This is a genomic window from Glaciihabitans arcticus, from assembly GCF_004310685.1.
Lineage (GTDB): Bacteria > Actinomycetota > Actinomycetes > Actinomycetales > Microbacteriaceae > Conyzicola > Conyzicola arctica.
This window is the reverse complement of record NZ_SISG01000001.1, coordinates 1,187,090-1,243,284: the sequence shown is the minus strand read 5'-3', so window position 1 is coordinate 1,243,284 and position 56,195 is coordinate 1,187,090. Positions and strand designations below refer to the sequence as shown.

General features: G+C 67.4%; 59 protein-coding genes and 1 tRNA gene (2 of these 60 running past the window's edge). 47 read left to right on the top strand and 13 right to left on the bottom strand.

Annotated features, from left to right (window positions below):
• On the top strand, positions 1–652 hold the 3' portion of the coding sequence (locus EYE40_RS05960; protein ID WP_130981089.1) for a pyridoxal phosphate-dependent aminotransferase. 506 nt of this gene lie to the left of the window's left edge; the window shows 652 of its 1,158 coding nt (coding positions 507–1,158); its start codon lies beyond the left edge, outside the window; it ends in the stop codon at positions 650–652.
• Positions 649–1,557 (top strand): TIGR01777 family oxidoreductase, encoded by a 909-nt coding sequence (locus tag EYE40_RS05955; RefSeq protein WP_130981088.1) that lies wholly within the window; start codon positions 649–651, stop codon positions 1,555–1,557. Before EYE40_RS05960 ends, EYE40_RS05955 begins: the two co-directional genes overlap by 4 nt.
• 49 nt (positions 1,558–1,606) lie before the next feature.
• Here EYE40_RS05955 and EYE40_RS05950 read toward each other — a convergent pair whose 3' ends face one another.
• The 4 genes from EYE40_RS05950 to EYE40_RS05935 all read right to left on the bottom strand — a co-directional run bounded on the left by EYE40_RS05950 (position 1,607) and on the right by EYE40_RS05935 (position 5,258).
• On the bottom strand, positions 1,607–3,151 hold the full coding sequence (locus tag EYE40_RS05950; protein WP_130981087.1) for a PTS ascorbate transporter subunit IIC: 1,545 nt from the start codon (positions 3,149–3,151) through the stop codon (positions 1,607–1,609).
• Positions 3,152–3,204: 53 nt separating this feature from the next.
• Positions 3,205–3,477: a PTS sugar transporter subunit IIB gene (locus EYE40_RS05945; protein ID WP_130982810.1), complete on the bottom strand. Its 273-nt coding sequence runs from the start codon at positions 3,475–3,477 to the stop codon at positions 3,205–3,207.
• Positions 3,478–3,512: 35 nt separating this feature from the next.
• The gene (locus tag EYE40_RS05940) at positions 3,513–3,989 is read right to left on the bottom strand and encodes a PTS sugar transporter subunit IIA (protein ID WP_130981086.1); all 477 of its coding nucleotides are present in this window, start codon (positions 3,987–3,989) and stop codon (positions 3,513–3,515) included.
• A 96-nt stretch (positions 3,990–4,085) separates the two neighbouring features.
• Positions 4,086–5,258, bottom strand: a complete 1,173-nt coding sequence (locus tag EYE40_RS05935; protein WP_130981085.1) for an ROK family protein — start codon at positions 5,256–5,258, stop codon at positions 4,086–4,088.
• Positions 5,259–5,310: 52 nt separating this feature from the next.
• On the opposite strand from EYE40_RS05935, the gene EYE40_RS05930 reads away from it, so the two are divergent.
• The 4 genes from EYE40_RS05930 to EYE40_RS05915 are packed head-to-tail and all read left to right on the top strand — an operon-like array spanning position 5,311 to position 10,180.
• Positions 5,311–7,326, top strand: coding sequence for a transketolase family protein (locus EYE40_RS05930; RefSeq protein WP_130981084.1), 2,016 nt, complete (start codon positions 5,311–5,313; stop codon positions 7,324–7,326).
• A 30-nt stretch (positions 7,327–7,356) separates the two neighbouring features.
• Positions 7,357–9,204, top strand: a complete 1,848-nt coding sequence (gene lepA, locus EYE40_RS05925; protein WP_130981083.1) for a translation elongation factor 4 — start codon at positions 7,357–7,359, stop codon at positions 9,202–9,204.
• The gene (locus EYE40_RS05920; RefSeq protein WP_130981082.1) at positions 9,204–9,671 is read left to right on the top strand and encodes a DUF1990 domain-containing protein; all 468 of its coding nucleotides are present in this window, start codon (positions 9,204–9,206) and stop codon (positions 9,669–9,671) included. Before lepA ends, EYE40_RS05920 begins: the two co-directional genes overlap by 1 nt.
• Positions 9,671–10,180 carry a hypothetical protein gene (locus tag EYE40_RS05915; RefSeq protein ID WP_130981081.1) on the top strand — a complete coding sequence of 170 codons (510 nt, stop codon included), beginning with the start codon at positions 9,671–9,673 and terminating at the stop codon, positions 10,178–10,180. Before EYE40_RS05920 ends, EYE40_RS05915 begins: the two co-directional genes overlap by 1 nt.
• Before the next feature lie 105 nt (positions 10,181–10,285).
• On the opposite strand, the gene EYE40_RS05910 is transcribed toward EYE40_RS05915, so the two are convergent.
• A complete protein-coding gene (locus tag EYE40_RS05910; RefSeq protein ID WP_130981080.1) occupies positions 10,286–11,203 on the bottom strand; it encodes an NAD(P)/FAD-dependent oxidoreductase in 918 nt (305 codons plus the stop codon).
• A 67-nt stretch (positions 11,204–11,270) separates the two neighbouring features.
• Here EYE40_RS05910 and EYE40_RS05905 point away from each other — a divergent pair, with 67 nt between their 5' ends.
• Complete coding sequence (locus tag EYE40_RS05905; protein WP_130981079.1) at positions 11,271–11,843, top strand: helix-turn-helix domain-containing protein; 573 nt, start codon at positions 11,271–11,273, stop codon at positions 11,841–11,843.
• 132 nt (positions 11,844–11,975) lie between these two features.
• On the opposite strand, the gene EYE40_RS05900 is transcribed toward EYE40_RS05905, so the two are convergent.
• Entirely contained in the window at positions 11,976–12,818 is an 843-nt protein-coding gene (locus tag EYE40_RS05900) for an NAD-dependent epimerase/dehydratase family protein (RefSeq protein ID WP_130981078.1), read from the bottom strand.
• Positions 12,819–12,865: 47 nt separating this feature from the next.
• Here EYE40_RS05900 and EYE40_RS05895 point away from each other — a divergent pair, with 47 nt between their 5' ends.
• Entirely contained in the window at positions 12,866–13,519 is a 654-nt protein-coding gene (locus EYE40_RS05895) for a DUF1990 family protein (protein ID WP_130981077.1), read from the top strand.
• Here EYE40_RS05895 and EYE40_RS05890 read toward each other — a convergent pair.
• Complete coding sequence (locus EYE40_RS05890) at positions 13,499–14,167, bottom strand: HAD family hydrolase (RefSeq protein WP_130981076.1); 669 nt, start codon at positions 14,165–14,167, stop codon at positions 13,499–13,501. The two genes, EYE40_RS05895 and EYE40_RS05890, sit on opposite strands and share 21 nt — an antisense overlap.
• A 39-nt stretch (positions 14,168–14,206) precedes the next feature.
• Between EYE40_RS05890 and hemW the strand changes: the two genes are divergently transcribed.
• Complete coding sequence (gene hemW / locus EYE40_RS05885; protein ID WP_130981075.1) at positions 14,207–15,430, top strand: radical SAM family heme chaperone HemW; 1,224 nt, start codon at positions 14,207–14,209, stop codon at positions 15,428–15,430.
• A gap of 17 nt (positions 15,431–15,447) precedes the next feature.
• Here hemW and EYE40_RS05880 read toward each other — a convergent pair whose 3' ends face one another.
• Positions 15,448–15,840, bottom strand: coding sequence for a DUF4870 domain-containing protein (locus EYE40_RS05880; protein ID WP_130981074.1), 393 nt, complete (start codon positions 15,838–15,840; stop codon positions 15,448–15,450).
• 61 nt (positions 15,841–15,901) lie between these two features.
• Positions 15,902–16,288: a DUF4870 domain-containing protein gene (locus EYE40_RS05875; protein ID WP_130981073.1), complete on the bottom strand. Its 387-nt coding sequence runs from the start codon at positions 16,286–16,288 to the stop codon at positions 15,902–15,904.
• Between the two features lie 216 nt (positions 16,289–16,504).
• Between EYE40_RS05875 and hrcA the strand changes: the two genes are divergently transcribed.
• The 13 genes from hrcA (at position 16,505) to leuA (ending at position 29,679) form a co-directional block, all read left to right on the top strand.
• Entirely contained in the window at positions 16,505–17,536 is a 1,032-nt protein-coding gene (gene hrcA, locus EYE40_RS05870) for a heat-inducible transcriptional repressor HrcA (RefSeq protein ID WP_130981072.1), read from the top strand.
• 27 nt (positions 17,537–17,563) lie between these two features.
• Positions 17,564–18,679 (top strand): molecular chaperone DnaJ, encoded by a 1,116-nt coding sequence (dnaJ, locus tag EYE40_RS05865; protein WP_130982809.1) that lies wholly within the window; start codon positions 17,564–17,566, stop codon positions 18,677–18,679.
• Between the two features lie 6 nt (positions 18,680–18,685).
• Positions 18,686–19,414, top strand: coding sequence for a 16S rRNA (uracil(1498)-N(3))-methyltransferase (locus EYE40_RS05860; RefSeq protein WP_130981071.1), 729 nt, complete (start codon positions 18,686–18,688; stop codon positions 19,412–19,414).
• 24 nt (positions 19,415–19,438) lie between these two features.
• A complete protein-coding gene (locus tag EYE40_RS05855; protein ID WP_130981070.1) occupies positions 19,439–19,777 on the top strand; it encodes a histidine triad nucleotide-binding protein in 339 nt (112 codons plus the stop codon).
• 58 nt (positions 19,778–19,835) lie between these two features.
• Positions 19,836–20,819, top strand: a complete 984-nt coding sequence (locus EYE40_RS05850; RefSeq protein ID WP_130982808.1) for a PhoH family protein — start codon at positions 19,836–19,838, stop codon at positions 20,817–20,819.
• Between the two features lies 1 nt (position 20,820).
• Entirely contained in the window at positions 20,821–21,282 is a 462-nt protein-coding gene (gene ybeY, locus EYE40_RS05845) for an rRNA maturation RNase YbeY (RefSeq protein ID WP_130981069.1), read from the top strand.
• A 6-nt stretch (positions 21,283–21,288) separates the two neighbouring features.
• Positions 21,289–22,617 carry a hemolysin family protein gene (locus EYE40_RS05840; RefSeq protein ID WP_130981068.1) on the top strand — a complete coding sequence of 443 codons (1,329 nt, stop codon included), beginning with the start codon at positions 21,289–21,291 and terminating at the stop codon, positions 22,615–22,617.
• Complete coding sequence (gene era, locus EYE40_RS05835; RefSeq protein ID WP_130981067.1) at positions 22,614–23,516, top strand: GTPase Era; 903 nt, start codon at positions 22,614–22,616, stop codon at positions 23,514–23,516. Before EYE40_RS05840 ends, era begins: the two co-directional genes overlap by 4 nt.
• Before the next feature lie 88 nt (positions 23,517–23,604).
• A complete protein-coding gene (locus EYE40_RS05830) occupies positions 23,605–24,783 on the top strand; it encodes a sensor histidine kinase (RefSeq protein ID WP_130981066.1) in 1,179 nt (392 codons plus the stop codon).
• On the top strand, positions 24,780–25,448 hold the full coding sequence (locus EYE40_RS05825; protein ID WP_130981065.1) for a response regulator: 669 nt from the start codon (positions 24,780–24,782) through the stop codon (positions 25,446–25,448). The genes EYE40_RS05830 and EYE40_RS05825 overlap by 4 nt, the downstream gene beginning before the upstream one ends.
• Before the next feature lie 76 nt (positions 25,449–25,524).
• Positions 25,525–26,286, top strand: a complete 762-nt coding sequence (locus EYE40_RS05820) for an ABC transporter ATP-binding protein (RefSeq protein WP_130981064.1) — start codon at positions 25,525–25,527, stop codon at positions 26,284–26,286.
• Entirely contained in the window at positions 26,283–27,683 is a 1,401-nt protein-coding gene (locus EYE40_RS05815; protein WP_130981063.1) for an ABC transporter permease, read from the top strand. The genes EYE40_RS05820 and EYE40_RS05815 overlap by 4 nt, the downstream gene beginning before the upstream one ends.
• A gap of 229 nt (positions 27,684–27,912) precedes the next feature.
• Entirely contained in the window at positions 27,913–29,679 is a 1,767-nt protein-coding gene (leuA, locus tag EYE40_RS05810; RefSeq protein WP_130981062.1) for a 2-isopropylmalate synthase, read from the top strand.
• A 180-nt stretch (positions 29,680–29,859) separates the two neighbouring features.
• On the opposite strand, the gene EYE40_RS05805 is transcribed toward leuA, so the two are convergent.
• The gene (locus tag EYE40_RS05805) at positions 29,860–30,525 is read right to left on the bottom strand and encodes a trimeric intracellular cation channel family protein (RefSeq protein WP_130981061.1); all 666 of its coding nucleotides are present in this window, start codon (positions 30,523–30,525) and stop codon (positions 29,860–29,862) included.
• Between the two features lie 256 nt (positions 30,526–30,781).
• Here EYE40_RS05805 and EYE40_RS15555 point away from each other — a divergent pair, with 256 nt between their 5' ends.
• On the top strand, positions 30,782–30,949 hold the full coding sequence (locus tag EYE40_RS15555) for a hypothetical protein (RefSeq protein WP_204742218.1): 168 nt from the start codon (positions 30,782–30,784) through the stop codon (positions 30,947–30,949).
• Here EYE40_RS15555 and EYE40_RS15550 read toward each other — a convergent pair.
• The gene (locus EYE40_RS15550) at positions 30,946–31,263 is read right to left on the bottom strand and encodes an SDR family oxidoreductase (RefSeq protein WP_204742217.1); all 318 of its coding nucleotides are present in this window, start codon (positions 31,261–31,263) and stop codon (positions 30,946–30,948) included. The two genes, EYE40_RS15555 and EYE40_RS15550, sit on opposite strands and share 4 nt — an antisense overlap.
• 35 nt (positions 31,264–31,298) lie before the next feature.
• Between EYE40_RS15550 and recO the strand changes: the two genes are divergently transcribed.
• The 10 genes from recO to EYE40_RS15720 all read left to right on the top strand — a co-directional run bounded on the left by recO (position 31,299) and on the right by EYE40_RS15720 (position 39,670).
• Positions 31,299–32,027, top strand: a complete 729-nt coding sequence (recO, locus tag EYE40_RS05795; protein WP_130981060.1) for a DNA repair protein RecO — start codon at positions 31,299–31,301, stop codon at positions 32,025–32,027.
• The gene (locus EYE40_RS05790; protein ID WP_130981059.1) at positions 32,024–32,803 is read left to right on the top strand and encodes an isoprenyl transferase; all 780 of its coding nucleotides are present in this window, start codon (positions 32,024–32,026) and stop codon (positions 32,801–32,803) included. Before recO ends, EYE40_RS05790 begins: the two co-directional genes overlap by 4 nt.
• A complete protein-coding gene (locus EYE40_RS05785) occupies positions 32,800–33,012 on the top strand; it encodes a hypothetical protein (protein WP_130981058.1) in 213 nt (70 codons plus the stop codon). The genes EYE40_RS05790 and EYE40_RS05785 overlap by 4 nt, the downstream gene beginning before the upstream one ends.
• Before the next feature lie 137 nt (positions 33,013–33,149).
• Positions 33,150–34,199, top strand: a complete 1,050-nt coding sequence (locus EYE40_RS05780; protein WP_130981057.1) for a Gfo/Idh/MocA family protein — start codon at positions 33,150–33,152, stop codon at positions 34,197–34,199.
• A gap of 112 nt (positions 34,200–34,311) precedes the next feature.
• Positions 34,312–34,995 carry a hypothetical protein gene (locus tag EYE40_RS05775; protein ID WP_240034727.1) on the top strand — a complete coding sequence of 228 codons (684 nt, stop codon included), beginning with the start codon at positions 34,312–34,314 and terminating at the stop codon, positions 34,993–34,995.
• A gap of 154 nt (positions 34,996–35,149) precedes the next feature.
• Positions 35,150–36,199: an aminotransferase class V-fold PLP-dependent enzyme gene (locus EYE40_RS05770; protein WP_130981055.1), complete on the top strand. Its 1,050-nt coding sequence runs from the start codon at positions 35,150–35,152 to the stop codon at positions 36,197–36,199.
• A 67-nt stretch (positions 36,200–36,266) separates the two neighbouring features.
• On the top strand, positions 36,267–37,652 hold the full coding sequence (locus EYE40_RS05765) for a glycine--tRNA ligase (protein WP_130981054.1): 1,386 nt from the start codon (positions 36,267–36,269) through the stop codon (positions 37,650–37,652).
• A gap of 222 nt (positions 37,653–37,874) precedes the next feature.
• Positions 37,875–38,831: a glycyl-tRNA synthetase gene (locus EYE40_RS05760; protein WP_193554485.1), complete on the top strand. Its 957-nt coding sequence runs from the start codon at positions 37,875–37,877 to the stop codon at positions 38,829–38,831.
• Between the two features lie 54 nt (positions 38,832–38,885).
• Complete coding sequence (locus EYE40_RS05755) at positions 38,886–39,536, top strand: DsbA family oxidoreductase (RefSeq protein ID WP_130981053.1); 651 nt, start codon at positions 38,886–38,888, stop codon at positions 39,534–39,536.
• Complete coding sequence (locus EYE40_RS15720) at positions 39,536–39,670, top strand: hypothetical protein (protein ID WP_275669396.1); 135 nt, start codon at positions 39,536–39,538, stop codon at positions 39,668–39,670. Before EYE40_RS05755 ends, EYE40_RS15720 begins: the two co-directional genes overlap by 1 nt.
• A 113-nt stretch (positions 39,671–39,783) precedes the next feature.
• Here the strand turns inward: EYE40_RS15720 and EYE40_RS05750 are convergent, their stop codons facing one another.
• Together EYE40_RS05750 and EYE40_RS05745 are read right to left on the bottom strand one after the other, a co-directional pair.
• Positions 39,784–40,263, bottom strand: coding sequence for an aminoacyl-tRNA deacylase (locus EYE40_RS05750; protein WP_130981052.1), 480 nt, complete (start codon positions 40,261–40,263; stop codon positions 39,784–39,786).
• Entirely contained in the window at positions 40,260–40,778 is a 519-nt protein-coding gene (locus tag EYE40_RS05745) for a hypothetical protein (protein WP_130981051.1), read from the bottom strand. The genes EYE40_RS05750 and EYE40_RS05745 overlap by 4 nt, the downstream gene beginning before the upstream one ends.
• A 32-nt stretch (positions 40,779–40,810) precedes the next feature.
• Between EYE40_RS05745 and dusB the strand changes: the two genes are divergently transcribed.
• The 14 genes from dusB to EYE40_RS05675 all read left to right on the top strand — a co-directional run.
• A complete protein-coding gene (dusB, locus tag EYE40_RS05740; RefSeq protein ID WP_130981050.1) occupies positions 40,811–41,986 on the top strand; it encodes a tRNA dihydrouridine synthase DusB in 1,176 nt (391 codons plus the stop codon).
• On the top strand, positions 41,976–43,241 hold the full coding sequence (locus tag EYE40_RS05735; RefSeq protein ID WP_130981049.1) for a deoxyguanosinetriphosphate triphosphohydrolase: 1,266 nt from the start codon (positions 41,976–41,978) through the stop codon (positions 43,239–43,241). The genes dusB and EYE40_RS05735 overlap by 11 nt, the downstream gene beginning before the upstream one ends.
• Positions 43,238–43,855 carry a hypothetical protein gene (locus tag EYE40_RS05730; protein ID WP_154071848.1) on the top strand — a complete coding sequence of 206 codons (618 nt, stop codon included), beginning with the start codon at positions 43,238–43,240 and terminating at the stop codon, positions 43,853–43,855. Before EYE40_RS05735 ends, EYE40_RS05730 begins: the two co-directional genes overlap by 4 nt.
• A gap of 57 nt (positions 43,856–43,912) precedes the next feature.
• Positions 43,913–45,790 (top strand): DNA primase, encoded by a 1,878-nt coding sequence (gene dnaG, locus EYE40_RS05725; RefSeq protein ID WP_130981047.1) that lies wholly within the window; start codon positions 43,913–43,915, stop codon positions 45,788–45,790.
• A 199-nt stretch (positions 45,791–45,989) separates the two neighbouring features.
• A complete protein-coding gene (locus EYE40_RS05720; protein ID WP_130981046.1) occupies positions 45,990–47,618 on the top strand; it encodes an ABC transporter substrate-binding protein in 1,629 nt (542 codons plus the stop codon).
• Between the two features lie 103 nt (positions 47,619–47,721).
• Positions 47,722–48,810, top strand: a complete 1,089-nt coding sequence (locus EYE40_RS05715; RefSeq protein ID WP_130981045.1) for an ABC transporter permease — start codon at positions 47,722–47,724, stop codon at positions 48,808–48,810.
• 2 nt (positions 48,811–48,812) lie between these two features.
• Complete coding sequence (locus tag EYE40_RS05710; protein WP_130981044.1) at positions 48,813–49,835, top strand: ABC transporter permease; 1,023 nt, start codon at positions 48,813–48,815, stop codon at positions 49,833–49,835.
• Positions 49,832–51,496, top strand: a complete 1,665-nt coding sequence (locus EYE40_RS05705) for an ABC transporter ATP-binding protein (RefSeq protein ID WP_130981043.1) — start codon at positions 49,832–49,834, stop codon at positions 51,494–51,496. Before EYE40_RS05710 ends, EYE40_RS05705 begins: the two co-directional genes overlap by 4 nt.
• Before the next feature lies 1 nt (position 51,497).
• Positions 51,498–52,331, top strand: a complete 834-nt coding sequence (locus tag EYE40_RS05700) for an ATP-binding cassette domain-containing protein (RefSeq protein WP_275669395.1) — start codon at positions 51,498–51,500, stop codon at positions 52,329–52,331.
• Positions 52,324–53,322 (top strand): NAD(P)-dependent oxidoreductase, encoded by a 999-nt coding sequence (locus tag EYE40_RS05695; RefSeq protein WP_130981042.1) that lies wholly within the window; start codon positions 52,324–52,326, stop codon positions 53,320–53,322. Before EYE40_RS05700 ends, EYE40_RS05695 begins: the two co-directional genes overlap by 8 nt.
• The gene (locus EYE40_RS05690) at positions 53,322–54,302 is read left to right on the top strand and encodes a lactonase family protein (RefSeq protein ID WP_130981041.1); all 981 of its coding nucleotides are present in this window, start codon (positions 53,322–53,324) and stop codon (positions 54,300–54,302) included. Before EYE40_RS05695 ends, EYE40_RS05690 begins: the two co-directional genes overlap by 1 nt.
• 42 nt (positions 54,303–54,344) lie before the next feature.
• Positions 54,345–54,417, top strand: a tRNA-Asn gene (locus tag EYE40_RS05685).
• A 249-nt stretch (positions 54,418–54,666) separates the two neighbouring features.
• Positions 54,667–55,935: a sensor histidine kinase gene (locus tag EYE40_RS05680; protein ID WP_130981040.1), complete on the top strand. Its 1,269-nt coding sequence runs from the start codon at positions 54,667–54,669 to the stop codon at positions 55,933–55,935.
• Positions 55,932–56,195, top strand: the start of a protein-coding gene (locus EYE40_RS05675; RefSeq protein ID WP_130981039.1) for a response regulator transcription factor. The gene runs 399 nt beyond the window's last position; the window shows 264 of its 663 coding nt (coding positions 1–264); its start codon is at positions 55,932–55,934; its stop codon lies off the right edge, out of view. Before EYE40_RS05680 ends, EYE40_RS05675 begins: the two co-directional genes overlap by 4 nt.

The following is a 56,195-nucleotide window of genomic DNA, read 5'->3' as shown; positions in this document are numbered from 1 at the left end:
GTCCAACCCGCTCGGTGTTATCTTCGACGCCGAGATGCTGCAACGGCTGCTGGATTTCGCGAAGAAGCACGACCTGTGGGTGATCAGCGACGAGGTGTACGAGTACTTCACCTGGGGCGAGAAGCACTCGAGCATGGCGAGCTTCGACGAGGACAACCGCGTGCTCAGCGTCTTCTCGTTCTCGAAGACCTACGCGATGACCGGCGTGCGCGTCGGCTACCTCGTGACGCCGCGCAGCTTCGAGGCCACCATGCGCACGGTTCAGGAGGCGACGGTCAGCTGTGTCGCGACACCCGACCAGTACGCGGCCCTCGCCGCCATCACCGGTGACCACGGGCACGTCGCGGACGCCAAGGCCCACTACCGGAGCAACCTCGCGGCTGCCACCGAGCTGCTGGCGAGCCGGGGCATCCCGTATCTGACACCAAGGGGCACCTTCTATCTCTGGATCGACCTGAGCCACGCGACCGGTGGCAACGTCGCAGCCTGGGCGGAGCGGTTCCTGCGCGAGCAACTCGTCGCCGTCGCCCCCGGCAGCGCTTTCGGGCGCTCGGGTGAGGGCTGGATCCGCGTCTGCCTTGCCGCCCCGCAGGCGGACATCCTCGACGGGCTCGGCAAGCTGCCCGCACCAACGCCAGGAGAAGCCTCATGACCGGTCAGCGCATTGTCATAGCCGGCGCAAGCGGTTTTATGGGGCAGTACTTCGTTCGCAGGTTCCGCGAGGAGGGTGAGACCGTCGTTACGGTCGGTCGCTCAGGCTCCGACGTGACCTGGGGCGACACCGCCGCTCTCGAGGCTGCTCTGGATGGCGCCGACCTGCTCCTGAATCTCGCGGGCAAGAGCGTCAACGCCCGGTATTCGGGGAAGACCATGGCGGCGATCTTCAGTTCGCGCCTGCTGACCACCGGCGAGCTCGGTCGCGCCGTCGAGGCGGTGGCCAGCCCGCCCAAGGTGTGGCTCAACTCGAGCACAGCGACGATCTACAAGCACTCCGACGAGCGCCCGAACACCGACGAGGACGGCATCATTGGCGAGGGCTTCTCGGTGAACGTCGCGAACGCCTGGGAGGGCGAGTTCTTCGCGCACGCCCGTGACGAGACACGCCAGGTGGCGCTGCGCATGGCGATCGTGCTCGGCGACGGCTCGGCCCTGGCGCCTCTGCTCGCGCTCACCCGCCTGGGTTTCGGCGGAACGCAGTTCGGCGGCAAAACCCGCGGCGGCCGCCAGATGTTCAGTTGGGTGCACATCGAAGACGTCTATCGCGCGATCCGCTTCCTGCAGCGGGATGTCACGATCGACGGCACCGTCAACATCTCGTCCCCGAACCCCGTGCGCAATCGCGAGCTGATGGCGACGCTGCGGCGTGTTCTTGGGGTGCCGTTCGGCATCCCGCTGTTCCGCTGGATGCTCGAGTTGGGCGCCTTCGCCATCCGCACCGAGACCGAGCTGCTGCTCAAGAGCCGCTGGGTGCTCCCGACCCGCCTCCTCGCGGAAGGCTTCGAGTTCGAGCACCCCGAGCTCGAGGGCGCGGTGCGCGACATCACCGGTAGGGCTTAGCGCGAGAACGGGGCCGCGACCGAAGTCGCGACCCCGTCCACGGGGAGGGCTATTCGGCCGAGGGTGAAGCCGGAGTCGAGGCGGGGACTGCTGCAGCCTTCGCCGCATCCTTCTCCGCCTTGAGTGTCGCCTTCTCGTCCGCGTCGTACTTCTCGATGAACGCCGCGCGCTTGGCGCCGGGCAACCAGCCCTTGTTGACGACGCGCACCTGGAAGATGGACGCGGCGACCACGAGGATCACGCCGATGACGATCGTGAGCACCACACCGACCGCGACGTTGCCGCTCAGCAGGCTCACACCGATGAGGGTTCCGAACCAGCCGAAGTCCGCGTCGCCGAAGGTGCTGTTCGCGAAGCCGAGGCCACCGAGAACCAGCAGCAGGATCGCGGGCAGGATCGTGATGAGCACGCCGTTGACGAAGCCGCCGAGCACGGCACCCTTGCGGCCGCCGGTCGCGTTGCCGTAGACGCCGGCGCCACCACCCGTGAAGAAGTGGGGCACCATCCCGGGCAGGATCAGCGCGAGCCCGAAGACGGGGCCGAGCCAGATCGCGAGCACGCCGAGGCTGATCAGGCCACCGACGAAGGACGCCAGGAAGCCGATGAGCACGGCGTTGGCGGCGAAGGGGAACACGAGCGGGATGTCGAGCGCGGGCTTGGCGCCCGGAACCACCTTCTCGGCGATGCCCTGGAAGGCGGGGACGAGCTCACCGAGCACCGTGCGCACTCCGTAGAGGATGATCGCGACACCGACACCGAACTGCAGTGCCTGAGCGAACGCGGCCATGATGTAGGCGCCCGCGTCGGGGGATCCGAAGACGGCGAGTGCCTGCTCCATCGGTAGTGAGAACAGTCCCCAAATGGCGAAGACCATGTAGATCAGCACCATCGAGACCGAGGTCGCTACCATGGAGTCGCGCAGGAACTTGAGGCCCTGCGGGAAGTTGATCTTCTCGGTCGACTGGCTCGTGCCACCGACGGCCTGGCCCGCGGCGCCAGCGGCGATGTAGCCGAGGGTTCCGAAGTGGCCGATCGCGATGCTGTCATCGCCGGTGATGCGCTTCGTCCACGGGTGGGCGAACGCGGGCATCACGACCATGATCACGCCGAGCAGGCCACCACCGACGAGGATGACGAGCCAGCTGAGGTTGTCACCGAAGCCGACCGAGAGCACAACCGCCAGCAGGATCGACATGAACACCATGTGGTGACCGGTGAGGAACACGTACTTGAGCGGCGTGAACCGCGCGAGGAGCAGCATCACGATGAACCCGACGACGAGCACGTAGGCGCTGGTCGCCCCGTACTGCTCGGCCGCGAGTGCCGTGATGACCTCATTGGTCGGGATGACGCCCTGGGCGCCCGTGACCGCAAGGATCAGGTTGCCGAGCGGGTTGAGCGAAGCGACGACGACGCCGGCGCCCGCCCCGAGGATCAGGAAGCCGAGCGCCGCCTTGAGGCCGCCGCCGATGACGTTTCCGGCGGGCCGCTTGAGGGCGATGAGTCCGATCGCGGTGATGATTCCGACGAGATACGCCGGAACATTGAGGATCTGCTTGCCGATGAAGTCGAGTACAACAACTAACCACTCCATTGTGGGGTGCTCCTTCTGTCTGGGTGTTTCGGGTTGATGGGTGGACGTACGGTCTAGTCGAGGGCGATCTTGAGCTTCTCGGTGATCTCGTCGAGGTCGAAGAAGTTGTTGATCACGATGACTTCGGCGTCGATCTCGCCGATCTCGGGCACGAACTCCTCGGAGGTCAGCACGATCTGCGCGTCACGGGCCATGCCGCGCGCGACGCCGATGTCGGCAGCCTCCACGTCGGCATCCACTCCGAGGGAGCGCAGCACCTTCTCGGTGTTCATCTTGAGGAGAACGGACGTGCCGATCCCCATTCCACAGACGGCGACGATCTTGATGCTCATGGTGGGTACCTTTCTCGAGGGTGGGACTATCAAGCGCTCAGCTGGCTGAGCAGGGTCTTGAGGTCGGCGGGCGAGCTCGCGGCCTTCAGGCGGGCGAGAGCCGCGTCATCCGACAGCACACCGGCAAGTGCGGACATCACTTCGAGGTGTCCGTCGTGGTCGGGTGCGGCCAGGCCAATGACGAGGGACACCGGGTCGTTGCTCGGGTGGCCGAAGGGCACGGGCTCGGTCAGCGAGATCCAGCTGAGGCCCGCGCGCAGCACAGCGGGGGACGGGCGGGAGTGGGCGAGGGCAAGGCCGGGCGCGATGACCACGTAGGGTCCGAGCTCGTCGATCGCGGCGATCATCTCGGCCGTGTAGGCCGCGGTGGTGACGCCGCCGGCGACGAGTGCATCGCCCGCGAGGGTGACGGCGCCGCGCCAGTCGGGGGCGGAGGCGGCAACGGAAATGGAGCTCTCCGAGAGGGCGGCATCGAGAGCGTTGCTCGTCTCAGCGGCTTCAGGCATTCGGAATCTCCTTGGGCTTTCCGGCCGCGTCAGTGCCGCCTTCGCCCGAGCCTATACCGACAACAGGACTTTTGACCACATGTGAGCCAAAGTGTCTCAGCGTGCCGTTTGGCGGGTGAGTCGGCTGATCCGGTCCGCCTCGAAGAGGGCGTCCTGTGCGATGAGGGATGCGCCGAGCACCCCCGCCTTCTGCCCGAGGCGACTCGACGCCACGATGAGGCCCTGGCCCGAGAAGTCCCGCGACTTCGCCAACAGCGCTCGCCGGATGGCCCCGACGAAGGGCTCGCCGGCCTGGGATAGGTTGCCGCCGAGCACCACCACCGCGGGGTTGAGTATCCCCACGACATCGACGAGCGCGTCGCCGATCTCGGCCCCAGCGGCGGTGAGGAGCTCGAGCGCATCCTTATTGCCCCTCGCGGCGAGGGCAACGATGTCGGCGCTTGTGCGCACCGGGTAGCCGCGCGCGATCAGTTCGCGACGGATGTAGTACCCGCTCGCGATCGCCTCGAGGCAGCCCTGCCTGCCGCAGGTGCACGGCTCGTCGCCGCCGCGGGAGAAGTGCGCGAAGTCCCCGGCGCCGCCTCGCGCTCCCCGATAAATCTGCCCGTCGAGCACCAGTCCGCAGCCGATGCCGAGCCCGAGCTTGAGCACGGTGATGTCCCGGTACTCCGGCCAGCCGAGACGGGATTCGCCGATCGCCACGATGTTCACGTCGCGGTCGACCGCGAACACGGCGGTGAAGTCGTCGGGGAAGTAGTCCTTGACGAGGATGCCCTGCCACTCGGCGTTGATCTGCGGGGAGGCGAGGCGGCCCGTCGTCGCGTCGACCGGTCCCGGAACGCCGACCCCGACGCCCCGCACGTCGGCGCGGGTCTTGCCGAGCTGCAGCAGCAGGTGGTCGAAGACCTGGATGGCCCACTTGAAGATGTCTTCGGGTCCGTCGGCGAGGCCGATGTCCGCCTCATCCTCGATGAGCACGGTGGAGACGAGATCGGTGACACCGACCCGGGTGTGCGAGCCGCCGACATCGATGCCGAGCAGCAGACCGGCATCCTTGTTGACAGCGAAATGCTCGGCCGGACGTCCGCCCTGCGAGTCACGCTGGCCGGCGATCACGATGATGGATGCGGCGAGCAGCTCGTCGAGCCGGCGGGCGAGGGTGATACGCGACCAGCCGAGCTCCTCGATGAGGTCGGTTCGCGTCGTCGCGGCGCCCGACCGGATGAGTTCGAGCACCACGCCCGAGCCGGTCGACAGAACGTGCGCCATGTCGGATCTCCTTCGATTGACTTAAGTACATTTGTATACCAAAGTGAGCAACATGGCTATCGAACACCGTCGTTCACAAGAATCCGACCCTCGACTCGAGTCGCGCGCGATCGCCGCTGCGACCGCGATTCCAGCACACGTCGTGGAGGCGAAGGGGCATGGACACGCCGGAACGGCCATGGCGCTCGCACCACTGTCGCACGTGTTGTTCTCGCGCGTGCTGCGCCACAACCCCGCGAACCCCGACTGGGCCGTGCGCGACCGCTTCGTGCTGAGCGCCGGTCACGCGAGCCTGCTGCTCTACGTGCAGCTTTTCCTCACCGGCTACGGCCTCACCCTCGACGACATCGCGGCGAGCCGCAAGCTGGGCTCGCTCACCCCCGGGCACCCCGAACGCGGCCACACACCCGGCGTCGACATGAGCACCGGTCCTCTCGGCCAGGGCGTCGCTTCGGCGGTGGGCATGGCGCTCGCCGCACGCCGTGAGGCGGCTCTGTTCGCGGGCGACACGGGCATGCTCGACCAGACCATCTGGGTCGTCGCGGGCGACGGCTGCCTGCAGGAGGGCGTCTCGGGGGAGGCCTCGAGCCTCGCAGGCACGCTCGGCCTCGACAACCTTGTGCTCATCTGGGACGACAACAGCATCACTATCGACAGCGGTAGCGTCGAGGCGTTCAGCGAGGACGTGCGCGCCCGCTACCGTGCCTATGGCTGGCGGGTGCTCGAAATCGACGACGCTACCGACACGGAGCTCATCGAGAGTGTGCTGCGCTCTGCCCGAGAGTCGGACGGGCGACCCACCTTCGTCGCGCTCCGCTCGGTCATCGGTGCTCCCTCGGTCCGCTTCTCCGGCACCTCCGCCGCGCACTCGGGCGGGTTCGGGGCCGAAGAGGTCGCTGCGGTCAAGGTCGCGCTCGGCTTTGCGGCCGACGCCCCGCTCAAGGACCTCGTGTCCGACGAGGTGCTTGCGTACACCCGGCTTGCGCTCGATCGTGGGGTCGCGCTCGAGCGGGCATGGCGCGAGCAGCTCGCCCGCTGGGACGGCGCCGACGCCTGGCTCGCCTTCCGTGCGGGTGCGGATGCCGCGGCGCAGCTCGCCGCGATCGATTCGGTTGCGCTTGCCGCTCCGGGCAGCCCCGTCGCCACCCGCAAGACCAACGGCGCCGTGATCACGGCCCTCGCGGATCTCCGCACCTGGTGGGGCGGCTCCGCCGACCTCGCGGGTTCCACGAACGTCGCCGTGCCGGGCTCGGCCGTCTCGGCGGATAATCCCGGCGGCGAGTTCGTGCGTTTTGGCATTCGCGAGCACGCGATGGCCGCGATACTCACCGGAATCGCGCTGCACGGGCCGTGGCGGCCGTTCGGATCGACGTACCTGGTGTTCAGCGATTACATGCGGCCGAGCATCCGGTTGGCGGCACTGATGCAGGTGCCCGTGGTCTACGTCTTCACCCACGACTCGGTCGCGGTCGGCGAGGACGGCCCGACCCACCAGCCTGTCGAGCAGGTCGCGTCGCTGCGCATCGTGCCCGGGCTCGATGTCGTTCGCCCTGCTGACGCCGCCGAGGTGCTCGCCGTGTGGCGACGCCTCGTGTCGCGGCCGGCCGGACCGACCGCGCTCATTCTCGGTCGACAGGACGTGCCCGTTCTGGGTGCGCGCGACAACATCGACGTGGGGGTCGCGAACGGCGGCTACGTCGCCTGGCAGAGCGGGGCGGGCGATGAGCTCGCGATAATCGCGACCGGCAGCGAGGTCTCGCTCGCGATCGAAGCGGGTTCCCAGTTGGCGGATGTCGCCGTGCGGGTCATCTCGATGCCCTCGGTCGAATGGTTCGTGGAGGCCTCCGACGAGTACCGGGAGTCGGTGCTGCCGTCATCCCTCACCGCGCGCGTCGCGGTCGAGGCGGGACGCAGCGACGGCTGGTGGCGGTTCGCCGGAACACGTGGCGAGGTCATCGGAGTCGAGGCATTCGGTGAGTCGGGGAGCGGTCCGGAGATCCTCGCGCTGCGCGGAATCACCGTGGATGCGGTGCTCGCGGCCGCCCGCAGCACCCTCGCGCGCACCTAAGGCCTCGGTTCGTGGGAGAATTGCCGACAAATGTCTCCCCGCGCAAACACAGCCCTCGAGCCTGCCTCCACCGATCCGGCGTTCATCCGCAACTTCTGCATCATCGCCCACATCGATCACGGCAAGTCGACCCTTGCCGACCGTATGCTCCAGATCACGGGAGTGGTGAGCGACCGCGACATGCGCGCGCAATACCTCGACCGCATGGACATCGAGCGCGAGCGCGGCATCACCATCAAGAGCCAGGCCGTTCGTATGCCCTGGGAGCTCGACGGCAAGACCTACGCGCTGAACATGATCGACACCCCCGGGCACGTCGACTTCACCTACGAGGTGTCTCGCTCGCTCGCCGCGTGTGAGGGTGCGATCCTGCTCGTCGACGCCGCGCAGGGCATAGAGGCCCAGACGCTCGCGAACCTGTACCTCGCGCTCGAGAACGACCTCACGATCATCCCCGTGCTCAACAAGATCGACCTGCCGGCAGCCGACCCCGAGAAGTACATCAAAGAGATCGTCGGGCTCATCGGGTGCAAGCCCGAAGACATCCTGCTCGTCTCGGGCAAGACCGGGGTAGGCGTACCGGAGCTTCTCGACCAGGCGACCCGTCTCATCCCGCCGCCCGTCGGGGATGCGAACGCGCCCGCCCGCGCGATGATCTTCGACTCGGTCTACGACGCCTACCGGGGCGTGATCACCTACGTGCGCATGATCGACGGAAAGATCAACCCGCGCGAGAAGATCATGATGATGAGCACCAAGAGCGCCCACGAGGTGCTCGAGATCGGTGTCAGCGCGCCCGAACCGACGCCCACCAAGGGTCTCGGCGTCGGCGAGGTCGGCTACCTGATCACCGGTGTGAAGGACGTGCGCCTCTCCAAAGTCGGCGACACGGTCACCTCGTTCGCGAAGCCCGCGACCGTCGCGCTCAAGGGCTACTCCGAGCCCATGCCGATGGTGTTCTCGGGGCTCTACCCGATCGATGGCAGCGACTACCCGCTGCTGCGCGAGGCGCTCGACAAGCTCAAGCTGTCGGATGCCGCACTTGTCTACGAGCCCGAGACGTCCGTCGCGCTCGGCTTCGGGTTCCGCTGCGGCTTCCTCGGCCTGCTGCACCTCGAGATCATCACTGAGCGCCTCGAGCGCGAGTTCGGCATCGACCTGATCGCCACGGCGCCGTCCGTGATCTACGAGGTCACCACCGACGACAAGAAGACCGTGACCGTCACCAACCCGAGCGAGTTCCCGGGCGGCAAGATCGCCGAGGTGCGCGAGCCGGTCGTCAAGGCGTCCATCCTGCTCCCCAAGGACTTCGTCGGAACCGTTATGGAGCTGTGCCAGGGCCGCCGCGGCACCATGCAGGGCATGGAGTACGTCGGCGAGGACCGCGTCGAACTGCACTACACGATGCCGCTCGGCGAGATCGTGTTCGACTTCTTCGACCAGCTGAAGAGCAAGACCGCTGGCTACGCCTCACTGGATTACGAGCCGATCGGCGACCAGGCTGCTGACCTCGTGAAGGTCGATATCCTGCTGCAGGGTGAGGCCGTCGACGCGTTCAGCGCGATCGTGCACCGGGAAAAGGCGTACGCCTACGGAGTCCTGATGACCGAGCGACTCAAAAAGCTCATCCCGCGCCAGCAGTTCGAGGTGCCGATCCAGGCAGCCATCGGCGCACGCATCATCGCCCGCGAGAGCATCTCCGCAATGCGCAAGGACGTTCTCGCCAAGTGCTACGGCGGTGACATCACCCGCAAGCGCAAGCTCCTCGAGAAGCAGAAGGAGGGCAAGAAGCGCATGAAGATGGTCGGACGCGTCGAGGTTCCGCAGGAGGCGTTCGTCGCAGCGCTGACCGGCGACACCGAGGCGAAGAAGAAGTAGTGACGGTTCCGGCGGCCAACTTTCCGTTCGCCGGCATTACCCTCTCCGAGGCACCGGCTCCGCCCGGCTACCGGCTCGTTTCACGCCGCACACTCCTGACCTGTTCATTCGAGGATGCGCTGCCCGTGCTCATGACCTGGGGTATCAAGACCCGCGCGGGGTTCCGCGTCTCCTCCTCGGCGCCGGTCGCGGTCGGCGACGTTCTTGAGGTGCGGCTCGGGCCCGTGCGCGAGCCGGTTCGGGTGGCGTGGGTCACTTCTGCCGGCTTCGGCTACGAGACTCTTGTGGGACATCCTCTGGCAGGCGAGGAGGCGTTCCTGCTGGAGACGGACTCCCTGGGCCGGCTGTGGTTCGTGAATCGCTCCATCTCCCGGCCGGTCGGCGCGTGGCGTCTTGTCGCTTGGCCGCTTCGGCTCGCGCAGGCGTTCTTCGTGCGGCGCTACGGTCGCGTCATGGAATCGTCCTGATGTGGATTATTGACCTGATCGGGGAGATCTTCTTTCACGCGATCGGCGAAACAATCGTCGGGGCATTTCGGCGTGCCCGGGTGTGGCGCAAGGCGCTCGACCCGGCCGTGCACGCGGCCACAGCGCAGCAGGTCGGGGAGTACAAGGCCCAGCCGCGTCAGCCGCGCGCGCTGACGCTGCAGGAGCGCAACCTGCTGTTCGCCCTCATCGATAGGATGCCCGGCGGCCGCGAGGAAGCTCTCGTTCAACTGCGAACCGCTCGGCACGCCGGTCTCGCCCACGCCGGATCACACGTGTGCTTCACCATCGAGGTCGTCGACGAGGCTCCGGAGGTGCCCGACGGCGTCCACCTCGTCGACCGCAAGGTGCGCACCGAGGGCGACTCGGCGGGATCCCTGCAGCTGCACTTCGTGAAGGGCAGGCTCGCCCTACTGGCCTGGTCCGAGCTCCCGGCCGGACGCGACCCCTACGTGCCCTCGCAGCTCCCAGCCCTCGACCGCCTCCTCTGAGCGTGGGGGTTGTGGAAATTCAGGGCTTTGGCACCGCCATCCGCCTGAAACCTTTCCCGTGGTGAGTTCTGCGACCAAAGCCCTGAATTTCCGAAAGGCCCGGGGTCAGGGGCGGGCCAGCGCGGTCGCGTTGTGCTGCGCGATGATGTCGGAGTTGACGGCGGCGCCGACCATGAGTCCCTGGGCGGCTGACGTCACCACTTGTGCCATCGGGTCGGAGACGTTGCCCGCGGCCCAGATGCCCGCGACGGAGGTCGCCCCGAACTCGTCCACGGGAATGTGCGTGCCGAGCCCGCGGGGATGCTCCACGGGGAGCAGGCCGAGCCCGGCGACCATGTCGGCACGCGGGGACATCCGGGATGCCACGGCGAGAGCCTCGACGGCGTGCCGGGAGCCATCGGCGAGGGTGATCGAGGTGAGTGCGTCATCCCGCACATCGAGCGAGGCGACGGCGCCGTGCACGACCCGGATGCCGCGTGCAGCGAACAGGGCGGCATCGTCGGCGGAGAGCGTGATCGCCGGATCGAGGTAGACGGTCACGTCGTCGCTGAGCTCGCGGAACATGACCGCCTGGTGCGCGACCATCGTGTGCGTGCCGAGGATGCCGATCGTGCGATCGCGCACCTCCCAGCCGTGGCAGTACGGGCAGTGGATGGCGTCGCGTCCCCAGCGGTCGGCGAGCCCGGGGATGTCGGGCAAGTCGTCGGTCACGCCCGTGGCGAGCACGAGGCGAGGCGTTGTGAAGGTGTCGCCGGCATCCACCGAGAAGCCGGGTCGCACCGCTGTCACTGCGGCGTCGAGAAATTGCACGCCGTACTCGGCCGCCTGCTCGCGTCCGATCCGCTGCAGCTCGCGCGGGTCGATGCCGTCCCGAGTGAGAAAGTTGTGCACCCCGTCTGCGGGCGCATTGCGCGGCTGACCGCCGTCGATGACGAGCACGGAGCGGCGGAAACGGCCGAGGGCCGTGGCGGCGGCGAGCCCGGCGGCCCCGCCCCCGAAGATGATGACGTCGAAGTTGTTCATTCCTTGATCGTGCGCCGGGGCGTCCAGAACCAGCAAGCTCTCTTGCCGAAGTGGCAAACTGAGAGCTATGGATGACGTTCTTGCCGCGGTCGGACCGCGACTCAAGGTGACCCGCACGCAGCGCGGTCTCACGCTCGCGGGTGTCGCCGCCGAAACCGGCATCTCGGTGAGCACCCTCTCGCGGCTTGAGTCGGGCCAGCGCAAACCCACGCTGGAGCTGCTGCTCCCGCTCGCGAGCCTGTACGGGGTGCCGCTCGACGGGCTGGTGGGGGCGCCGGCGACCGGGGATCCGCGGATACACCCGCGACCCATCACGAAGTTCGGGCAGACGATCCTGCCGCTCGGCAAGGGTGCGACAGGGATGCAGGCCTTTAAGCACATGATCCAGGCCGGTCCGCTGGACCGCGTGCCCGAGCTCAAGACGCACCCCGGTCACGAGTGGATGTACGTCATCCGCGGGCGGCTGCGCCTCGTGCTCGGCGAGCACGACCTCATCCTGGGCGCGGGGGAGGCCGCCGAGTTCGATACCCACACGCCGCACTGGGTCTGGCGGGCGGACCAGAACGCCGTCGAGTTCCTCAGCCTCTACGGCCCGCAGGGCGAGGAGATGCACGTGCGCGCGTCTACCCGAAAGTCCTAGCCTCGCAGCGGTGTTGGAAACTCAGGGATCTCGTCGCGGCGAGGGTGTAATCAGTCCCTGTGAGCACCTCGGCGACCAAAGCCCTGAATTTTCGAAACCCACCGCGGGGAGTCCGACGGGAGACGCCGGCGGTCAGTCGCGCCAGCTGTACTCCGGCGCGTAGCCCAGCAGGCGGCGGGCCTTGTCGATGGAGAGCAGGGTATCGTGTGATCCCGGTGTCGGCGTGAACGGAACTTCAGGAAAACTGTCGGCAACCAGTGAAGCCGACGGCAGGGGAGAGACCGTGTCGGCCGCCGCGATGATGAACGCCTCGAAGCCCGGCTGGGCGGCGGTGAGCGCGAGACGCACGGCCTGCGCGCCATCCCGAGCGTCGATGTAGCCCCACAGGTTCCACTGACGGGATGAGGTCGTGAACGACGAGAATCCTGAATAGTCGGAAGGGGCCATCACGTTCGAGAACCGCAGCGCGCTGATCGACAGCGCGGGATCCCAGCGCACCAGCTTGCGCGCCATCTCCTCCTCGAGGTGCTTCACGAGCGAGTAGACCGACTCGGGCCGGGTGTCGTATTCCTCGTCCACCGGGATGTACGGCGGTGCCACGGAGAACGGCAGCCCGAGCACCGTCTCGCTCGACGCATAGACGATGCGCTGGATGCCCGCGCGCCTGGCCCCCTGGAACACGTTGAACGTCGCTGCCATGTTGTTCTGGAACACCGCCGAGTCGGGCGCCAGGCCAGGGGCGGGAATCGCTCCCAGGTGCACAACCGCGTCCAGCCCGGTGTGCTGGTCATTGACGCCGTGCAGGGCGTCGATGACCTGGCCGTAATCGGTGAGGTCGGTGCGCACAAATCCGTCCTCATGGGCACCCTGCGAGTCGAGGACCACCACGGAGTGACCGTGCGCGCGGAGGTCCGCCACGACCGCCTGTCCGAGTTTGCCATTACCGCCGGTGACCGCTATCGAGAGGGAGTCCATGTCCCCAGTGTGTCAGGCGGCGGCCCGGCGCAACCTACGATTAGCCCATGACCCTCGAACCCTGGCAGCGTCCCGTGACCTACGCGGCGGTAGGCGCGACCCAGGCGAAGGACCTTCTCGAGTTCCCGCCCACCGGCTACCGTCCGCTCGAGCGCCGCGTGCGTATCGGACACGGCGATGAGCGGTTCGACTGGGCCTGGACGACGGCGATGAGCTGGGGCATCCAGCGTCTGAGCGGCTTTCGGGTGGATGTGCTCCAGGCGCCGCGCGAGGTCGTCGAGCTGAGCTACCGGCCCGTCTCCTTCGACGAGAGCGGTGAGCCGGTCGAGCCCGCCGCGATCGGCGCGCCTGCCGAGACGATGTTCGGTCCGGATGGCACGGCCTTCGTGATCCCCGGCGACACCGCCATTCTGCGCATCCCCTTCGGGCCGTTCCGGGTGTCGGCGCCCGCGCGGGTGGTCTACGTCCTGGACGAGCCGGATCGCAAGGGTTTCGCGTACGGCACGCTGCCCGGGCATCCCGAGAACGGAGAGGAGGGGTTCATCGTCGAGCGTGACCCCGACGATTCCGTCTGGCTGCGCATCACTGCGTTCTCCCGACCCGCGAACTGGTTCTTCTGGCTCGGCTACCCGGTGCTGCGGCTCTCGCAGGCGTTCTACACGCGCCGCTACGAGCGTGCGCTAGCGGGTCCCATCTCCTAGCGCTTCGAGGATCCCGGGCAGCCCGGTGGCGAGGTCGGCCACGACGACCCGCGCGCTGGTGGCCCGCAGATCGTCGAGGGAGAAGGCGCCGGTGCCCACGGCCAGGAACTCCATGCCCGCAGCATCCGCCGCGAGCCCGTCGTTCGGGGTGTCGCCGATGATTACGATGCGCGCATCGGGCAGCTCGGCGCGGGCGCGCCGGGTCAGGTCGGTGCGCAGCGGATCCCGCTCGCCGAAGTAGGAGTGCTCCCAGTCGAAGAGATCGGCGGAGAGTCCCGCGCCGGTCACCTTGTACCGCGCTCGGGCCGCGGAGTTGCCGGTGAGCAGACCGCTGGTCCAGCCGCCGGCAGAGACAGCGGCCAGGGCCGAGGCGACCCCCGGGCAGAGTTCGCGGTGGTTGCCGGCATCGTGCCGCAGCCGCGACAGCTCGTCGAGCTGGTCGACGACGAGCGGGTGCAGGGCCGGGTCGAGATCGAAATGGCTCAGGTTCTCGGTGATGATCTGCCCGTCGGTCTTGCCGTGGGTACCGGGCAGGCGGTCTCCGAGCGGACGCCCGACGACGATCTCGAGTGCGTCGTGGTACAGGTTGCCGGCGTCGGCCCCGTTGTAGACCAGCGTTCCGTCGACGTCCCAGAGTATGAAGTTCACCCGTCCATGGTGACAGACAGGGGGTGGGAGAATTGACGGATGCCCTCCGCCCTCCCTCTCGCCGATCCGGCACCCGCCGACGGCCTTCTGCCCGCGAGCGTGCTCGAGGGCGCCGGCGACAGGAGGTTCGGCGTCTACCTGCACGTGCCGTTCTGTCGGGTGCGCTGCGGCTACTGCGACTTCAACACGTACACGAGCGAGGAACTCCGCGGCGCCAAGCGCAGCGACTACGCCGGACAGGCGATCGCCGAGGTCGAGTTGGGCGCGGCGGCGCTTGCGGCGTCCGGACTGCCTGCGCGTGCGGCATCCACGGTCTTCTTCGGCGGAGGTACGCCGACCCTGCTGCCGGTCACCGACCTTGCGGCGATGCTCGCCAGCGTGGTCGAGACGTGGGGCCTCGAACCGGGCGCCGAGGTGACGACCGAGGCGAACCCCGACTCCGTCGACCTCGAGTACCTGCTGGCCCTCAGGGCAGCCGGCTTCACCCGCGTCAGCTTCGGGATGCAGTCCGCCGTTCCGCACGTTCTCGCGACCCTCGAGCGCACCCACGACCCCGAGCGCATTCCGCTCGTTGTGGCCTGGGCGCGCGAGGCCGGCCTCGCCGTCAGCCTCGACCTCATCTACGGCACGCCGGGGGAGACCCTCGCCGACTGGCGCACCTCGCTTGACCGCGCGCTCGCCCAGCAGCCCGACCACCTGTCGGCCTACGCCCTCATCGTCGAGGACGGCACCAAGCTCGCGCGCCAGATCCGGCGCGGCGAGGTGGCGATGCCGGATGACGATCTCGCGGCGGACATGTACGAGCTGGCCGATTCCCTGCTCGCCGAGGCCGGTTACGAGTGGTACGAGGTGTCGAACTGGGCGCGTGCGGCCGAGCAGCGTTCGCAGCACAACCTCTCCTATTGGCAGGGCCATGACTGGTGGGGCGTCGGCCCCGGCGCGCACAGCCACGTGGGCGGGGTGCGCTGGTGGAACGTCAAGCACCCGGCCGCCTACGCGGAGCGGATTCTTTCCGGGGTCTCCCCGGCAGCGGGCCGCGAGACTCTCGATGCAGCGACCCGAGCCACGGAGACCGTGCTCCTGCGCACGCGGATTCGCGAGGGACTGCCGATCGCCGAGTTGAGTGCATCCGGTCGCACGGCGGTGGCGGGGCTGATCGCCGACGAACTGGTCAACGCGGCAGCCGCCCTGCGCGGAACCGTGGAACTGACCCTGCGCGGCCGGCTGCTGGCGGACGCCGTCGTACGACGGCTGACTGACTGACTACGTGATGACTGCGCTTATTTGATGAATTCGATCGTGAGCGGGTACGTGTAGAACTCGCCCTTGTTCGCGGCTATGGCGGCGATGATGCTGAACACGATGATGACGATGCCGACGGCGATCACCACGAAGAAGCCGATGATGACCAGCATGAGCACGCAGCCGACGAGCGAGGCGAGCAGCATGGTGATCTGGAAGTTGAGCGCCGTCTTGGTGTGCGCGTTGACGAAGGGTCCGCGGTCCTTCAGCACAAGGTAGCCGATGAGGGCCGGCCAACCACCGAAGAGCAGGGCGCCGACGTGCACGAGGGTCGCCCAGAGGCGTTCGTCGGCGGGGCTCATGGGCTGCACCGGCGCGGGCTGAAACGGCGGCTGGGCGGGCGGCTGGTAGGGCGGAGGTGTCGTTGACATGCCCCCATTAAAGCCCGAAGGCCGGGATCGATGTGATCCCGGCCCTCGAAGTGTCGAGAAGTTACTTGATGAAACGGATCGCGAACGGGTAGCGGTAGGCGATGCCGTCCTTCGCCTTGAGGAAGCCCTGGATGGAGAAGATGACCTGGACGACGAACAGGGCGAGCGGCAGGATCCAGCCGATGAAGCCCCAGATGCCCAGGGTGACCGCGGTGAGCACCGAGTTCACGATGAAGATCGCGACATGGCCGATGGCGACGGTGATCTGGAAGTTCAGCGCCTCCTTGGCCTCCTGGTTGGTGAAGGCGCCGCGGTCCTTGAAGACCAGCCAGATGATGAGCGAGGGCAGGAAGCTGAGGATGCCGCCCAGGTGCGCGAAGGACGCCCACTGGTTGTCCTCGGCCGTGGTCAGGGGTGCCGCAGCTGCGGGAGGAGTGGGAGCAGTCATGATGTGATGCCTTTCAGGTGGAACGTTGTGGGGTACCGAACCGCTCGGTGACGATGTCGGGTTGACGAACGCGCTGGCCCCCAAATGGGGCGACCGAAACGCACAGAGACAAGGTAGCGCTTGGATTACCGTGCGTGCAACGCCTGCGAGGGGGTGTGTCGCGATACAATTGGCAGTCAGGCTTATGGAGTGCTAGCGGCGAAGGGCGGGTGCAGCATGGTTTCCGACCGCAGCCTCGAAGTCCTTCGAGTGATTGTTCAGGATTACGTCGCCTCGCGCGAGCCCGTCGGGTCCAAGTCGATCGTCGAGCGCCACTCCTTCGGCGTCTCGGCCGCGACGATCCGCAACGATATGGCCCTCCTCGAGGAGGAAGAGCTGATCGTCGCGCCCCACACGTCGTCCGGCCGGGTGCCCACCGACAAGGGCTATCGCGTCTTCGTCGACCAGCTGGCCGACCTTCGGCCGCTGACCAGCGCGCAGCGCACCGCGATCGAGACGTTCCTCGGCCAGTCTGTCGACCTGGATGACGTACTCGCCCGCACCGTTCGACTGCTCTCGCAGCTCACCCACCAGGTCGCCCTGGTGCAGTACCCCTCGCTCACACGCTCCAAGGTGCGTCACGTCGAGCTGGTGCCGCTCGCCCCGCGCAAGCTCATGTCGGTGTTCATCACCGACACGGGGCGCGTCGAGCAGCGCAACATCGACCTTCCCGCCGACCTCGACGGCGAACTGCTCACCACGCTCCGCACCCGACTGAATGCGGGAATCGGCGGCCTCGGTCTCGCCGACGCGGCAACCGCTCTAGCGGCGATGCCGCAGCAGTTCGGGCCGCAGCAGCGTCCGGTCGTCGAGCGCATCGTCTCGAGCCTCGTCGAGCAGGCTGCCGAGAATAGGCAGGACCGACTAGTCATGGCGGGTGCCGCGAACCTCGTGCGCACGGAGGAAGACTTCAGCGGAAGCATCTACCCTGTGTTGGAGGCGATTGAGGAGCAGGTCACCCTGCTCCGGCTCTTCGGAGAGGTCGGCAGCGACAAGAACGACCAGCACGGTGTCGCGGTGAGCATCGGTCGTGAGAACGCGGAGTTCGGCCTGGGGGAGACCTCCGTGCTGACTCATGGCTACGGTGCATCCGGAACAGCTATCGCGAGGCTCGGTGTGCTCGGGCCGACGCGAATGGATTATTCGAACAACATGGCGGCAGTGCGGGCGGTAGCGCGCTACCTGACCCGCCTGCTGGGCGAAGACTGAACTACAACCTGAGGAATGACGGATAACGTGGCAGACCACTACGAGACACTCGGTGTCGAACGAACCGCGACGGCTGACGAGATCAAAAAGGCGTATCGCCGTCTCGCGCGCGAGTTCCACCCCGACGTGAACCCGAGTGAGGACGCATCCGACCGCTTCAAGTCGGTCACGCACGCCTACGACGTGCTGAGCGACGCGCGCCAGCGCGAGGAGTACGACCTCGGACCCAACCCCGGCTTCGGCGGCGGCGGTGCGGCAGGCTTCGGCGACATCTTCGAAGCGTTCTTCGGCGCAGCGGCCCCCGGAAGCGGCGGCAGCGGTGCAGCCCCCCGATCCCGCAAGGAGCGTGGCGGCGACGCCCTGCTTCGTGTCGATGTCGACCTCGACGAGGTCATCTTCGGCACCAAGCGCGACCTCGAGGTCGCGACGGCCGTGCTGTGCGAGGCCTGCGAGGGTTCCTGCTGCGCTCCCGGCACGCGCGCAGTGGTGTGCGACATCTGCCACGGTTCCGGCCAGATCCAGCGCGCCGTGCGCAGCCTCCTGGGCAACATCATGACGTCGAGCCCGTGTGGCACCTGCCGCGGGTTCGGTACCGTCATCCCGAGCCCCTGCCCGACCTGTGCGGGACAGGGCCGCGTTCGCGCGACCCGCAAGATGACCGTAGACATCCCCGCCGGCGTCGACACCGGCCTGCGCCTGCAGCTTCCCGGCCAGGGCGAGATCGGCCCGGCCGGCGGCCCGCACGGCGACCTGTTCCTCGAGATCAAGGTCAAGCACAACGACATCTTCAGCCGTAACGGCGACGACCTGCTCGCGACCCTTGAGATCAGCATGGCCGACGCCGTGCTGGGCACCACAGCGAAGTTCCCCGGGCTCGACGGCCCGATCGAGCTCGAACTCAAGCCCGGCACGCAGAGCGCCGAGGTCGTGACCCTCAAGGAGCGCGGCATCTCGCGTCTGCGCGGCAACGGACGCGGCGACCTGAAGATCGGTGTGCAGGTTCTGACCCCGACCAAGCTGAACGCCAGGGAGCAGGAGCTGCTGCGCCAGTTCGCCGGCACCTACAAGGCCAAAGCGCCGCAGCTCGCCGAGTTCCAGCAGGGACTCTTCGCGAAGCTGCGCGATCGGTTCCTGCACGTCTAGCTTCCTATGGCCCACTTCTACCTCAACGAACTCATCGAGAGTGCCGCCGTCGGCGACCGCGTGAGCATCGACGGCCCCGAAGCCAGGCATGCCGTCACGGTGAGCCGCCTCGCGGTCGGCGAGACCGTCTCGATCGGCAACGGCCGCGGTCTCGTCGCGACCGGCCCCATCGTGACCGCCGAGCACACCGAGCTCGCGATCGAGGTCGCTGAGATTCGGGATGTCCCGCGCGGGGCCCCCGCGATCGTGCTCGCCCAGGCGCTCGCGAAGGGCGACCGCGACGAGCTGGCCGTGCAGGTGTCGACCGAGCTCGGTGTGGATGCCGTCATCCCGTGGACCGCCGCCCGCTCCATCTCCCGCTGGGAGGGCAGCAAGATCGCGAAGGGGCACGACCGTTGGTCCGCGATCACGCGGGAGGCCAGCAAGCAGTCGATCCGCGCGTGGCTGCCCGACGTGCTCGACCTCGTCTCCACCAACCAGCTCGCCAAGCTGGCCGCCCACACGCACCTGCTGGTGCTCGAACCGACGGCCGAGCAGGCGCTCACCGCCGTCGAACTGGATGACCGCGACGTCGTTCTCGTCGTAGGCCCCGAGGGTGGCATCGCGCCGCACGAACTGGACGCGCTGGTCGCGGCCGGGGCATCCCTCGTCCGGCTGGGGGACGGCGTTCTGCGCACCTCGACGGCCGGTCCCGCAGCGATTGCTGTGCTGAGCGCGAAACTCACCCGCTGGTAACTCGCGACGGTTTAAGCTGTACCCATGTCAATTTTCAGCAGGATCGTCGCGCGCGAGATCCCCGCGGACATCGTCTTCGAGAGCGAGGCGATCATCGCATTCCGCGACATCGCACCCCAGGCTCCCGTGCACCTGCTGGTCGTTCCCAAGACGGAGGAGTTCGCGAACGTCGCCGAGCTCGCAGGGGGCGACCCCGCACTGCTGTCCGAGATGGTCTCGGTCGCCAATGACCTGGCCGCCGAACACTCCAACGGCGAGTACCGTCTCATCTTCAACTCCGGTGAGAGCGCCGGTCAGGCCGTGTTCCACGTCCACGCTCACGTACTGAGTGGCGCACTGCAGGAAGGCACCCTTGCCGAGTAGCGACAGCAGCCAGATCCCCGGATTCGACCGAATCGACGTGGAGGTGGACGGTGTCGCGATGGTGCGACTGCTCGGCCCTCAGGACCGACTGCTGCGCACCGTCGAGAAGCAGTTCCCGCTCGTCTCCGTGCTCGTGCGCGGCAACAGAATCACCATGTCGGCCCCGTCGGACAACACCGAGGCCGGAGACCAACTACACGAGGCCAGGCAACTGGTCGAGGAGCTCATCCAAATGGTAGAGAACGGCCAGGACCTCGAACCCGCGGAGGTCACCCGATCGGCGAAGATCCTGCACGACAAGGCCGGCAGCCCCGCCGAGCTGCTCAGCCAGGCGATCCTGACGAGCCGCGGCAAAAGCGTGCGCCCGAAGACCCTCGGGCAGAAGGACTACGTCGACGCCATCGATGAGAACACCATCGTCTTCGGCATCGGCCCGGCCGGCACCGGAAAGACCTACCTCGCCATGGCGAAGGCCGTGCAGGCCCTGCAGCGCAAGGAGGTCGAGCGCATCATCCTGACGCGTCCGGCCGTCGAGGCGGGGGAGCGGCTCGGGTTCCTGCCCGGTTCCCTCACCGACAAGATCGACCCCTACCTGCGCCCGCTGTACGACGCGCTCAACGAGATGATGGACCCCGAGATCGTGCCGAAGCTGCTCGCGGCCGGCACCGTCGAGGTCGCGCCGCTTGCCTACATGCGCGGTCGCACCCTGAACAATGCGTTCATCATCCTCGACGAGGCGCAGAACACCAGCCCCGAGCAGATGAAGATGTTCCTGACCCGTCTGGGCTTCGGCTCGAAGATGGTCGTGACCGGCGACGTCACCCAGGTCGACCTGCCCGCGGGGGCGAGCGGCCTGCAGTTGGTGACGCGTGTGCTCGCGGAGATCGACGACATCCACTTCTCGCGACTGACCAGCGCCGATGTGGTGCGCCACACCCTCGTCGGCCAGATCGTCGACGCCTACACCACCTTCGATGCCGAGAAACTGGCGCGCGACTACGACCGCGCCCCTCGCCCGACCTCGCCCCGCTGGAGACGATGACATGTCCGTAGAGATCAACAACGAGTCCGGCATCCCGGTCGACGAACCGACCCTGCAGCGCCTCGTGAGCTTCGCGCTCGACGAGATGCGCGTGCACCAGGACGCCGAGCTTGCCATTGTGCTCGTCGACGAGGCCGCCATGGAGCAACTGCACGTGCAGTGGATGGACGAGCCTGGCCCGACCGATGTGCTGAGCTTCCCGATGGACGAACTGCGCCCCGGCAGCGACGAGGCGATCACGCCTCCCGGCCTGCTCGGCGACATCGTGCTGTGCCCGCAGGTCGCCATCGGCCAGGCGGAGACCGCGGGCCACTCGACTCTCGACGAACTGCTGCTGCTGACCACGCACGGCCTGCTGCACCTGCTGGGCTTCGACCACGCTGAGCCTGACGAGGAGAAGGAGATGTTCGGCATCCAGCGCGACATCCTCCTCGGGTTCGCCGTCGCCGAGCGAAAAAGGTAGTTCGGCATGATCCCCGTCTTCATCACCGTCGCAGTGCTGCTTGTGCTCTTCGGTGGGCTGCTCGCCGCCGCGGACTCAGCACTGTCGGTGCTGAGCCGCACGGATCTTGTCGACATCGCGAGCGACAGCAAGTCGAAGCGGTCGCTGCTTGCCATCTCGAACGACGTCGGCACACACCTCAACGCGATCAACTTCATGCGCGTCGTCTCCGAGACGACGGCCGCCGTGCTCGTGTCGCTGACCTTCGCCTACTCGTTTCCCGATACCTGGTGGATCGCGCTGCTGTTCAGCGCCCTCATCATGACCGCCGCGTCATTCGTGCTCGTCGGATCGAGCCCGCGCAGCGTCGGACGCGCGCACTCGCGTGCCATCATCCGTTTCACGGCGCCGCTCATCCGCGGCATCCGGCTGTTCCTCGGCCCCATCGCCAACGCCCTCGTCGCCGTCGGCAACCGGGTCACGCCCGGTCGCCCCAAGACGGCGACGTTCTCCAGTGAGGAGCAGTTGCTGAGCATGGTGGATGAGGCCACCGAGCTCGAGGTGCTCGAGGAGGACGACCGCGAGCTCATCCACTCGATCTTCGAGTTCAGCGACACCGTTGCGCGCGAGATCATGATCCCGCGCACCGACATGGTGACTATCGACCACGACGCGACGATCGGCACGGCCATGGGCCTGTTCCTGCGCACCGGAGTGTCGCGCCTGCCGGTGACCGGCGAGAACATCGACGAGATCCTCGGTGTGCTGTACCTGCGCGACGTCGCCCGTCTGCACTACGAGCGCCCGCTCGGCGCCGAGCAGATCACCGCCTCCGAGCTGGCCCGCCCCGCGTTGTTCGCGCCCGAGTCGCAGAAGGCCGACAGCCTGCTGCGCCAGATGCAGCTCGACTCGAACCACCTCGCCATGGTGGTGGATGAGTACGGCGGCATCGCCGGCCTCGTCACGCTCGAGGACATCATCGAAGAGCTCGTCGGCGACATCTCCGACGAGTACGACCACGATGTCGCCGAATACGAGGATCTCGGAAACGGCCAGTACCGCGTGAGCGCCCGGCTGCCGGTGGACGAACTGGGCGACCTGTTCGGCATCGAGCTCGACGACGACGAGGTCGACTCGGTCGGCGGCCTGCTCACCAAGACCCTCGGCCGCCTGCCCGTCGTCGGCTCGACCGCCACCATCTCCGGCCTCGTGCTGCGCGCCGACCGCACGGAGGGGCGCCGCCGGCGACTCAGCACCGTGCTCGTCGAGCGCGACCAGGCTCTCATCGACGTGCAGGCATCCTTCGCCGACGGCGATAACCAGAAGACTTCCGCAACAGAAACGAGCAGCTCATGACCGACGAGATCCAGTTCCGGGCGGGGTTCGTGTCCTTTGTCGGACGCCCCAACGTGGGCAAGTCGACCCTGACGAACGCGCTGGTGGGCGAGAAGGTCGCCATCACGTCGTCCAAGCCGCAGACCACGCGCCGCGCCATCCGGGGCATCGTGCACAAGAGCAACGGGCAGCTCGTTCTCGTCGACACTCCCGGAATGCACCGCCCGCGCACCCTGCTCGGCGAGCGGCTCAACAGTATCGTGCAGACCACCCTCGGTGACGTCGATGTCGTCGGGCTCTGCCTGCCGGCCAACGAGAAGCTCGGACCTGGCGACAGGTTCATCAGCGAGCAGCTCGATTCGTTCCCCCGCGCGAAGAAGGTGGCCATCGTTACGAAGATCGACGCCGCGTCCCGCCCCGCCGTCGCCGAGCAGCTGCTCGCGATCTCGGCGCTGCGCGACGACTGGGAGGCGATCATCCCGATCTCGGCGACCAGCAACATCCAGCTCGACATCCTCACGACGCAGCTCATCGGCCTGATGCCGGTGTCGCCCGCCCTCTACCCCTCAGACGCCGTCACCGACGAAGGACTCGAGGCGCGCATCAGCGAGCTCATCCGCGAGGCGGCGCTCGAGGGTGTGCAGGACGAACTGCCGCACTCGATCGCGATCACCATCGACGACATGATCGATCGCGACGACAAGGACCTCGTCGAGATCTACGCCAACCTCTTCGTCGAGCGCGACAGCCAGAAGGGCATCATCATCGGACACCAGGGCGAGCGCCTGCAGGATGTCGGTGCCCGCGCCCGCAAGGAGATCGAGAAGCTCGTCGGCAAGCAGGTCTTCCTGTCCATGCGGGTCAAGGTCGCCAAGGAGTGGCAGCGGGACGCCCGCCAGCTGGGGCGCCTCGGCTTCTAATACGCCGATCGGATGATCTTTGCCGCCTGACGGCTGATTAGCGCGTCGAATCGTCGCGGTGGACGGCCCGGACACCTAGCGTTGGAGTATGTTCCGAGTCCTGCGCCCGTACCAGTACGCGGTCGACGCCTTCCTGGCGGTCGCTTACCTGCTCTGCAGCGTCGCGGTGCTCGGCAGCAACCAGTCCGGGGTCGGGTATGCCGGCTACTTCGTGCTGCTCGGCTACGCCGCGGCTCTCGGTGTGCGCCGTATCAATCCCACGCTGGCGCTCTCGATGGCCTGGTTCTTCTCGCTCCTGCAGATGATTGTCGGGATGTACCCCAACCTGTACAACGTCGCGACCCTGATGGTGCTGTACACGACCTCCGCCTACGGCGGCCGGGTGATCCGCTGGGTCGGGCTCGCGTCCGTGGGCCTGGGTGCATTCATTGCCGCCGCCTACCTCACCCTCGGCGGCTCCGGCATGGGAGTGTCCCTCACCCTGCTCGGCTGGAGCGACCTTCCGCTGATCGTGCTGCAGTTCGCCGTGCTCTTCGGAGGCCTGTTGACAGCCCTCGGCGGTCCGTGGCTGCTCGGCCTCCTTGTTCGCGCGGTCATCCGCAACCGGGAGAGCACCGCGGCCCGCCAGGTCGCCGAAGAGGTCGTGATCGTCGAGCAGGAGCGCAACCGCATAGCGCGCGACATGCACGACGTCGTCGCCCACTCGCTCGCCGTCGTCGTCGCCCAGGCCGACGGAGCCCGCTACGCACGCGCCGCCAACCCGGAGGCCGTCGACGAGTCCCTCATCGCCATCTCCACGACGGCTCGCGAGGCCCTCGCCGACGTGCGCCTGCTGCTCAGCCAGCTGCGGTACAGCGAAGGCGACGGCCCGCAGCCGGTACTCGCCGACCTGGACCGGCTGCTCGACCAGATGCGCGCATCCGGACTCACCATCAGCTTCGCCGAGACCGGCCAGAGCCGTTACCTCGGCACCGGACAGCAGCTCGCGCTCTACCGGATCGTGCAGGAGGCGCTCACCAATGCGCTGCGCCACGGGCAGGGCGAGAAGCCCGTCACCGTGACCTTCGACTGGGCGCCGTCGAGCGTCGACGTCACCATCGAGAACACCATCGAGGGCACGGTTCCCTCCGTGAGCCTCGGGCACGGCCTCGCCGGAATGCGCGAACGCGCAGCCCTTGTGGGAGGCTGGCTCACGGCCGAGCCCACGGGCCAGCGTTTTGTCGTCACAGCGTCCGTCCCCACCAACCAGCAGGAGATCAGGGCATGAGCACTCCCATCCGCGTCGGCCTCGTCGATGACCAGGCGCTGTTCCGTGCGGGCATCCGAATGCTCGTCTCCTCCCAGCCCGACCTCGAGTTCGTCGGGGAGGCAGGAAACGGTGTCGAGGGCATCGCGATGGCGGCCGAGCACCGGCCCGACGTCATCCTCATGGATATTCGCATGCCCGTGATGGACGGCATCGAGTCCACGCGGGCTATCCTCGCAGCTGCCGAAGCGCGCGGCGGAAAGGCTCCGCGCATCGTTGTGCTCACCACCTTCGACCTCGACGAGGCGGCCACGCGAGCGATCCGCGGGGGAGCGAGCGGCTTCCTGCTCAAGGACGCCGACCCCGAGTTCCTGCTCTCCGCGATCCGCACGGTGCACTCCGGCACCGCGGTCATCGCCGCGGCGGCGACGCGCGAGCTGTTCGAGCACTTCGACTCGCAGCAGGGCGCCGGCACCGAGCCCGAGGCGTTCACCCACCTGACCTCGCGCGAGCGCGAGATCTTCCTCCTCGCAGCGCGCGGCCTCAGCAACGCGGAGATCGCCGGGAACGAGTTCCTGAGCGAGGCGACCGTCAAGACCCACATCAGCCGTGTGCTCGGAAAACTCGGCCTGCGCGACCGCGTGCAGCTGGTCGTCTACGCCTACGAGAACCGCCTGACCGACTGAGGATCATCCTTCTGGATTACCGGCGGGGGACTTGCGCCCGATTCGCGTCATCCCGCGTCTTCGTAGCGTTGGAGTCATGGAAAACACCTCAACCGACCCCGGCCTCGTCGCCCGCGTCGAGTCCCTCAGCAAGTCCTACGGCACCGCCGGCAACACCGTGTCGGCCCTCAGCGAAGTGTCCCTCGGTATCCGCCGCGGCGAGTTCACCGCCATCATGGGGCCGTCCGGTTCGGGCAAGTCCACGCTGATGCACATTATGGCCGGCCTCGATTCGGCCAGCTCCGGTCGCGTCTACCTCGGCGACACCGACATCACCTCGCTCGACGACAGCGCCCTCACCATTCTGCGTCGTCGTCGCATCGGCTTCGTCTTCCAGTCGTTCAACCTCGTTCCCACGCTCGACATCGAGGGCAACATCCTGCTGCCGTTCGAACTCGACGGTCGCAAGCCCTCCACGCAGGAGCGCAGCTGGATCGACCAGCTCATCACCTCCCTCGGCCTGCGCGACAGGCTCGGTCACCGCCCGCACGAACTCTCCGGCGGACAGCAGCAGCGTGTCGCGATCGCCCGTGCCCTCGCCACCCGCCCCGACCTCGTCTTCGCCGACGAGCCCACCGGCAACCTCGACTCCCGCACCAGCCGCGAGGTGCTCACGCTGCTCGCAACGGCGAGCAAAGAGTACGGCCAGAGCATCGCGATGGTGACGCACGACCCCATCGCCGCGTCCTACGCGGACCGCATCCTCTTCCTCGCCGACGGTCGCGTCGTCGATGACCGCGCCCGCTCGAGCGCCGAGGACATCAGCAGCTACATGCTCGGGATGGAGCAGCGCGCATGAACGGCTTTAGCCTGCGCGAGCACGCGCCCAGCATCCTCGTCGCGACCCTCAGCAGCGCCTTCGGGGTCGCCGTGCTGCAGTTCTTCGGGGTACTCAGCCAGCTCATCATGGCCGACGATGTCACCGGATCCAGCGACACCGTCGCCTACCTCCTCGGCTTCGTGGCCTGGGTCTTCATCGCGATCGCCGTCTATACCGGCGCCGTCGTCACCTCAAACACCTTCTCGACCATCATCGCCGGGCGCACCCGCACCATCGCGCTCATGCGCCTGATCGGGTCGAGCGCCCGTGCCCAGCGGGCCGCGGTCGCTCGCGAGGGACTGCTCGTGGGTGCCATCGGATCCGTCATCGGCGCGGTGGTCGGCAGCGTCGTGACCATCGCGACGGTCACGGGCGGCAAGTTCCTGAGCGTGATCCCCGAGCTGGACTTCCGCTACTTCGACTGGTCCCTGCTGCTCCCGGTTGTGACAGTGGTGCTCACAACGTGGGCCGCGTCGTGGGTCGGCTCCCGCCGGGTGCTCGTCGTCTCGCCCATGCAGGCGATCGGTGCATCCACCGAGCAGAGTCGCGAAGAGGCTTCCGCGTCGAAGGGGCGCTCGGCTGCGGCTGTGGCCCTGTTCGGAACCGGCATCGCCATCCTCGTTCTCTCGATGCTCCTCGGTCTGGTCACGCCTCTGGCCGTGCTCATCGGGATCGTCGGCGGGCTGCTCTCATTCACCGGACTCGTCACGGGGGCGCACCTCGTGATGCCGCCCGCCCTGCGCCTCGTCGGACGCCTGCTGGGATCGAGCGCCTCATCCAGGCTCGCGGCCGAGAACGCGGTGCGGTACCCCGAGCGCTCCTCGCGCACCACCATCGGGCTCGTCATCGGCGTCACCCTCGTCACCATGTTCGCCGTCGCGCTGCAGAGCTACCAGAACATGCTCTACGCGGCGCAGGCCAACAACCCCACGTACTACGCGGGGATCGACGAGAGCCTGCTGCTGACCGTGATCATCTTCTCGGTGCTCGTGGGGTTCAGCGCAGTGATCGCTGCCGTCGGAATGGTCAACAACCTGTCGCTCAGCGTGCTGCAGCGCACCCGCGAGCTGGGGCTGCTGCGCGCGCTCGGCTTCACCGCCCGGCAGGTGCGGTCGATGATCCTCGCGGAGAGCGCGCAGCTCACGCTCGCGTCAGTGCTCGTCGGGCTTGTACTCGGTACGTTCTACGGGTGGGCCGGGGCGCAGTCCCTGCTCGGCAGCATCAACGGGTCGCCCGGCATCGTGGTGCCCGGCATCCCGCTCGTGTTCCTCGCCGGGGTCGTTGTGCTCGCGGGCATACTCACGGTGAGCGCTTCCGTCGGCCCGTCCCGCCGCGCGACCCGCATCGCGCCGGTCGCCGCCCTGGCGGTGCAGTAGAGCGCGCTGTGTTACGGAAATTCAGGGGTCTTGTCACGAGACGCCGCTGTACCCCGGGTTTCGGCCCGGGGTACGACCGTATTCCTGAATTTCCGACACCGGTGCTAGCCTGAGGGCATGTTCGGTCTGCTCCTTCTTAGCTGCCGCGACGAGTCCTAACCCCAGGCCTCACTCGTCGCGGAGTTCGCTGATGGCTTGACCCACGAACACGAAGCGAGAGAACGAGACCATGAAGAACACCCAGTCGGCTTCTGCAATGCCGATCCATAAGTACCGTCCGTACCACGAGCAGCTGTCCGTCGAGTTGCCCGACCGCACCTGGCCGTCGAAGCGCATCACCGAGGCGCCCCGCTGGTGTGCGGTCGACCTGCGCGACGGCAACCAGGCCCTCATCGACCCGATGAGCCCCGAGCGCAAGCGCATCATGTTCGACCTGCTCGTGAAGATGGGCTACAAGGAGATCGAGGTCGGCTTCCCGTCCGCGAGCCAGACCGACTTCGACTTCGTGCGCAGCCTGATCGAGGAGAACCTCATCCCGGATGACGTCACCATCCAGGTGCTCACCCAGGCCCGCGAGACGCTCATCAACCGCACCTACGAGTCCATCGCCGGCGCCAAGCGTGCGATCGTGCACCTCTACAACTCGACCAGCATCCTGCAGCGGGATGTCGTCTTCCGCACCGACAAGCAGGGGATCATCGATATCGCGCTCGAGGGCGCACGGCTGTGCAAGGTCGCCGAGGCCACTGTTCCCGAGGTCGACGTGCACTACGAGTATTCGCCCGAGAGCTACACGGGAACGGAGCTCGACTTCGCCGTCGACATCTGCAACCGTGTGGTCGACGCGCTCGACGGCACCCCCGAGCGCCCGGTCATTATCAACCTGCCCGCGACCGTGGAGATGGCGACACCCAACGTCTACGCGGACTCCATCGAATGGATGTCGCGCAACTTCGCCCGCCGCGACAGCATCATCCTCTCGCTGCACCCGCACAACGACCGCGGCACGGCGATCGCCGCCGCCGAGCTCGGTTACATGGCCGGCGCGGACCGCATCGAGGGCTGCCTCTTCGGCAACGGGGAGCGCACCGGCAATGTCGACCTCGTCGCCCTCGGTATCAACCTGTTCACGCAGGGCATCGACCCGCAGATCGACTTCAGCGACCTCGACGAGATCAAGCGCACCGCGGAGTACTGCAACCAGCTGAAGGTTCCGGAGCGCAGCCCGTGGGCCGGCGACCTCGTCTACACCGCGTTCAGCGGATCCCACCAGGACGCCATCAAGAAGGGCTTCGAGGCCATGGAGGCCGAAGCCGCAGCCAAGGGCGTGACCGTCGACGACCTCGAGTGGGGCGTGCCCTACCTGCCGGTCGACCCGAAGGACCTCGGACGAAGCTACGAGGCCGTCATCCGGGTCAATTCGCAGTCGGGCAAGGGCGGCGTCGCGTACCTGCTCAAGACCGACCACGCCCTGGACCTGCCGCGCAAACTGCAGATCGAGTTCAGCGGTGTTGTGCAGGCCAAGACCGATGCCGAGGGTGGCGAGGTGACGAGCGCCGCGATCTGGGACATCTTCCAGGACGAGTACCTGCCCGCACCGTCCGACCGCCCCGAGGACAAGTGGGGCCGCTTCGAGCTCACCCGCACCCGCACGGCGAGCGACCTGGCCGGCGAGGTGGCGCTGCAGATCGACCTTCGAGTCGGGGAGGAGCACACCTCCGCGGAGGCGACCGGCAACGGTCCCATCGCCGCATTCCTCAACATCATGGCCGAGCAGGGCATCGACGTGAAGCTGTACGACTATGTGGAGCACGCGCTCAGCGCCGGTGGCGACGCCCTCGCAGCGGCCTACGTCGAGCTCAACGTCAACGGAACCCGACTCTGGGGCGTCGGCATCGACGCCGACATCTCGACGGCATCGCTCAAGGCCGTCGTCTCGGCGGTCAACCGCGCGGTGCGCTCCACGTCCGACGACCGCGAGCTCGCCTCGGTCTGAGTCTCACGTACAACGCCCCCGCCCGCCCGGGTGGGGGCGTTGCGCGTCCCCGTGGGCGCGGTTGTTGCGGAAATTCAGGGATTTGGTCGCGCAAGCCGCTGAGGCGGGAGCTTTGGAGATAGGCGCTGACCAAAGCCCTGAATTTCCAGATCTCACGGACCCTAGGGGGAGGCGCGCAGCTCAGCGGGCGCGGCGCCGCAGCGTCGGTATGCGCTGGATGTGCCGCTGCTCCGGCAGGCTCCACTTGAACAGCACCGCAAGCACCCGCACGCCGAACGTCACCACCACACACACGACGGCGGCGACGAGCACGTTCACGCCGAGCGCCGCGAGTCCGACCAGGGTTCCCGCCCCGGCGAGGGCGGCGATCGCATAGAGCGACCCGACCTGCATGATCGCGATCGGGAGGGTCAGCAGCAGGTCGCGCAGGATCGAGCCGCCGACGGCGGAGAGTGCTCCCACGAACACGGCGGGCACGGGCGGAACGCCCATCGCGAGGGCTTTCGTTGTTCCGATGGCCCCGAACAGTCCGATGGTCAACGCGTCCAGCACGGTGATCAGCGCCGACAGTCGGGTCAGGACGCGCTGCAGGAGCATCCCGAGCAGGGCGGCAAGGGTGGCGACGGGCAGGTACCAGTTGCTCTGCAGGGCGGCGGGCAGCTCGCCGAGCAGGATGTCACGCAGCAGGCCGCCGCCGAAGCCGGTCGCGATGCCGATGATCGCTACACCGAGCAGGTCGAGTCGGCGGTCACGGAACTGCGCCGCGAACAGCGCCCCCTGCAGCGCGCCGATGCCGACGGCGAGGAGGTCGGCCCAGAGCGGGATCACGAACAGGGTGGGAGTCACCTCCCTATTCTGGCGGCTCCTCGGCGAGGAAGTCGGCGAATGTCCGTCCGGCCGCCCGGGAGGACGGCGCCAGGTGGTGCCCGGCGCGGAATGCCTGCCAGATCTTCCCGAACAGTGAGAACCCGAGCACCCGCTTGCCCGGTGCGTACAGGGTCGCGAGTTCGCGCCCGGTGAGCACCTCCGGCCGCCGAGATCCGGCAGGCGGCCCTGCGGTGCGCCGAGCGCGGCATCAGCCAGCACACTCGCGACGACCCGGGTGTCGATCGGCTGGATGGACAGCGACGGCGCGAACACGACTGGCAGCCGGCGCTGCGGCGCGAAGAACACCCCGACGACGAACTGGTGGAACTGCGTCGTGCGGAAGATCGTCGTCGGTACGGTACTCGCCTCGACGATCTGCTCGGCCGCGAGCTTCGCCACCTAGTACGGGTAGGGGATCGCGTCGATCCCGACGATCGAGATGAAGACCAGGTGCTGGATGCCCGCCGCCTCGCACGCGGACACGAGCCGTTGCGCTTCCTCCGCCTGGCGCTTGCCGGCCGCGAGGTGAACCACGGTGCTGATCCCGTCGAGAGCGTCCGCGAGGCCCGCGCCGCTCGCGAGGTCGGCCACGCGGACGCCGGGTGCAGCGCGGCGACTCAGGACCGTGACATCCGCCCCTCTGTCTCGCAGCATGGGCACGAGGTCACGCCCGAGCGTGCCGGTGCCCCCGGTAACCAGAATCGCGCCTGTCGTCACAGCTCCATTGTCGTGGCAGAGCGGATAATGGAACAATGCCCCTCTATCGTGACGAAGCAGTTGTGCTGCGCACCCACAAGCTGGGTGAGGCCGACCGCATAGTCACGATGCTCTCGCGCAGTCACGGCAAGATCCGGGCCGTCGCGAAGGGTGTGCGGCGCACCGGGTCGAAGTTCGGCGCGCGGCTGGAGCCGTTCATGGTGGCCGACGTGCAGCTCTACGAGGGCCGCAGCCTCGACATCGTGACCCAGGCCGAGTCGTTGGGCTCCTACGGATCCGAGATCACGAGCGACTACGGCAAGTACACGGCCGCGAGTGTCATGCTCGAGACGGCCGACAAGATCACCGACGACGACGGGTCCCTGCAGCAGTACCTCCTGCTGGTCGGTGCCCTGCGTTCACTGGCCCGCGGCGAGCACGACTCGAGCGTGACACTCGACTCCTACCTGCTTCGCGCGCTGTCGATTGCGGGATGGGCACCCAGCTTCATCGACTGTGCTGTCACCGGGGCCCCCGGCCCCCACACGGTCTTCGTGCCGCAACTCGGGGGCGTGGTGGCGGATGCCGTGGCTCCCCCCGGGTCGCCCCGACTCGAGCTCGCGACACTCAGCCTGCTCGGCTCGCTGCTCACCGGTGAGTGGGATGCCGTCGAGGCGTCCGAGGAACGCCATCGCAGCCAGGCCAGCGGTGTCGTCGCGGCGTACACGCAGTTCCACCTCGAGCGCACGCTGCGCTCCCTGCAGCACGTGGAGCGCTCCGCGTGAGCGTGCGTAAGACCCACAAGGACGCCGTCGACTTCAAGCCCCTCGACTGGACCGGTGTCTACCCGCCGTCCTTCGCCCGCGGTGCGGTTCCCGAGCACGTGGCCATCGTCATGGACGGCAACGGACGCTGGGCCAACGGGCGCGGCCTCACACGTATCGAAGGCCACAAGGCGGGGGAGGCGTCGCTGCTCGATGTCGTCGCCGGCGCCATTCAGGTCGGCGTCAAGCATCTCAGCGTGTACGCGTTCTCCACGGAGAACTGGAAGCGATCCCCCGAGGAAGTCAAGTTCCTCATGGGGTTCAACCGGGACGTGCTGCACCGCCGCCGCGACCAGCTCAACGACTGGGGAGTTCGCGTTCGGTGGGCAGGCAGGAAGCCGCGACTGTGGACATCCGTGATCAAGGAACTGCAGTTCGCCGAGCAGCTGACCGCCCACAATTCGGTGTTGACCCTCACGATGTGCGTCAATTACGGCGGACGGCAGGAGATCGTCGACGCCGTGCGCGCCGCATTGGCTGCGGGGGAGACGATCACGGAGAAGTCGATCCAACGGCACCTGTATACGCCCGACCTGCCGGATGTCGACCTGTTCCTGCGATCGTCGGGGGAGCAGCGGATGAGCAACTTCATGCCCTGGCAGAGCGCGTATGCCGAGATGGTGTTCCTTGACACGCTCTGGCCCGACTTCACCCGCGAACAGCTGTGGGAGGCCGTGGGCGTGTACGCGACCCGCAACCGGCGCTTCGGCGGCGCCGTGGATGCGCCGACGCCATGACCCGCCCGCTGATGAGCCGCTTTCGCGACCTGTTCTACGGTCGCGACGCTGAGGTACAGAACACCACTGCGTCGGCGCTCAGCAACCTCGGCCAGATCGAGATGTTCGGGGTCGTCATCGAGAAGCCCATCTTCGAGAGCACGCAGCGCGAGGAGTTCGAGCCCGACGACTTCCTGCCGGCCGAGAAGCCGTGGGAGCTCCGCGACTAGCAGTTCTGGAAATTCAGGGGTCCTGCACCGCGTGCCCTGACCCGCCCGGGTATTCCGGGTGAGTCGCGCCGCCGCGCGACCAAAGCCCTGAATTTCCGAAACCTCCACGCGGTAGGGGCTGACGCTACGCTGTTCTGATGTCCTCCACGACCCCCATCCGCACAGGAATCATCGGCTTCGGACTCTCGGGACGCGTGTTCCACGCCCCGTTCATCGCCACGAATCCCGCCTTCTCGCTGGAGCTCGTCTCGACGAGCGACCCGGAACGTGCGGCAGAGGCAACGAAGCAGCATCCCGGAGTCGAGATCGTGGCATCCGCCGATGCACTGCTCGCCCGCGCCGGAGAGCTCGACCTGGTCATTCTGGCTTCGCCGGCGCACGCGCACCTCGAGCAGGGCCTGGCCGCTCTCGAGGCCGGGGCCAATGTCGTCATCGACAAGCCTTTCGCGCCGAGCCTTCTCGAGGCTAAGAAGCTGATCGAGAAGGCGGAGGAGGTCGGCCGTGTGCTGACCGTGTTCCAGAACCGTCGCTGGGACGGCGACTTTCTGACGCTGAAGAAACTCATCAACGAGGGCACCCTCGGCACCGTGCACCGATTCGAGTCGACGTTCGAGCGCTGGGGGCGTCCGCTGGTCGATCGCTGGCAGGACACCACGACAGCTGCCGAGGGCGCCGGCATCACCTTCGACCTCGGCAGCCACCTCATCGACCAGGCGCTGCAACTGTTCGGTGCGGCGACCGTCGAGCAGGCCGAGCTGTCGATCGTGCGCGAGGGCAGCGTGAGCGACGACGACGCGTTTCTGTCGCTGCTGCACACGAGCGGCGTTCGCTCGCACCTGACCATGAGCCGGGCCGCCGCTCAGGGCGGGCCGCGCTTCCGGGTGCTGGGCAGTGAGGGCGCCTACCGCGTGTACGGCCTCGACAACCAGGAGGCGGCGCTGCGGGAGGCCCGCTGGCCGGGTTCCGAGGGCTACGGCATCACGCCGGAAGCGGAGTGGGGCGACCTTGGCATCGAGGGCGCCACAACCAAGCGGCAGACCGAGAAAGGCGACTATCCCGCGTTCTACGAGGAAGTCGCCGCCGCGATCCGCACCGGGGCTCCGGCGCCGGTCGATCCCCGCGACGCGCTCGAAGTGCTCCGAATCATCGAGCGCGCCCACGCGCTGAGCGCCGCGTCACAGGAGTAAGTCTTTCTCAACTAGACTGTCCCCTATTGGGGGGAATACTGCCCTGTCCTCCCTGCCTTCTGAGCAGGCCCGATGGCGGGTTGCTCCTCCAGTGAATTGGTGTTCCCTCTTGATGATTTCGCGCATAGCCGCACCCCTCGTCCTCGCTGCGCTTCTGGCGACCGGCCTCGTCGCTTGCTCGCCCGCAGCCGACCCGAAGCCCAACACCTCTGCAGAAGCACCGGCCGAGGAAGAGGAAGAAGAAGCCCCCGAGGCCAACGGCGACTTCACCGCAGCCGAGTGGGCCAAGCCCGTCACCAACCCCGGTGAGCTGCTGACCACCGTCAAGGGCACCAACTTCCAGGTCGACATCTACCAGGTCGGCACCGAAGAGGCCTCGAAGACGGGGCAATTCGTCAACCCCGACGATAACAAGCCGATCATCGCCGTCGGCGCGGAGATCGTCTACGTCAACTATGTCGTGACCAACACGAGCGACGCCGAGATCCCGCTCACCTACAGCATCGTCGACGTCTCGGCGCGGTACGCCGACTGGCCCTACCTGCAGGGCATGGACAGCGTTGTGGATTCCGCTGCCTTCGAGGCCATGAAGGTCAACTCGAGCGCGATCGCTCCCAACAAGGGTGAGGCTCCGTTCCCGTTCGCTCCCGGCACCTCGTTCTCCTACGGCCAGAACTTCCTCTACCAGGCCGGTTCGCCGATCACCTTCACCGTCGCGCTCATCCCGTCGCTCGACAACGGCGACCTCGATCACGACGCCAAGCAGGAGATCAAGGCAGACACCAAGATCAAGTAGTCGATTTCCGGATGCCCCCGCTCGCGCCGAGCGGGGGCATCCGTCTGCCCGGCGCACCATTTCGCAACAAAACCGCGCGTACCCGAGGGGAATCGCAAGGAACATGCGTCCACCCCCCGAGACCCAGCGCGGGCTTTCGCGGGAGAATTGATCAATGAAGCTCTCCCCATCCCTGCGCCGCGCCCAGTCGAACTACGAGAGCGGGGCCGGATTCCTCGCCGTCGCCTCGATCGGCATCCCGATCACCGAGACCATCACCGCGCAGAAGCGTGACCTCGACCTCTGGGCGGCCGCCGAGCGCGACCCGCAGGATTACGACGCCGTTGTGGAGAGCACCCGCGGCCACTACGCCCGGCTCGTGGGTGTCACCCCCGACCGTGTCGCGACCGGCGCGCAGACCTCCGTGATCGCCTCGCTCGTGGCGGCCGGGGTTCCGGTGGGTGCCGAGGTGCTGTGCGTCGACGGGGACTTCTCGTCGATCATGTTCCCGTTCCTGCAGCGCGCGGGGATCTCCGTTCGCACGGCTCCACTCGACGGATTCGCCGCAGCGATCACCGACGACACCTGGCTCGTGGTGTTCTCGCTCATCCAGAGTTCGAGCGGGGTCGTCGCCGATGTGCCCGCGATCCTTGCGGCCGCCGAGAAGCACAACGCGTACACCTTCTGCGACGTCACCCAGGCGGCCGGCGTCCACCCCGTCGACGCCTCGCTCTTCGACGTCACCGCCTGCCACACCTACAAGTGGCTCGGCTGCCCGCGCGGCGTTGCCTTCATGACGCTCTCGACGCGATTCGACCCTCTGCTCACCCCGCTCAACGCTGGCTGGTACGCGGGAGACGACGTTTGGCAGTCCTGCTACGGCCCGACCATGGATCTTGCGCCGAACGCGCGCCGCTTCGACGTCTCCCCGGCATGGCCGGCCTGGGTCGGGGCCGAGCCCGCCATCCGCATGTTCGCGGATCTCGACATCACCGAAGTGTGGAAGTACACCACGGGACTGGGCGACATGCTGTGTGATGAGCTGGGCATCCCGCGACAGCACCAGGCGATCGTGACCTGGGCGGACCCCGATCGCACCGATCTCGGAAAACTCATCGACGCGGGCATCCGCGCCTCGGGTCGAGCGGGCCGGTTGCGGGCCTCGTTCCACATCTTCAATACCGAAGAGGATGTCGCGGCCGTCGTCGCCGCACTGGGTCGGTAGCGCGTCCCGCTAGGCTGGAGCTTTGATCGACCGGACACCCAGTTCGGCTGAAAACAGGAGTTCACACGTGGCAAATCCCAGCAATCTCGATGCCGTTATCAACCTCGCCAAGCGCCGTGGGTTCGTGTTCCAGGCGGGAGAGATCTACGGTGGTTCGCGTTCGGCGTGGGACTACGGACCGCTCGGAACCGCGCTCAAAGAGAACATCAAGAAGCAGTGGTGGCAGACCATCGTGCAGGGTCGCGACGATGTCGTCGGTCTCGACAGCTCCGTCATCCTGCCCCGAAAGGTCTGGGAGGCGTCCGGTCACGTCGAGGTGTTCTCCGACCCGCTCGTCGAATCGCTGCACACCCACAAGCGCTACCGCGCCGACCACCTGCTCGAGGCCTACGAGGAGAAGCACGGCCACCCGCCGGTCAACGGACTCGCCGACATTAAGGACCCCGACACCGGCCAGCCCGGATCGTGGACCGAGCCGCAGAACTTCTCCGGCCTGCTCAAAACCTTCCTCGGACCCGTCGACAACGAGGAAGGCATGCACTACCTGCGCCCCGAGACCGCGCAGGGCATCTTCGTGAACTTCGCCAACGTGCTGACGACGTCGCGCCTCAAGCCGCCGTTCGGAATCGGCCAGATCGGCAAGTCGTTCCGCAACGAGATCACGCCCGGAAACTTCATCTTCCGCACCCGCGAGTTCGAGCAGATGGAGATGGAATTCTTCGTCGAGCCCGGTACGGACGAAGAGTGGCACCAGTACTGGATCGACGAGTCCCTGCGCTGGTACACGGATCTCGGCATCAACCCCGAGAACATCCGCATCTACGAGCACCCGCAGGAGAAGCTCTCGCACTACTCGAAGCGCACCGTCGACCTCGAGTACCGCTTCCGCTTCGCGGGAAGCGAGTGGGGCGAGCTTATGGGTGTCGCGAACCGCACCGACTTCGACCTTCGTACGCACTCCGAGGCATCGGGCACCGACCTCTCCTACTTCGACCAGTCGAAGGACGAGCGCTGGACGCCCTATGTCATCGAGCCCGCGTTCGGCCTCACCCGCGCGCTCATGGCCTTTATGCTCGACGCGTACGCCGAGGATGAAGCCCCCAATGCCAAGGGCGGGGTCGACAAGCGCACCGTGCTGCGCCTCGACCGGCGCCTCTCGCCGGTCAAGGTCGCGATCCTCCCCCTGTCGCGCAACGAGCAGCTGTCGCCGCTCGCCAAGTCGATCGCCGCGGACCTGCGCAAGTACTGGAACGTCGACTTCGACGACGCTGGTGCGATCGGCAAGCGCTACCGCCGCCAGGACGAGATCGGAACACCGTTCGCGGTCACGATCGACTTCGACACCCTCGAGGACAACGCCGTGACCGTGCGGGAGCGCGACACCATGGCGCAGGAGCGCATCTCCCTCGACCGTCTCCGCAGCTACCTCGCCGAGCAGCTCCTGGGCGCCTGACCCCGCCCGCAGCACCCTGCCCGCGTGGTGTTCTGGAAATTCAGGACTCTCGTCGCGTGAGTTGAGCCCGCCCCTGTTCTTTCGGGGCGGGCTCTTTCTGCGGGTGCAGGAACCCTGAATTTCCATTCCCTCCTCTCCCTCAGGGTGTGTTTGTCGAGGGGATAGTCCACCTATGGAAGGCTTGGCCCTCCACGACCGGCCGGCGGCGGCCAGCATTGGGCGATGGTCACCATCGCCCGGATCGTCCACTCCCTGGGAGGCATAGCCCAGAAGCAGCATCTCGTCGCGCGGGGAGCGCGCGACCTGGACCTGACACGCGCGTTCCGCTCGGGTTCGGTCATCCGCGCCCGGCAGGGCTGGTACTCGACCCTTCCGGAGGATGACCTCCGCGTCCGAGCCGTGCGTGTCGGTGGACGACTCACCGGGATATCCGCGATCGAGGCGCTCGGCGGCTGGGTCGTCGAACACACGGTGCTCCACGTCTCCGTGCCGGTCAACGCAGCCCGGCAACGATCGCCGGTCAACCGATTCGTTCCATTGCGACGCCGCGGGGACGTCGAGTTGCACTGGGACCCGCCCGAACTGGGCGATCGCGGGGATTTCTCGAGTGTCGCGCTAAGGGATGCGCTGCGCCGTGTCATCCTCGATGAGTCATTCGAGCAGGCGATCGCGGCACTCGACTGGGCGCTTCATGTCGGGCTGATGGACGACTTCGACCTCGAGCTTCTGCTGTTGACCGTGCCGCGGGAGTTGAGGCACATCAGGGACTGGGTCGATGTGACGTGCGAGTCACTTCCCGAGAGTCTTGCGCGCACGCGGCTCAGGATTGCCGGGCATAACGTCGAAACCCAGGTCTGGCTGGAGGAGACCGGAGAGCGGGAAGACCTCGTCGTCGACGGACAGGTCGGGGTCGATGTGGACGGACGCGAGTTCCACGAGCCCTACTTCGAGCGTGATCGCAGGAAGGACGACGTGGTGAACCGGGCCGGGCTGCACGCGATGCGGCCGAGCGCGGCCGTGGTGTTCCGCCGCTGGGACGGGCTGCAGCGCGCCGTCGCCGTTGCTCTGGCCGCCCGAGGGTTCGCTCCGACTTCGGAAATTCAGGGCTTTGGCACACCCCGGCGGCGACGAGTCCCGCGTTTACGAGCGACCGGACCGCCCGTCCGACAAGAGTCCTGAATTTCCACTGGACCCCGCCGGGAATAGGCGCCGCCCGCGTGCGTTGAACCCAGCGTGAGTACTCCCATCAAAGTTGACATCTGGTCCGACGTTCAGTGCCCCTGGTGCTACATCGGAAAGCGCAAGTTCGAGGCTGGAGTTGTCGAATTCGGCGGCGAGGTCGAGGTCGAGTACCACTCATTCGAGTTGAGCCCCGACACCCCGGTCGAGTACGAAGGAACCCCCGTCGAGTACCTGAGCGAGCGCAAGGGCATGCCCGTCGAGCAGGTCGAGCAGATGCTCGAGCGCGTCACCGGTATCGCGAAGGATGTCGGCCTCGACTACGACTACGACCACGTGCACCAGACGAACACGGTCATCAGTCACGAACTCATCCACTTCGCGAAGTCCAAGGGACGCCAGCTCGAGATGAAGGAGCGCCTGCTCAAGGCGTACTTCATCAACGGCGAGCACGTCGGACGCATCCCGAACCTGGTGGCGATCGCCGTCGAGCTGGGGTACGACGAGGCCGAAGTGACCGAGGCGCTCGAGTCGCACCGCTTCCTGAAAGATGTGAAAGAGGATGTCGCGCTGGCGCAGGAGTACGGCATCCAGGGCGTGCCGTTCTTCGTGATCGACGGCAAGTACGGGGTGTCCGGCGCGCAGGAGGCGTCAGCGTTCGCTAACGTACTGGCACAGGTCGCCAGCGAGAGAGATGCAAGCTAATGGATGCAGCAACGAAGCCACTCCTGATCATCGGTTCGCCGGATGCCGCCGCGTGCGAGGGTGATTTCTGCGAGATCCCGGAGCACCACGAGCAGGCCGTCGTCAACCGTCGCTTGGATGAGGACCTGGTCTAGCCTCCAGCAGTTTCGAAAATTCAGGAGTTCCGCGCGTTCAGGCGCTGTAGACCCCTTGCGCGACACTTCAGCGACCAAAGTCCTGAATTTCCAGAACTGCCACGGCCGGAGGGTCAGCGCGGGACCAGCTCCTCGGTGATGTCGGCCACGGTGGCGTCGTAGGCGGCGATGAGGGCATCGGCATCCACGAACACACTGAGGCCGTGCTCGCCCGCGCCGAGGGACACGCGCTGTCCGACGATGCGTGAGTCGGCGAAGACCGGCCACGCGGTCGTCGAGCCGAGCGGCGTGATGGTGCCGCGCTCGTAGCCCGTGTTAGCGAGTGCCACATCTGCGGACGGCAGCTGCAGCTTGTTGACGCCGACGACGGCCCGGAGCTTCGCCCAGGCGATCTGGCGGTCCCCGGGTACGAGCGCGAACAGGAACGTGTCGTCGCTGCGCTTCACGACGAGCGACTTCACGATGTCGCCGGGGGAGATCCCGAGAATGGAGGCGGCCTCCTCGAGCGAGCGGGCGGCGGTGCGCTCCACGAATTCGATGGCCAGGCCGCGAGCGGCGGCATCCTCGGTCACGCGGGAGCGTCCGTTGGTCATGGGGTGCTCTCCAGCCTCTTGATCTCGGTGCGGATCACGTCGATATATGCAGAACGATCAAAGCTGTACGACAATTCCGGATTCACCGGATCGACTATCCACCAGTTCCAGTCGTCGGGAACCGGAACCTCCCTGCGCCGCCACCACGGCCCCGTCCTCGACACTGGGAAGCCGTTCTCCGTGTCGAACCCGATTCGGCTCCAGTGCACGGTGTCGACACCGAGGATGAGGGTCGCGGCGAAGATCCACCCGTCGTTGCCCATGCACAACGGGCAGTATCCAAGCGGGATGCGGCCGTCGTCGAGTTCGTGGGACACCCTCTCGCCGAGCAGTTGCCGGAGATACGAGACCTGTTCGCCCGCGCTGACCTCACTGTGGAGCACACTGCTGTGGTCGCCATCGCCGGCAGGAGAGAGCAGCATTCCGTTGACGGCGAGCTGGCGTGACACCCCGTCGACGTCCACCCCGTAGACGTCGCGGTGCGCAACATCGACGAACGACAGCGCATCGAGCATGCTCTCACCGACTTTCTGGGACAATTGACGAGATGTCCATTCTCACCGCTCCCGAGGCCGAGACCACGAGCGACCCCAACAAGCTGTACATCGGCCCGATCGAGCTGGACGTTCCGGTTGTGCTCGCCCCGATGGCCGGCATCACGAACACCGCCTTCCGCCGCCTGTGCCGCGAGTACGGCGCCGGGCTCTACGTGTCCGAGATGATCACGAGCCGCGCCCTGGTCGAGCGCACGCCCGAGAGCATGCGCCTCATCCGCCACCACGAGTCGGAGACGACCCGCAGCATCCAGCTCTACGGGGTCGACCCGAAGACGGTGCGCGAGGCGGTCACCATGCTGGTCGCTGAGGACCGCGCCGACCACATCGATTTGAATTTCGGATGCCCCGTCGCCAAGGTCACGAGGCGTGGCGGCGGTGCCGCCCTCCCGTGGAAGCGCGACCTGTTCCGGGACATCGTCGAGGCCGCTGTCGCCGCTGCCGGCGACATTCCGCTGACCATCAAGATGCGCAAGGGGATCGACGAGGATCACCTCACCTACCTGGAGGCCGCGAAGGCCGCCCAGGGTGCCGGCGTCGCGAGCATCGCCCTGCACGCGCGCACTGCCGCAGAGTTCTACTCGGGCACCGCGGACTGGTCGGCGATCGCAAAGCTCAAGGAGACCATCACCGACACCCCGATCCTCGGCAACGGTGACATCTGGAGCGCCGAGGACGCGATCCGCATGGTCGCCGAGACGGGCGCAGACGGTGTCGTCGTCGGTCGCGGCTGCCTGGGTCGCCCGTGGCTGTTCGGTGACCTGGCCGCCGCGTTCAAGGGCGAAAAGCTCAAAGCCATGCCCAGCCTCGGCGAGGTCGCCGTCGCCTTCCGGCGTCACGCGCAACTCCTCACGGAATTCTTCGACGAGGAGGACAAGGCGTGCCGCGACATCCGCAAGCACGTCGCCTGGTACTTCAAGGGCTACCCGATCGGCGGCGAGACCCGCGCAGCGCTCGCCATGTCGTCGAGCCTGCAGGAATTGGATGACCTGCTCGGCACCCTCGACCCCGACGTGCCCTACCCCGGCCAGGAGGCCGAGGGCCCGCGCGGCCGCGCCGGTAGCCCCAAGAAGCCGACTCTTCCCTACGGCTGGCTCGACAGCCGCGAGCTGCAGGAGACGGACCGCGCCGACCTGACGGCGGCCGAGGAGCACCACAGTGGTGGATAGTGGCACGTACCCGAGCGGCTACACCGAGGCCGACATCGAGCGCTGGTATCCCGAGGAGCATTCCACCCGCCGCAGCGATTTCGCGCGCGACCGCGGCCGCCTGCTGCACTCGAGCGCCCTGCGTCGTCTCGCCGCGAAGACACAGGTGCTGAGCCCGACCGCAGGTCTCGACTTCGCGCGCAATCGGCTCACGCACTCCCTCGAGGTCGCGCAGGTCGGGCGTGAGCTCGCGGCAAGCCTCGGGCTGGATCCCGACGTCGTCGACACGGCGTGCCTCGCGCACGATCTGGGTCATCCACCGTTCGGACACAACGGCGAGCGCGCGCTCAGCGAGTGGTCCCTCGATATCGGCGGTTTCGAGGGAAACGCGCAGACGCTGCGCCTGCTGACGCGCATCGAGCCGAAGGTCTTCGGGCCGGACGGTCGCACCTACGGGCTGAATCTCACACGAGCGAGCCTCGACGCGAGCTGCAAGTACCCCTGGCCCGAGCAGCAGGGCATCCCCGACCCGAGTGGACGCAGCAAGTTCGGCTTCTACGCCGACGATCTCCCGGTGTTCGAGTGGCTGCGAGCGGGCGCGCCCGACCGCCAGAAGTGCATCGAGGCGCAGGTCATGGACCTTTCCGACGACATCGCCTACTCGGTACACGACTTCGAGGACGCGATCGTGAGCGGCTACCTCGACGTGCCGGCCCTGAGCGCACGAGTCGATCACGACGAGCTGGTCGACTCGATGTTCGAGTGGATCGGTGGGGAGCTCACCCACGACGAGCTCATCGCCGCCTTCGACCGCCTCGACAACCTCGACTCGTGGATCGAGTCGTGGGACGGCAGCCGCATCGACCTGGCCCGCCTCAAGAACCTCACGAGCCAGCTGATCGGACGATTCGCGCATGAGGCCGTGCACGCGACGCGTGCGGCGCATCCTCGGGGCAGCCTCATCCGCTTCGGTGCGAACGTCGTCGTCCCGCGCGAGACGCAGGCCGAGATCGCGGTACTCAAGGGCATCGTGGCGGCGAACGTGATGAAGACGAACTCCCGCAAGCCGATTTATCTGCACCAGCGCGAGATCATCACCGAGCTGGCCGACGCGCTGCTGCGAACCGAGGGGCGCGATCTCGACGCCGGCTTCGCCGCCGACTTGCGAGATGCCCGGGATGACGCTGCGCACAAGCGCGTCGTGGTGGATCAGGTTGCCTCCCTCACCGACCAGTCCGCCATCGCATGGCATTCGCGACTCGTGAGCCGACCGTGAAGAGGGCACTGCTGCTCGTCGCGGCCCTGCTCCTGACCGGGTGCACGGCGGCACCCGAACCCGAGCCGACGGCGACCGCAGAACCCCCGCAGGAGTACACGGTCGCGTGGGTCGTGGAGCAGTCCTGGGTGACCTTCTCCGACTCGTATCCGGATGTCGAGCGCCCCGAGGTGGAGGCCGAGCGGCTGATCAGCCCGGGGGAGTGGCCGAAGACGATCGCCGGCTGCCTCGTCGACGCCGGATTCACCGACACGAAGGCCACCACGGGCGGCCAGGTGGAGAGTGCGAGCAGCGGCGAAGAGGACTACGACCTCGCGCAATACGTGTGCTCGGCGACGTTCCCGATCGACCCGAAGTACTTCCGTCCGCTCGACGAGGAGGCGATCGGCATCGTCTACGACTACTTCGTCGACACGCTCGTGCCGTGCCTCACCGCTCAGGGCCAGACCGTGACGCCCGCACCCACCCGCGAGGCGTTCCTGGCCGGCTGGGAGGGCGTGCCGTCGTGGAACCCCTACGGCGATCTGCCGCTCGAGGTGATCGGCCAGGCCGAGCTCGATCGCCTCATCTCGGTGTGCCCCGAGTACCCGCCCGACGAGGTGCTCTACGACTGAGTCGGCGCGGTGGACACAGCCAGCGGCGGGGTACGCCGCGACCGTAGAATCATCACCGTGGCTGGACTAATCCGACGGAGCGATATCGACGAGGTGCGCTCCCGCACCAACCTCGCCGACATCGTCGGGGACTACGTCACTCTCAAGAGCGCGGGCTCCGGCTCGATGAAGGGCCTCTGCCCCTTCCACGAGGAGCGCAGCCCGAGTTTCCACGTGCGCCCGCAAGTCGGTTTCTACCACTGCTTCGGCTGCCAGGAGGGCGGCGACGTCTTCAGCTTCCTGATGAAGATGGACCACGTGTCCTTCTCCGAGGCGGTCGAGCGCATGGCCGCCCGCATCGGTTTCGAACTGCATTACGAGGATGGCGCGGCCGCCGTCGACCACGGCAATCGCGCTCGCATCCTCGCCGCCAACCAGTCGGCCGCCGAGTTCTTCGTCGCCCAGCTGTCGAGTGATGAGGCGGAGCCAGGGCGCGCGTTTCTCGGCGCCCGCGGCTTCGACCAGTCAGCTGCAGAGCGCTTCGGCATCGGTTTCGCCCCGCGGCACGGCGCCCTCGGCAAGCACCTGCGCACCCTTGGCTACAAAGACGACGAGCTCGTCGAGGCGGGCCTGCTCGGTCGCGGTGACCGCGGCGACGTCTACGACCGGTTCCGCGGGCGGCTGGTCTGGCCGATCCGCGACACCACGGGTGCGACGCTCGGCTTCGGTGCGCGAAAGCTGCTGGATGACGACCAGGGACCCAAGTACCTGAACACTCCGGAGACCCCGGTGTACCACAAGAGCCAGGTGCTCTACGGGCTCGACCTCGCCAAGAAGGACATCGCGCGCGGCCGCCAGGTCGTCGTGGTCGAGGGCTACACCGACGTGATGGCCTGCCACCTTGCGGGCGTCACGACGGCCGTCGCGACCTGTGGAACGGCTTTCGGCGTCGACCACATCAAGATGATCCGCCGGGTGATGGGCGACGTCGCGAACGACAACACCCGCGGCACCGGGGAGGTCATCTTCACGTTCGACCCCGACGCCGCCGGCCAGAAGGCCGCGAGCCGTGCCTTCGAGGAGGAGCAGCGCTTCGCGGCGCAGACCTTCGTGGCCGTGGCCCCCGACGGCCTCGACCCGTGCGACCTGCGCCTCAACCGCGGCGATGACGCGGTGCGACGCCTCGTCAGCACCCGCAAGCCCATGTTCGAGTTCATGATCCGCCGGCAGCTGGCCGAGCACAACCTGGACACCGTCGAGGGTCGGGTCTCGGCGCTCCGCGCTGCTGCTCCCGTCGTTGCGGGCATCCGCGACCAGGCGCTCAGTGTCGGCTATATCCGCAACCTTGCCGGCTGGCTGGGGGTCGACATCAATGAGGTCGGGCGCGCCGTGACATCCGCTCGAAAGAACGAGGCGAGCACCCCGTCGCCGAGCACCGAGCGCTCCGCGAGATCGAACGAGCCGGCTCCCGAGGTCGCCGAGCACGGTCCCTCGCTCACAACGCTGCCGACCGACCCCGCGACTCGCCTTGAGCGCGACGCCCTCATGGCGATCCTGCAGCACCCGACCGACGTCGGCCTCGACTACATCACGCGGGTGGGGCGGGTCGGATTCGCGGACAACACGCTCTCGGTCGTGCGCGACGGCATCGCTACGAGCCTCGATCACGTGGATGCCCCCGACTGGCTGCAGCGCGTCGCCGACGAGGTGCCCGTGCTGTTCTCGACGCTCGTGAAGCAGCTCGGGGTGGCGCCGATCCCGCAGCACGCCGAACTACTCGCGAGTTACTGCAAGGGAGTCGTCGCCTCCCTGCTCGAGCGTGATGTGCTGCGCCGCAAACGCGACCTCATGGGTTCCCTGCAGCGACTGGATGCAACGGCCGACCCCCAGCGATACGAAGAGCTGCAGCGCGAACTCGTCGCCACGGAGAACGAACGTCGCGCGCTGCGCGAATAGAACCCCGGCGGGTCCGATCAGCCTCGAACGGGGGACGCACGTTTCGGTCTCGTAAAGAATTGCGCGGACCGACCGTTCGAAGTGGCCCCGAGTTCACCGGTGTGTTACTACTGGGAGCACAGCAATGCACGTAGAGGCGTATACAACCGCGCCCGAACGGCCGCATTCCTTGCAACCAATCAGGAAGAGGTAGACGGATATGACGTCCGCATCCAACAACGGCAAGCGCGCGCTTGGTGTCATCGCAGGCTCCGCCGCGTTCGCACTCGTGCTCGCTGGCTGCGCCAGCACCCCCGGCGATGACGGGGGAAACTCCGCTGACTCGATCATCGTCGGCACCACCGACAAGGTCACGTTCATCGACCCGGCCGGTTCCTACGACAACGGTTCCTTCGCGATCATGAACCAGGTGTACCCGTTCCTGCTCAACTCGCCGTCCGGCACCTCCGATGTCGAGCCCGACATCGCGGCGTCCGCCGAGTTCACGACGCCGACCGAGTACACGGTCGTCCTCAAGGAAGGACTCACGTTCGCCAACGGCAACGAGCTCACCTCGTCCGACGTCAAGTTCAGCTTCGACCGCCAGCTGGCGATCGCCGACGAGAACGGCCCGTCCGTCCTCCTCTACAACCTCGCGAGCGTCGAGGCAGTGGACGACCTGACCATCGTCTTCACCCTCAAGGCGGGCAACGACCAGATCTGGCCCCAGATCCTGTCCAGCCCGGCCGCCCCGATCGTCGACGAGGACGTGTTCGCTGCTGACGCCGTGACCCCCGACGCCGACATCGTCAAGGGCAAGGCCTTCGCCGGCCAGTACGAGATCTCGAGCTACGACTTCAACAACCTCGTCGAGTTCACGGCCTTCGACGGCTACGACGGCGTTCTGGGCGCTCCGGCAACCGACACCGTGCAGCTGCAGTACTTCACGGAGGCTTCGAACCTGAAGCTCGCCGTGCAGGAAGGCGAGATTGACGTCGCACACCGCAGCCTCTCGGCTACGGACGTGGCTGACCTCGAGGGCAATGACGACGTGAACGTCGTCGTCGGCCCCGGTGGCGAGACGCGCTACATCGTCTTCAACTTCGACACCCAGCCCTTCGGCGCGAAGACCCCCGAGGCCGATGAGGCCAAGGCCCTCGCCGTCCGCCAGGCGGTTGCCAACCTCGTCGACCGCGACGAGCTCTCCGACCAGGTCTACAAGGGCACCTACCTGCCCCTGTACTCCTTCGTTCCCGCCGGCCTGACCGGTGCGACCGAGGTTCTTAAGGAGCTCTACGGCACCGACGGAAAGCCTGACGCCGCGAAGGCGGAGAAGGCACTTGCTGACGCAGGCGTCACGACCCCCGTCGAGCTGAACCTCCAGTACAACCCCGACCACTACGGTGAGTCGTCCGGCGACGAGTACGCGCTCGTGAAGAGCCAGCTCGAGAAGGATGGCCTGTTCACGGTCAGCCTCCAGTCGACGGAGTGGGTCCAGTACTCGAAGGACCGCACGGCAGATGTGTACCCGGCCTACCAGCTCGGCTGGTTCCCGGACTACTCGGACGCTGACAACTACCTGTCGCCGTTCTTCGCCGAGGGCAACTTCCTGGGCAACCACTACAGCAACGCAGAGGTCAACACCATGATCGGTGCGCAGGCTGTGGAGACCGACCCCGCGAAGCGCCAGACGCTGATCGAGGACATTCAGGCAGCAGTTGCAGCCGACCTGTCGACTGTTCCCCTGCTCCAGGGTTCGCAGATCGCCGTCACGGGCAAGACGGTCACGGGCGCAACGCTCGATGGTTCGTTCAAGTTCCGCTACGGCACGCTGGCCAAGGGCGAGTAACGGAAGGCTAGAGTCTTTCTAGCGCAGTAGAGGGGGGCGACCCGCGATCATGCGGGTCGCCCCCTTTTTCTTTCCCTCTGCCCACACGCACGAATAGGTAACAATGAGCTCGAGCGCACAACTGCTTGCTCCGACACCCGCGCCCAAGAAGCGCGGGTTCGGATTCCCCGGAGGAAACCTCGGACGATACATCGTCACGCGTTTCCTCCTGATCATCCCGACGGTATTCATCCTCGTCACCATGGTCTTCCTGCTGATGCGCACGATCGGTGACCCGATCACTGCGGCGCTCGGTGGACGCCTCACCGCCGCCCAGCTGCAGGAGCGCATCCACGCCGCGGGCTACGACCGCCCGGTGCTCGTGCAGTACTTCGAGTACCTCGGGCAGGTCTTCACCGGCAACTTCGGTACGGCGATCAGCGACGGCCGTCCGGTCTCCGAGCTCCTCGTCACCTACGGCGCTGCGACCCTCGAGCTCGTGATCTACGCGCTCATCGTCGCCTTCGTCGTGGGTATCCCGCTCGGTATGCTTGCCGCCTACTTCCGCGACAAGGCGCCCGACGCGTTCCTGCGCGTGTTCGCGATCCTCTGCTACGCGACCCCCGTCTTCTTCGCCGGCCTGCTCCTCAAGCTGGTATTCGCTGTGTGGCTCAAGGTTCTCCCGGTCTCCGGCCGTGCGGGAATCCGCACCGAACTCGCGATCAACAAGCTTGAGGGCAAGTCCGGCATCTACCTGATCGATGCGATCCGGCTCGGCAACGGCCAGGCCATCAGCGATGTGCTCGAGCACGCGGTGCTTCCCGGCGTCGCGCTCGGCCTGCTGACCGCCGGCGTATTCCTTCGCCTCGTGCGCACCAACGTGATCGGCACGCTGTCGATGGATTACGTTGACGCAGCACGCTCGCGGGGCGTGAGCGAGTTCCGCCTCGTGCGCAAGCACGCGTACAAGCCCGCACTCATCCCGATCATCACGGTCATCGGCCTGCAGATCGCGTTGCTTCTGGGTGGCGCGGTGCTCACGGAGACAACCTTCGAGTGGAAGGGCCTCGGCTTCAAGCTCGCCGAATACCTGACCGCGCGTGACTTCATCGCCGTGCAGGGCATCGTCGCCCTGCTTGCCGTCATCGTCGCCCTGTCCAACTTCGTCGTCGACATACTTGCGGCGATCATCGACCCGAGGGTGAGGCACTGATCATGACTGAAACCGTCAAGGTCGCCTGGTGGAAGCGACTGCCCATCATCCACCACCTGCGCCAAAGCGTCGGCCTGCAGCGCGGAATGCTCATCGCCGGACTCATCATCACCGGCATCTTCCTGCTCACGGCGCTGTTCGCCCCGCTCATCGCGCCGTTCGGCTACTCGGAACTGCGGGACGACGACGGCACCTTCGGCGCCCAGCTGCCCCCGGGCGGCAAGCACATCCTCGGCACGACCGTCGGCGGGTATGACGTCTTCTCGCGCGTCATCTGGGGTGCCCAGACGGCCCTCGCGGTCATCGTCGTCGCTGTGGTGCTGTCGATCTTCGTGGGCGTTGTGCTGGGGCTCATCTCCGGGTACATCGGTGGCTGGCTCGACCGCATCCTCGTGGTCGTCGCCGACGCCGTGTACGCCTTCCCGACCCTGCTGCTCGCGATCGTCGCGGCCATCGCCATCAGTGGCGGCCAGTCGAGCCTGTGGGGTGGTGTCTTCGCCGCGGCGCTCTCGATCACGGTGGTCTTCATCCCGCAGTACTACCGGGTGATCCGCGCCGAGACGATGCGCATCAAGTCGGAGGCCTACGTCGAGTCGGCGAAGGTGATCGGCACCCCGACGAGCCGCATCATGTTCCGCCACGTGTTCCGCAATGCGACCCGCACGCTGCCGCTCATCTTCACGCTCAACAGCTCTGAGGCAATCCTGACCCTCGCGGGCCTCGGCTTCCTCGGTTTCGGCATCGAGCCGACGAGTGCCGCGGAGTGGGGTTACGACCTCAACAAGTCGTTGTCCGACGTGACGAGCGGTATCTGGTGGACCTCGGTCTTCCCCGGCGTCGCGATCGTGCTCGTCGTGATGGGCATCACCCTCGTGGGCGAGAGCCTCAACGACCTCGCCGACCCCCGCCTGCGCACGCGTCGCCGCGCCGACGGCACTCCGCCGGTCACCGCGCAAGGCTCCGTCGTTCCCGGTGGCAGCCTCGACGACGCCGCGAGCATCAAGGGACTGGAGGGCCGGTCATGAGCAACATCCTCGATATCAAGAATCTCGAAGTGACCTTCGCGACCGACGGCGGAGACGTTCGTGCGGTGGATGACGTGTCGCTCAGCGTCGCGGCGGGCGAAGTGCTCGCGATCGTCGGCGAGAGCGGAAGCGGCAAGACCGTGACCGCGAAGACGATCCTCGGCCTGCTGCCGGAGACCGCGTACACGCGCGGTGCCGTCATGCTCGGCGAGAACAACGTCATCGCCCTCAGCGCCGACAAGCTTCGGGCCATCCGCGGCACCGATGTCGCGATGGTGTTCCAGGAGCCGTCCACGGCCCTCAACCCTGTCTACACGGTCGGCTGGCAGATCGCGGAGGGCCTGCGCGCCCACGGAAAGTTCACGAAGAAGCAGGCGCGCGCCAAGGCCATCGAAATCCTCGGCAAGGTCGGCATCCCCGATCCCGCCAAGCGCGTCGACTACTTCCCGCACGAGTTCTCGGGCGGCCAGAAGCAGCGAGTCGTCATCGCCATGGCACTGGTGCTCGAGCCCGGCCTGATCGTCGCCGACGAGCCCACCACTGCGCTCGATGTGACGGTGCAGGCCGAGATCCTCGACCTGCTGCGCCGCGTGCGCGACGAGTTCGGCACGGCGATCGTGATCATCACCCACAACATGGGTGTCGTCGCCGACCTCGCCGACCGAGTGGCCGTGATGTACAACGGCAAGCTCGTGGAGGAGGCACCCGCCCAGCAGCTGTTCTCCTCGCCGGAGCACGAGTACACGCAGAAGCTTCTCGCTGCGGTGCCACGTCTCGGCACGGGTGCCGCCCGCGCGGAGGCCCGCGAGGCGAAGCGCACGGGGGAGAAGGCAGCACCCGTCGTCATCGCCCAGGACCTCGTGATCGAGTACCCGGGTCGCTTCGGCACGGCCGGCTTCCGAGCTGTCGACCGCGTGAGCTTCACGATCTCGCCCGGAGAGGTGCTCGGCCTCGTCGGCGAGAGCGGCTCCGGCAAGACGACCATCGGTCGCGCTATCGGCGGTCTCACGAAGATCACCGGGGGTTCGCTGCAGGTTCTCGGCCACGAGATGCTCGGCATCAAGGAGCGCCAGTTCAAGCCCTCCCGCGCCGACATCGGCTTCGTCTTCCAGGACCCGGCGTCGAGCTTCAACCCGCTTCTGACAATCGCCGAGTGCGTCGCCGAGCCGCTCATCGTTCACGGCAAGGCTCGGGATGCCGGTGCCGCCCGCCCCCGCGTTGACGAGCTGCTCGAAGCCGTGCAGCTGCCGCGCTCGTTCGCGGACCGCTACCCCCACGAGCTGAGTGGAGGGCAGCGCCAGCGTGCCTCGCTCGCGCGCTCCCTCGCTCTCGACCCCAAACTGCTCATCGCCGACGAGCCGACGAGCGCGCTCGACGTCTCCGTGCAGGCGAGGGTGCTTGAACTCTTCGCCGAACTGCAGGGCGAGTTCGGGTTCGCGGCTCTCTTCATCAGCCACGACCTCGCGGTGGTCGACATGCTCGCCGACCGCATCGCCGTGCTGTACAAGGGTGAACTCGTGGAGGAGGGACCGGGCTCGCAGGTTTTGGGTGCGCCGCAGCATCCCTACACGCAGCGTCTGCTGGCCTCGCTGCCGGTGCCGGATCCGGCCGAGCAGAAGGAGCGCCGCGAGCTGCTGGCGAGCCTGAGGAGTGCCGAGTAGCGTGAGTGAGACATCCCTGCCGCCGATTGCCGTGCGGGCGCATGACCTGTCGATCAGGTACCCGTCGCGCCATCCCGACAGCACCGTTCTGCCGGTCAACGGCGTGAGTTTCACGGTGCGCGAGGGGGAGATCCTGGCGATCGTCGGCGAGACCGGCTCGGGCAAGAGCACGCTCGCCGCGACGATCGCCGGGCACATCGGCACGGGGGAGTCGGGCTACCCGATCATCCACGGCGGATCGCTCAGCGTCTTCGGGCGCGAGCTGCGCGGGGCGACCCGCAAGGCTCTTGACCGCACCAACTTCCGGATCGGCTACCTGCCGCAGGACGCCGGGTCGTTCCTCGCCCCGCGCCTCACGGTTGGTGAGAACGTTGCCCTGCCCATCTTCGAACGCGATCGCCGCTTCAACCAGACCGAGGCGGGCAAGGCCGTCGCGACGCTCATCGACTCGGTGCGACTGCCGCTCGCGATGATGAACAAGTACCCGCACGAGCTCAGCCGCGGACAGCGTCAGCGCGTCGCGATCGCCCGTTCGCTGATCCTCGAACCGGAGATCTTCGTCGCCGACGATCCGACCTCGGGCATCGACGTGATGGTTCGCGACGCCATCCTCGACACGATCCGCGAACTGCAGCAGCAGCGCTCGTTCTCGGCCGTTGTGGTGACGCCCGACCTCCGCGAGGTGCGCTTCCTCAGCAAGAGCGTTCTCGTGATGCACCGCGGTGTGATCGTCGGAAACGGCCTCATCGACGACGTGCTCGATCGGCCGGATCACCCCTACGTCGAGGGCCTCGCCGTCGCCTGGGATCACGAGGCCGCGCCGACGCATGGCTGAGCCGCGCACCCCGGGCCAGCACCGTGACCTCGTCGTCGGTGCCGCGCCGTCGTTCCAGCCCGTCGCGGGTGGGCTCGCGATTCTGCCGACACCGAACGAGCGCTTCGCCGCAGCCGTCGTCTCGGCCGGCGGTGTCGTCGCGCCGCTCTCCTCGGAGACGCGCGGCATCATCTGGCTATCTGACAAGCGTGCGGCCGACCTCGAGGGAATCCTCGACGAGAATCCGCAGGTCGAGTGGGTGCAGCTGCCCTGGGCCGGCGTCGACGCCTTCGCCCCGCTGCTTGCCAGCCTCGCCGACCGCGACCGCCTGCTCTGGACGAGCGCGAAGGGCGCCTACTCGGAGCCCGTGGCCGAGCACGCCCTCGCCCTTGCCCTTGCCCTGCTGCGGAAGCTGCCCGCCAAGGCGGCCTCGACTTCATGGGCGACCGCCAAGACCGGCACTTCGCTGTACGGCCGCCGGGTGGTCATCGTCGGAGCGGGCGGCATTGCCCTCGAGCTGTTGCGCCTGCTCGCCCCGTTCGAGGTGGACACCACAATCGTTCGGCGCTCGGATGCACCGCTGGACGGGGCGACCCGCACCGTTTCGTCCTCCGAGCTGCACGCCGTTCTCGCCACCGCGGACGTGGTGATCCTCGCCGCAGCCAGCACCGGGGAGACCGCGCACCTCATCGGAGCCGCCGAACTCGCCGTGATGCAGCCCACCGCTGTTCTCGTGAACATCGCCCGCGGTGCCCTCGTCGATCAGGATGCCCTCGTCGTCGCGCTCCGCAGCGGCTCGATCGCCGCCGCGGGGCTGGACGTCACCGACCCCGAGCCGCTGCCCGACAGCCACCCGCTCTGGGCCGAGCCGAACTGCGTCATCACCTCGCACTCCGCCGACACCCCCGCGATGACCGCGCCGCTGCTCGCCGGCCGCATCGCCGCCAACGTCACCGCGCTGCTCGCCGGCGGCCCGTTCGTCGGCATCGTCGACCCCCGGGCAGGTTATTGATGACGCTCTGGTACGCGGGCGCCTACACGCCCGACATGGACGGCTCAGCCGAGGGGATCCTCGCGCTCTCCTCTCGCCCCGACGGCACCCTCGAGGTGCTGGGGCTCGCTGCTGCGGCGGCCTCCCCGTCCTTCCTCGCGCTCGGTGCCGATCGCCTGTACGCCGTCGCCGAGGCCACCGGGCGTGTGGTGTCGTTTTCGCGCGGCTCCGGATACTCACTGATCCCTGCCGAGGAAGCATCTTCCGGCGGCTCGGCCCCCTGCCACATCGGTGTCTACGACGAGACGCTCGTCGTGTCCAACTACACCGACGGCGCCCTCGGCGTGCTGGGCGCCCGGCCGCTCGAACTCCTGCAGACCCTCGACGGCACCGGATCCGGCCCGCACGCGGTCCAGAACGGCCCGCACGCGCACTCAACGTTCGGGCTGCCCGGCGGCACGGTACTGAGCGCCGATCTCGGCGCCGACGTCGTGCACGTGCACACGCTGGTGGGCGGGGTGCTGGAGCGGGGGACATCCCTCGACCTACCGCCGGGCACCGGCCCGCGCGATTTCCTGCAGCACAGCAGCGGCTTCGTCTACCTTCTGGCCGAGCTGGGGCTGCGTGTGCTGGTGCTGCAGCGGCGGGATGACGCTCTCACTCTCGTGTCCAGCGTCGACCTGCCGGGTGGCGCGCAGGGCGACCACGCCGCGGGTCTGAGCCTGCGCGGCGACTACCTCTATGCGGCCCTGCGCGGAGGCAACCTCGTCTCGGTGCTGCGCATCGTCGACGACGGGGCCGGGCTCGAGCCCGTCGGATTCGTGCCGAGCGGCGGCGACTGGCCGCGCCACCACGCGATCGACGCGGATATGCTGCATGTCGCCAACCAGCTCTCGTCCGAGGTGTCCTCGTTCCGGCTGGGTTCCGACGGCATGCCGGAGCTGCTCGGCAGCACCCCCGTACCCTCGCCGACCTTCCTGCTCGACGCCTCGCGGTTTTGACAGGGCAAATCCTTTGCTAATGTAGACACGCTGTTTCAGCAATCCTCGATAGCTCAATTGGCAGAGCAACGCACTGTTAATGCGTAGGTTCTTGGTTCGAGTCCAAGTCGGGGAGCGAGAAGGCCACAAGGGGCTCCACCCCCTGTGGCCTTCTTCTTTTTTGCCCTGGCGCGGCGAGTGGTTCGGAAACTCAGGGGTCTCGCACCGGGCACCCGAAGCGTCCCGCCCCAGTCAGGAGCTGCGCGACCGTCGTGTGACAAGAACCCTGAATTTCCAACAGCCCCCACCCGTACTCCCCAGGGAGTAGTCGGCGCGGTCTCCGGGGCGGATGCGAGCTGCCGCGAGCCGCGCGTACGATCGAGCCATGCCCTCCCTGCGCCGTTCCCCGCACGAGCGCTGGCGCGAGGCTCACGGCTGGACGGACGAGGGCGGCCCCGGCTGGTACGGCGGCCCGTGGGATCCCGAACTGGCGGCAGGTCGCTTCAGCGGCCGCACCCCGTCGTGGGTGCGCGTCTGGCTGCCGGTGATCATCTCGCTCTTCGTGCAGCTTCCCGGCTCGGTCTTCACGTTCGACCGCCTCGCCCAGACGGTCACCGTGCGCGAGCACGCCCTACTCGGGGTCGCCATCGCCCTCGTCGGCATCATCGCCCTCGTATTCGCGCGTCGCTGGCCCGGTCCCGTGGTCGCCGTCGTGGCGGTTGCCGCGGCAGCCGACCTGCTCATCGCGGGCGACGTCGACGGTCCGCCCTACATCGCCCTCGCCTTCGCGATCGGCTCGGCCATCGTGCGCGGCGCTCGCGTCTGGGCCTGGGTCTCGATCGCCGTGGCGTGGATCGCGACCCTCATCCTCTCCAGCGTCGTCGGCATCACCTGGCAGCCGTGGCGCATCGTCGGCATCTCGATCGGCATCCTGTTCATCGTCGGCCTCGCCGAGGGCATCCGCACCCGCCGCGAGCATTCCAGCCAGCTCCGGATGACGATCGCCCGCCGCAGGCAGTCCGAGGTGCGGGCCGAGCGCGTGCGCATCGCGCGGGAGCTGCACGACGTACTCGCCCACTCGCTGAGCCAGATCAACGTGCAGGCCGGCGTCGGGCTGCACCTCATGGAGAAGCAGCCCGAGAAGGCCGCCGCTGCCCTCGCGAGTATCAAGGAGACAAGCAAGACCGCACTCGACGAGGTCCGCTCGGTGCTCGGGGTGCTGCGCGCGGAGGACGGCGCCGATCCGAGCGCACCCCTGGTGCCCGAACCCGATCTCTCGCGACTGGCGGGGCTCGTTGCATCCGTCTCGCAGCAGGGCGTGGACGTCACGCTGAACAACACCCTCACGGACATACCCAGGTCCACCCAGCTCGCGCTGTACCGCATCGTGCAGGAGTCGCTCACGAACGTGGTGAGACACGCCCACGCGAGCCGTGCCGTGGTCGAGCTGGATGAGGACGCCGGGTTCTACGTCGTCGCCGTGCGCGACGACGGCACGGGGCCGGTGGAGCCGACCCACGGCTCGGGCGGCAGGGGACTGCTCGGTATGCGCGAGCGCGCCGAACTGCTCGGCGGCACACTGGATGCCGCGCCGAGGCCGGGCGGCGGTTTCGCCGTGACCGCGAGAATTCCGAAAAGGGAGAATCCCGAATGATCCGTGTGGCGATCGCCGACGACCAGCAGCTCATCCGTGGCGGATTCCGCAGCCTGCTCGAGTCGGAGCCCGATATCGAGGTGGTCGGCGAGGCCGGTACGGGGGCCGAGGCGGTTGCGCTGGTCACCGCCGAGCGTCCGGACGTGGTGCTCATGGACATCCGTATGCCCGATGGCGACGGGCTGTGGGCGACGGAGCGCATCGCGGCGAACCCGGACCTCAAGGACACGCACATCGTGATCGTGACGACGTTCGAGCTC

Coding starts and splice junctions, on each gene's coding strand:
- EYE40_RS05955 (WP_130981088.1), top strand. CDS start 649: ATGACCGGTCAGCGCATTGTCATAGCCGGCGCAAGCGGTTTTATGGGG.
- EYE40_RS05950 (WP_130981087.1), bottom strand. CDS start 3,151: ATGGAGTGGTTAGTTGTTGTACTCGACTTCATCGGCAAGCAGATCCTC.
- EYE40_RS05940 (WP_130981086.1), bottom strand. CDS start 3,989: ATGCCTGAAGCCGCTGAGACGAGCAACGCTCTCGATGCCGCCCTCTCG.
- EYE40_RS05935 (WP_130981085.1), bottom strand. CDS start 5,258: ATGGCGCACGTTCTGTCGACCGGCTCGGGCGTGGTGCTCGAACTCATC.
- EYE40_RS05930 (WP_130981084.1), top strand. CDS start 5,311: ATGGCTATCGAACACCGTCGTTCACAAGAATCCGACCCTCGACTCGAG.
- lepA (WP_130981083.1), top strand. CDS start 7,357: ATGTCTCCCCGCGCAAACACAGCCCTCGAGCCTGCCTCCACCGATCCG.
- EYE40_RS05915 (WP_130981081.1), top strand. CDS start 9,671: ATGTGGATTATTGACCTGATCGGGGAGATCTTCTTTCACGCGATCGGC.
- EYE40_RS05910 (WP_130981080.1), bottom strand. CDS start 11,203: ATGAACAACTTCGACGTCATCATCTTCGGGGGCGGGGCCGCCGGGCTC.
- EYE40_RS05905 (WP_130981079.1), top strand. CDS start 11,271: ATGGATGACGTTCTTGCCGCGGTCGGACCGCGACTCAAGGTGACCCGC.
- EYE40_RS05900 (WP_130981078.1), bottom strand. CDS start 12,818: ATGGACTCCCTCTCGATAGCGGTCACCGGCGGTAATGGCAAACTCGGA.
- EYE40_RS05895 (WP_130981077.1), top strand. CDS start 12,866: ATGACCCTCGAACCCTGGCAGCGTCCCGTGACCTACGCGGCGGTAGGC.
- hemW (WP_130981075.1), top strand. CDS start 14,207: ATGCCCTCCGCCCTCCCTCTCGCCGATCCGGCACCCGCCGACGGCCTT.
- EYE40_RS05880 (WP_130981074.1), bottom strand. CDS start 15,840: ATGTCAACGACACCTCCGCCCTACCAGCCGCCCGCCCAGCCGCCGTTT.
- EYE40_RS05875 (WP_130981073.1), bottom strand. CDS start 16,288: ATGACTGCTCCCACTCCTCCCGCAGCTGCGGCACCCCTGACCACGGCC.
- hrcA (WP_130981072.1), top strand. CDS start 16,505: ATGGTTTCCGACCGCAGCCTCGAAGTCCTTCGAGTGATTGTTCAGGAT.
- EYE40_RS05860 (WP_130981071.1), top strand. CDS start 18,686: ATGGCCCACTTCTACCTCAACGAACTCATCGAGAGTGCCGCCGTCGGC.
- EYE40_RS05855 (WP_130981070.1), top strand. CDS start 19,439: ATGTCAATTTTCAGCAGGATCGTCGCGCGCGAGATCCCCGCGGACATC.
- EYE40_RS05850 (WP_130982808.1), top strand. CDS start 19,836: ATGGTGCGACTGCTCGGCCCTCAGGACCGACTGCTGCGCACCGTCGAG.
- ybeY (WP_130981069.1), top strand. CDS start 20,821: ATGTCCGTAGAGATCAACAACGAGTCCGGCATCCCGGTCGACGAACCG.
- EYE40_RS05840 (WP_130981068.1), top strand. CDS start 21,289: ATGATCCCCGTCTTCATCACCGTCGCAGTGCTGCTTGTGCTCTTCGGT.
- era (WP_130981067.1), top strand. CDS start 22,614: ATGACCGACGAGATCCAGTTCCGGGCGGGGTTCGTGTCCTTTGTCGGA.
- EYE40_RS05830 (WP_130981066.1), top strand. CDS start 23,605: ATGTTCCGAGTCCTGCGCCCGTACCAGTACGCGGTCGACGCCTTCCTG.
- EYE40_RS05825 (WP_130981065.1), top strand. CDS start 24,780: ATGAGCACTCCCATCCGCGTCGGCCTCGTCGATGACCAGGCGCTGTTC.
- EYE40_RS05820 (WP_130981064.1), top strand. CDS start 25,525: ATGGAAAACACCTCAACCGACCCCGGCCTCGTCGCCCGCGTCGAGTCC.
- EYE40_RS05815 (WP_130981063.1), top strand. CDS start 26,283: ATGAACGGCTTTAGCCTGCGCGAGCACGCGCCCAGCATCCTCGTCGCG.
- leuA (WP_130981062.1), top strand. CDS start 27,913: ATGAAGAACACCCAGTCGGCTTCTGCAATGCCGATCCATAAGTACCGT.
- recO (WP_130981060.1), top strand. CDS start 31,299: ATGCCCCTCTATCGTGACGAAGCAGTTGTGCTGCGCACCCACAAGCTG.
- EYE40_RS05785 (WP_130981058.1), top strand. CDS start 32,800: ATGACCCGCCCGCTGATGAGCCGCTTTCGCGACCTGTTCTACGGTCGC.
- EYE40_RS05780 (WP_130981057.1), top strand. CDS start 33,150: ATGTCCTCCACGACCCCCATCCGCACAGGAATCATCGGCTTCGGACTC.
- EYE40_RS05775 (WP_240034727.1), top strand. CDS start 34,312: ATGATTTCGCGCATAGCCGCACCCCTCGTCCTCGCTGCGCTTCTGGCG.
- EYE40_RS05770 (WP_130981055.1), top strand. CDS start 35,150: ATGAAGCTCTCCCCATCCCTGCGCCGCGCCCAGTCGAACTACGAGAGC.
- EYE40_RS05760 (WP_193554485.1), top strand. CDS start 37,875: ATGGTCACCATCGCCCGGATCGTCCACTCCCTGGGAGGCATAGCCCAG.
- EYE40_RS15720 (WP_275669396.1), top strand. CDS start 39,536: ATGGATGCAGCAACGAAGCCACTCCTGATCATCGGTTCGCCGGATGCC.
- EYE40_RS05750 (WP_130981052.1), bottom strand. CDS start 40,263: ATGACCAACGGACGCTCCCGCGTGACCGAGGATGCCGCCGCTCGCGGC.
- EYE40_RS05745 (WP_130981051.1), bottom strand. CDS start 40,778: ATGCTCGATGCGCTGTCGTTCGTCGATGTTGCGCACCGCGACGTCTAC.
- dusB (WP_130981050.1), top strand. CDS start 40,811: ATGTCCATTCTCACCGCTCCCGAGGCCGAGACCACGAGCGACCCCAAC.
- EYE40_RS05720 (WP_130981046.1), top strand. CDS start 45,990: ATGACGTCCGCATCCAACAACGGCAAGCGCGCGCTTGGTGTCATCGCA.
- EYE40_RS05715 (WP_130981045.1), top strand. CDS start 47,722: ATGAGCTCGAGCGCACAACTGCTTGCTCCGACACCCGCGCCCAAGAAG.
- EYE40_RS05710 (WP_130981044.1), top strand. CDS start 48,813: ATGACTGAAACCGTCAAGGTCGCCTGGTGGAAGCGACTGCCCATCATC.
- EYE40_RS05705 (WP_130981043.1), top strand. CDS start 49,832: ATGAGCAACATCCTCGATATCAAGAATCTCGAAGTGACCTTCGCGACC.
- EYE40_RS05695 (WP_130981042.1), top strand. CDS start 52,324: ATGGCTGAGCCGCGCACCCCGGGCCAGCACCGTGACCTCGTCGTCGGT.
- EYE40_RS05690 (WP_130981041.1), top strand. CDS start 53,322: ATGACGCTCTGGTACGCGGGCGCCTACACGCCCGACATGGACGGCTCA.
- EYE40_RS05680 (WP_130981040.1), top strand. CDS start 54,667: ATGCCCTCCCTGCGCCGTTCCCCGCACGAGCGCTGGCGCGAGGCTCAC.